This window comes from Nocardioides salsibiostraticola, assembly GCF_054783655.1.
The window spans coordinates 227,256-284,926 of sequence record NZ_BAAGQD010000025.1; the positions used below are offsets into that span (position 1 = coordinate 227,256).

Genomic DNA, 57,671 nt, shown 5'->3' on the forward strand with positions numbered 1-57,671 from the left:
GACGTTGTAGCCGATGGCGTCGACGAGGTACTTGCCGCGCAGCAGCAGCGAAAGCTGGCCGAGGTTCATCTCGGGGCACAGGACCTTGTCGTAGCCCTTGAGGATGTCGCCCAGATCATTGGGGAACGGGTTGAGGTGGCGCAGGTGGACCTGAGCGACGTCGTACCCGGCCTTGCGGACCCGGCGGCAACCGGCGCCGATGGGCCCGTAGGTGGAGCCCCAACCGATGACCAGGACCTTGGCCTTGCCGGACGGGTCGTCGACCTCGAGCGGGGGCAGGGAGTCGGCGATCCGGTCGATCTTGGCCTGGCGGGTGCGGACCATCAGGTCGTGGTTGGCCGGGTCGTAGGAGATGTTGCCGTGCCCGTCGCCCTTCTCCAGGCCGCCGATGCGGTGCTCGAGTCCGGGGGTTCCGGGGATGGCCCAGGGGCGGGCGAGCGTCTCCTCGTCGCGCAGGTAGGGCCAGAAGTCCGGCTCGTCCTCCCCGGTCTTGCCCCGCTTGGTGTGGTTGGGCTCGGTGGTGAAGTTCGGGTCGATGGCCGGGAGGGCGTCCACGTCGGGGATCTTCCACGGTTCGGACCCGTTGGCGAGGTAGCCATCGGAGAGCAGCATCACCGGCGTGCGGTAGGTGATGGCGATCCGGGCGGCCTCCACGGCAGCGTCGAAGCAGTCGCCGGGGGACTGGGGCGCCACGATCGGGACGGGCGCCTCACCGTTGCGGCCGAACATGGCCTGCATGAGGTCGGACTGCTCGGTCTTGGTCGGCAGCCCGGTGGAGGGTCCGCCACGCTGGACGTCGATGACCAGCAGCGGCAGTTCGGTCATCACGGCCAGACCGATGGCCTCGGACTTCAACGCGACCCCGGGACCCGAGGTGGTGGTCACGCCGAGGGAACCGGCGAAGGAGGCGCCGATCGCGGCACCGATCCCGGCGATCTCGTCCTCGGCCTGCAGCGTGGTGACGCCGAACGACTTGTGCTTGGACAACTCGTGGAGGATGTCGGAGGCCGGGGTGATCGGGTAGGACCCCAGGAAGATCTGGAGTCCGGACTGCACACCGGCGGCGACCAGGCCGTAGGAGAGTGCCAGGTTCCCGGTGATGTTGCGGTAGACGCCCGGGGCCATGGCGGCGGGCTTGATCTCGTACTGGATCGCGAAGGCTTCGGTGGTCTCGCCGAAGTACCAGCCGGCCTTGAAGGCGGTGATGTTCGCGTCCCGGATGTCGGGGACCTTCGCGAACCGCTTCTCCAAGAAGGCGGCCGTGGACTCGGTGGGGCGGCCGTACATCCAGGACAACAACCCCAGGGCGAACATGTTCTTCGCCCGGGAGGCGTCCTTGCGGGACAGGCCGAACTCCTTGACCGCCTCGACGGTCATTCCGGTCAGATCCACCGGGAAGACCTGGAAGTCGGCCAACTGGTCGTTGGCGTCGCCGATAGTGGCCAACGGGTCGGCGTCGTACCCGGCCTTGGCGAGGTTGCGCTTGGTGAAGTCGTGGGAGTCCACGATGATCGTGGCGCCCTTGGGCAGGTCGTCGCGGTTGGCCTTCAACGCGGCCGGGTTCATCGCCACCAGTACGTCGGGGGCGTCACCTGCGGTGAGAATGTCGTGGTCGGCGAAGTGGACCTGGAACGACGAGACGCCCGCCATGGTGCCCTGAGGTGCCCGGATCTCGGCGGGGAAGTTCGGCAGCGTCACGAGGTCGTTGCCGAACACGGCCGACTCCTGGGTGAACCGGTCACCGGTGAGCTGCATCCCGTCCCCGGAGTCACCCGCGAAACGGATGATCACCCGGTCGAGCTGCTTGACCTGCTTGGAACCCTGCACCTGCTCGGACACTGGCTACTTCCTCGTCGTCTCTAGACCTACCGCGATCATACTGCGGGTATGCCCGCCACTAGAACACGTTTCAGTTCTCGCGTCATCCCCTTGGCGGCGTGATCCCCACGATAGTCGCGAACCGAGTCACGGGCCGACTCCTGCCGCTCAGTGGGCCGAACCCCGGGGGTAGTGCCGGCGTCGCGCCCGGGGGGCCGGTCGGTCGGTCAGCCCGTCATCGACTCCGCCCGCGCCTTGAGCGCCTCGGCGTGCCGACGGAATCCCTCGCTCACCCGGCCCGGTCCGGCCAACCGGACCAGGGGTCCGGAGAACTCCTCCACGGTGTCGTACGTCGTGGGTCCGCCCGGCTCCTGGCGCAGGCGCTGATGGCGGGTGCCCCGCACCAGACCGAGTCTGGCGGGGATCCCCTCGTAGACGTAGGACAGGCGAGCCGCCGCCATCCCGTCGGTGCTCAGCGGTGGTTCTAGGGCGCTGATCCGCTCGGGAGACCGCGTGGACCGTCCGTTGGTCCATCGCACGTGCAGCACGATCGGGCTGCCGACCCTCGCTGGGGTCACCGTCTCGGCGCGTTCGACGAAGGGGTTCCACTCGGCGTACCGCTCGGTGTCGAGCATGATCGCCCACACGAGTTCGAGGGGCGCGTGGATGGTCGCGTGGGCGGAGGGGTTCATCGGTCCTGTCTGCGTTGCTTGTGGGCCTGGTCGCGAGGGCTCGTTCCCTCCGTTTTGATCGCTCCGAGGCTCTTGGGACGACCAATCGGGAGGGAGCCGGTGGAGGCCTCAGCGACGGTTGGTGAACTGCACCGGGAAGTCGAGGTCCTGGCTCTGGACCAGGGCGATGACCGCCTGGAGGTCGTCGCGCTTCTTGGAGGAGACCCGGAGTTCGTCGCCCTGGATCTGCGCCTTGACGCCCTTGGGGCCCTCGTCGCGGATGAGCTTCGAGATCTTCTTCGCGTCCTCGCTCGAGATCCCTTCCTTCAGGGCGATCGCGATCTTGGACTGCTGACCGGACGGACGCGGTTCGCTGGCGTCGAGCACCTTGAGGCTCACGTCGCGTTTGATGAGCTTGGTCTGGAAGACGTCGAGTACGGCGCTGGCGCGGTCGTCGGCGGAGGCGGTGATCTCGATCGCCTCGTCGCCCTGCCACTCGATGGTGGCGCCGGTGCCCTTGAAGTCGTAGCGGGTCGCGATTTCCCGGGCGGTCTGCCCCAGGGCGTTGTCGACCTCCTGCCGGTCGATCTTGCTGACGATGTCGAACGAGGAATCGGCCATGGTGGTCCCCTTGCTGGTGCGGCTGGTTGGGCGGCGGGTGTGGATCTGCTTTTCGTCTGCGGGTCGTGCTGCGCTATTGTTTCGCCTCGTTGTCCTCCCGCCAAACGCTCAGGCAGATGGTGGGGCGACACGAACCTGGCAGGTTGCCCGAGCGGCCAAAGGGAGCTGACTGTAAATCAGCCGTCATCGACTTCGTTGGTTCAAATCCAACACCTGCCACCGAAGCCCTCAACCGCGATCCGGACGAGGGCTTCGTTCATTTCGGAAGCCCTTTCGTCCGATCCGCTCGTAACTGACCGTTACGCCCTGTGGCATGCGCGTATATCCGCCGCCTAGAGGTCGTAACAGTCAGTTACAGTCCGGGGATCTCCGAGTCGTCGGTCCGGGTGTTGAAGGCCGAGTCCTTCCGGGAGATCTCCTCGCGTCGTTCCTCCGGGCTGAGCGCGAGAATCAGTTCTGCGGCCTCGGCGGGGAAGCCGCTCACCTCCGGTGACTCGGCCAGCGGGACGACCGTGTGAACGATCTGGTCGGCGTACAGGTGCATCATCGTGAACGACTGGCCCCCGTCGACGCCGGAGACGTAGCGGTCCAGCGGCGCCGGGTCGCAGGTGTAGCAGCTGGCCGACGCGACGCTGACCGGGACGCCGGCGAACGTGGAGTAGCTCGAGTAGTGGAAGTGGCCCCCGATCACGACCCGGACATCGCTGCCGCGGACGACCTCGGCGAGGCGGTGCTGGTCGGCCAGCTCGATGATCTCTGCGGCGGGCAGCATCGGCAGAGGGATCGGTGGATGGTGCAGGGCCAGGACCGTGCCGGACGGGGCGGGTACGGCGAGCTGCTCGCGCAGCCAGTCGAGTTGAGCCTCGCTGACCTCGCCGTGGTGGTAGCCGGGCACGGTGGTGTCGAGCGCGATCACGCGCAGCCCGTCGACGTCGTACACCCGATCTTGGGGTTCGTCGGACGCGACCCCGAACAGGCCCAGGGAGTAGTCCGCGCGCTCGTCGTGGTTGCCCATCACCCACACCACCTCGGCTCCCATCGCCGCTGCGGCCGGCTCGACGAGCTCACGCAGGCGGGCGTACGCCGCGGGCTCGGACCGGTCCGCGAGGTCGCCGGTGAACACGAGGACCTGGGGCCGGGGGTCGATGCGGGAGAGCCGGTCGAGCACCTGCTCCAACCCGGCCTCGGGGTTCACGCTGCCGTACTGCAGCTCGCCGTCGGCCAGCAGGTGCACGTCGCTGAGGTGGGCGACGACGTGGGTGGGTGCGGGATGCTGCCCGAAGACCATCGGTCCCTCGTCTCAGGAGGTCGGTTCGAGGTAGAACACCGGGATCCGGCGGTCCGTGCGCTCTTCGTACTTCACGAAGTTCGGCCAGGTCCGGAGCATGACCTGCCACATCCGGGCCCGCTCCTCACCGTCGATCTCGCGGGCGGAGACGGTGGTGGTCAATCCGTTGAACCGGACCTTGGCGGTCGTGGCGGCGCGCAGGTTGTTGACCCACAGGGGCATCGCCTCGCCGCCGAAGTTGGACCCGGCGACCAGCCAGCCGTCCTCGTGCGGCACACACAGCAGGGGAGTCGTCCGGGGGATCCCGCTCTTCCGGCCCGCCACCGTGAGCGCCAGATTCGGTAGTCCGGCGATGTCCAGCACCGTGACCCGACCCTTGGTCGCGCTCTGCAACCGCTTGTCACACCACACGATCTGCGGCAGCAACTTCGGCATCCATCCGATGGCACCGATGCGGATCGCGACTGGAGTGAGGAGGCCCATGGGGGCATGTTACTGACCGTCGTTACTACTACCGGACTGTTACAACGGTCCGGTAGTAGTAACGACGGTCAGTAACAAGGGTTCGGAGCCGGTCAGGGGAGGACGCGGCCCAGGACCTCGCCCAGGGTGATGGGATGACCCGACGGGCCGGGAGCGGAGTAGCGCAGGGTCACCTCGTCGCCGTCCTCGAGGTAGGTCCTGGTCCCGAACGTTCCCTCGATGCGGTCCCGCCCACCCCAGGTCAGTTCGAGCAGCGAACCGCGCTGCTCGGGCTCGGGTCCGCTGATCGTGCCGGAGGCGTAGAGGTCGCCGGTGCGCACCGAGGCCCCGTTGGCGGTCAGGTGGGCCAACATCTGGGCCGGGGACCAATACATCGTGGAGTACGCCGGGCGGCTGATCACCTCGCCGTTCAGCAGCACCTCGACAGAGATGTCCAGCCCACGCGGGGAGCCCGCCCCGGGCAGGAGGTAGGGCAGCGGCTGCGGGTCCTGACCCGGGAGTTCGGTCCAGGCGTGCTCCAGCGCGGCCAGCGGCGTCACCCAGTGGGAGATGGAGGTGGCGAAGGACTTGCCGAGGAAGGGCCCGAGGGGGACGTACTCCCAGGCCTGGATGTCTCGGGCCGACCAGTCGTTGAGCCCCACGACCCCGAAGACGTGCGCGGGGAAGTCGTCGTACGGCACCGGCTCGCCCAACTGCGAGGGAACCCCGACGACGAAGCCGAGCTCCGCCTCGATGTCGAGGCGCTGGCTGGGGCCGTACGTCGGGGCGTCGGCGTCCGGTGGGCGTCGCTGACCGGAGGGCCGACGGATCGGCGTACCGCTCGGCAGGACCGTCCCGGAGCGTCCGTGGTAGCCGACGGGCAGGTGCTTCCAGTTCGGCAGCAGGGGCTCCCCGTCGGGCCGGAAGATCCGCCCGACGTTCGAGGCGTGGTGCTCGGAGGCGTAGAAGTCGACGTAGTCCGCCACCTCGAACGGCAGGTGGAGATCCACCTCCGCCAGCGCGTACGACGGCCCCTCGGCTTCGGCCAGGGCCCGCACCTCGGTCCGCGTCTGGGCCCATGCCGTGGGGCCCAGTGCGAGGAAGGCGTTCAGCGAGTGGCGGGCGAACTCCGGGCGATCGAGCGCGGCGGCGAGGTCGAGGACCCGGTCCTCGACGCGCACCCCGATGCGCGGGGCGTTGCCGTCGACGGAGAAGACGCCGTAGGGAAGGTGGTCGAGCCCGAAGCCGCTCACTGGTCGATCGGTCCCGACTCGATCAACCCAAGTGCGACCAGGTCGGCGTACGGCTCATCGACCGAGCAGGAACCGATCGAGGTGAACCAGCGGCGGGAGCGGGTGAGGTCGTGCTCCTCGGTCAATTCAAGAAGCGCGGCGGCGTCCCGTTCCTCCAGCACGCTCTTGCCTCGGGGGTCGCCGTCGAACAGCAGCAGCGTCGCGAGCAGCACGTTGAGGAAGCCGTGCTCCTCCCATCCCTCCGCGCTGGTGTGGCGCACCGCTCGATGCAATCCGGCGGTGCACTTGAAGGGCGTCTCCCGGTCGAGGGCGGCGTCGATCCAGGAGGCCAGCGCGGCGGACGTCGGGAACGCGTCGGCGTCGGGGCCGCCGGTGCGGAACTTCAGCCGCAACTCGATGGCGGCGATCTCGTCGGCCGCCGCGAGCCAGCCGTGGTCGGTGCGGGTGGCGGGCATCTCGACGTACACCTCGGTGTGGGGCGCCAGGAGTCCTTCGGCCTCGGCGTTCTCGATCGCCGTGGTGACCCGACGCGCGTTGCCGGCCAGGTCGTCCAGGTCGCGCAGCGCCGTCTCGAGCCCGACGACCCTCAGATCCAACTTGGCAGCCTGGCGCAGCGCCCCGTCGACCTGCCCGGCGCCACCGGTCAGGACGATGGTGACCGGGTCGGTGAACCCGGCCAGGGCCGGAAGATCGGTGTCGCGGACGACGAAGCTGCGCACCAGGCGAGCGGGCGCCTCCTCGCGGGTCCCGTGGGCCTCGATGGCGGCGGAGAGTTCGGCGTCGCCCGGGGGAAAGATCGCCGCGTCGTCGATCAGTCCCGTCCATGCGTTCCCAGAAGTCGGCATGCGGGGTACCGTAACAGTCCGTCGAATAGCGGACCAGATGTCCGATAAACGGAATAGTTTCGCTCAGCGTTGGAGGGTCGATGCCGTACTACCGACAGGTGGGGCAGGTGCCGCCGCACCGTCACACCCAACACCGTGACGCCGACGGCCACCTCTACTACGAGGAGTTGATGGGGGAGGAGGGGTTCTCCTCGGACTCCTCCCTGCTCTATCACCGCGGCGTCCCCTCGGCCATCGTCGCCTCGGAGGTCTGGGAGCTGCCCGACCAGACCCGAACGCCCAACCATCCGCTGAAGCCGCGTCACCTGCGCCTGCCGGATCTGACCACCGATGGCGATCCGATCACCGGGCGCCGCCTGATCCTGGCCAACACCGACGTACGGATCTCCTACGTGGTGGCGGACTCAACCGGCGAGGTGGGCGAGTCGGGCGCCTCGCCCCTGTATCGCAACGCGATCGGCGACGAGTGCGTCTTCGTGGAGGACGGGCACGGTGTGGTCGAAACGGTCTTCGGGACGCTGCCCTACCGGGCCGGTGACTACGTCCTGATCCCCCGTGCCACCACCCATCGGTGGGTGACCGCCGAGGAGTCGAGGCTCTACGTCATCGAGGGCAACGGTCACATCGCGCCGCCCAAGCGGTACCTCTCCCGCTACGGACAGCTGCTCGAGCACGCGCCGTACTGCGAACGCGATCTGCACGGGCCCGGCGCGCTGATAGAGCCTGACGAGAGCAGCACATCCGGAGCCGACCCGTCCGGGACCGACGTCCTGGTCAAGCACCGCGCCAACGGCCAACTGCTCGGCACCCGACTGACCTACGCCACCCACCCCTTCGACGTGGTCGGGTGGGACGGCTGCCTCTACCCCTACACGTTCAACATCGAGGACTACATGCCCATCACGGGCAAGGTGCACCAGCCGCCGCCGGTGCATCAGGTCTTCGAGGGGTGGAAATTCGTGATCTGCAACTTCCTGCCCCGCAAGGTCGACTACCACCCGCTGTCGGTGCCGGTGCCCTACTACCACTCCAACGTGGACTCCGATGAGGTCATGTTCTACGTCGGCGGGGACTACGAAGCCCGCAAGGGATCGGGGATCGCGCTCGGGTCGATCTCGCTGCACCCGGGCGGGCTCGCGCACGGGCCTCAGCCCTCGGCCATCGAGGCCTCGCTCGGCGTGGACTTCTTCGCCGAATCGGCGGTCATGGTCGACACCTTCGCGCCCCTGGATCTGGGCGAAGCAGCGTTGGCCTGCGAGGACCCGGCGTACGCGTGGACCTGGGCTGCGGGTGGAGATGCCCCTTCCACGGGTTGAGATGGTTACCGACGGGTCTCTTGTATCGATCCAATCGGCGTGAAAATGTTGCTCTCATGAACGATTCGATCCCTCTGCATCCGGTCCTGCATCCGGTGCTCGCCGACGTCACCGAACGGCTCGTGGCCCGCAGCGCCGCGTCGCGAGCGGCGTACCTCGAGCGGGTCCGTGCCGCCTCGGAGGCCGGTCCGGCCAGGACCCGGCTGGCCTGCGCGAACCTCGCCCACGGGTTCGCCTCCGCCGGGGAGGTCGACAAGGTCGCTCTGCGCGGCACCGTGAAGCCCAACTTGGCCATCGTCACCAGCTACAACGACATGCTCTCGGCCCACCAGCCCTTCGAGACCTACCCGCGGCAGCTGAAGAAGGCCGTGATCCGGGCCGGGGGAATCGCCCAGGTCGCCGGTGGTGTGCCGGCCATGTGCGACGGGGTCACCCAGGGCCGGGCGGGGATGCAGCTCTCGCTCTACAGCCGCGACGTGATCGCCATGTCGACCGCCATCGCTCTCTCGCACGACATGTTCGACGGCGCGATGATGCTGGGGGTCTGCGACAAGATCGTGCCCGGTCTGCTCATCGGGTCGCTCACCTTCGGGCACCTGCCGACCATCTTCGTCCCCGCCGGTCCCATGGAGTCGGGACTGCCCAACAAGGAGAAGGCGCGCGTCCGGCAGGAGTTCGCCGAGGGGAAGGCCACCCGTGATGAGCTCCTCGAGGCCGAGGCGGCGTCGTACCACTCGGTGGGCACGTGCACGTTCTACGGCACCGCGAACTCCAACCAACTGATCATGGAGGTGCTGGGGCTCCACCTGCCCGGATCGTCCTTCGTCAATCCCGGCACCCCGATGCGCGAGGCCCTGACCAACGCCGCCGCGGCTCGCGTCACGGCCATCACCCGTGGCGAGGTCGAGGCCGCTCCCATCGGTGAGGTCGTCGACGAGGCCGCGATCGTCAACGCCTGTGTGGCCCTGCTGGCCAGCGGAGGCTCGACCAACCACACCATGCACCTCGTGGCGATCGCCCGAGCGGCTGGCATCGACCTCACCTGGTCAGATCTGGCCGACCTGTCGGCCGTCGTCCCGTCGCTGTGCCGGATCTACCCCAACGGTTCGGCCGACGTGAACCACTTCCACGCCGCCGGCGGCATCGCGTTCCTGATCCGCACCCTGCTCGACGCCGGCCTGCTGCACGAGGACGTGCTGACGGTGATGGGCCGCGGACTGCGGCAGTACACGCGCGACCCGCGCGTGGGGGACGACGGCACGATCTCCTGGGTCGAGGGGCCCACCGAAACCCTCGACGCCGAGGTCCTCCGACCGGTCGACGACCCCTTCGCACCCGACGGCGGTCTGCGAATCCTCAACGGACCGCTGGGGACCGCGGTGATCAAGACCTCTGCCGTCGCTCCCGAGCACCGAGTGGTCAGCGCCCCGGCCGTCGTCTTCGACGACCAGGCCGACTTCCTGGCTGCCTTCGACGCCCACGACCTCGACGACCGGGACTTCGTTGCCGTCATCCGCTACCAGGGACCCGCGGCCAACGGGATGCCCGAACTGCACAAACTCACCCCGGCCCTGGGCGTCCTGCAGGATCGCGGACGCCACGTCGCGATCGTCACCGACGGCCGGATGTCCGGTGCCTCCGGGAAGGTCCCGGCGGCCATCCACGTCACGCCCGAGGCTTCCCTCGGCGGTGTGCTGGCCAAGGTGATCGAGGGCGACCTCATCACCGTCGATGCCGACCGGGGAGTCCTCGAGATCGCCGAGGTCGACACCGTGCTCGCGCGGCCGAGCACCGGTCGGGCGCCCACCTCGACGGAGTTCGCCGGGACCGGCCGCGAGTTGTTCGCGGCCTTCCGAGCCACTGTCGGCACGGCCGACACCGGAGCCAGCGTATTCCCGGCGTACGACGCCACCGCGGCCCACCTGCGCCCCGACCGACCCGCTCACGACCAGCCCACTCACGACCAAGCCATCTACGACCAGGAGGTCCGCGTTGCCGACCACGTCTGACACCGCATCGCTCGACCGATCGCCCGCCGGATCGCCCGCCGCATCGCTCGGCTCCTTGCTCGACCTGGTCCCGGTCATCCCCGTGGTGGTGGTCGAGGACGTGTCGGTCGCGGTCCCTCTGGCCCGCGCGCTGGTCGCCGGTGGACTCCCGGTGATCGAGTTGACCCTGCGTACCCCGGTCGCGCTCGACGCGATCCGGGCCATCGCGGCCGAGGTCCCCGAGATCACCCTGGGCGTCGGCACCGTCACCACCCCCGACCAGGCGCGCCGCGCCGTCGAGGCGGGGGCGGGCTTCCTGGTCTCGCCCGGCGCCACACCGGCGCTGCTGGACGCGATGCTCGAGACCGGGGTGCCGTTCCTGCCCGGGACGGCCACGGTCTCCGAGGTGTTGGCCGTGCTCGAGGCCGGCGTCACCGAGATGAAGTTCTTCCCGGCCGAGGCGTCGGGTGGGACGGCGTACCTCTCCTCGATCTCCTCGCCCGTCGCCGCCGCACGGTTCTGTCCGACCGGCGGGATCAGCCTCGCGTCCGCTCCCGACTACCTGGCTCTGCCCAACGTCGGCTGTGTCGGCGGGTCGTGGATCACCCCGGCGGACGCCCTGGCCGCCGGCGACTGGGCCCGTGTGGAGCAGTTGGCCGCCGAGGCCGCAGCCCTACGCTGAGCCGATGGACCCCCTCACGTTCACCGCCGAGTTGTGGGTCTGGGAGGCGAAGCAACCCTCGACGGGCTGGATCTTCGTGACCGTCCCGGACGAGTTCACCGAGGAGATCCGGATGCTCGGGGGACCCAGCAAGGGCTTCGGGTCGGTGCGGGTCGAGGTCACCGTCGGGGACCAGACCTGGCGCACCTCGGTCTTCCCGGAGTCCGGTCGGGGGTTCGTGCTGCCGGTCAAGGCGCCGGTACGCCGTCACGCGGGCGTCGAGGCCGGCGACTCGATCGACGTCACCCTGCGTGTGATCGGGGCCTGAGCCCGACCGGAGCAGCGATCGCCCGCAGGGGCGGTTGGCCTGCTTGCGCCGTGGGGTGAAGATGGAGCCATGACATTCCCGGGTGGACACGGTCACGACATCGAAGAGATCGACGAATCGGACCTGAAGGTGGGAGGGGAGTCCCACGCGGCCGCCGGCCTGACCGGGGTTGCGGTGGCCCTCAAGCGCTCGTTCGAGCAGATGGGCCCCCTGCGGACGGCGCGGACGCTGACCAAGCTCAACCAGGCCGACGGCTTCGACTGCCAGGGCTGCGCCTGGCCCGACCCCGAGCCGGGTGACCGCAAGGCGGCGGAGTTCTGTGAGAACGGAGCCAAGGCGGTGGCCGAGGAGGCCACCACCCGCACCATCGGTCGGGACTTCTTCGCCGCGATCCCGGCCGCCCACCTGCGCGAACACACCGACTACTGGCTCGGGCAGCAGGGCCGGATCACCGAACCGATGGTGCTGCGCGCAGGCGCCACGCACTACGCCCCCATCTCCTGGGACGACGCCTTCGCCCTGATGGCCGAGCGCCTCAACGGGCTCGCCTCGCCGGACGAAGCGGTCTTCTACACCTCCGGGAAGACGTCCAACGAGGCCGCGTTCGTCTACCAACTCTTCGTCAGGGCCTTCGGGACCAACAACCTGCCCGACTGCTCGAACATGTGCCACGAATCCACCTCGGTCGCCCTCGCCGAGTCGATCGGCGTCGGCAAGGGGTCGGTCAGCCTGGATGACCTCCACCGCGCCGAACTCATCGTGATCGCCGGCCAGAACCCCGGCACGAACCACCCCCGGATGCTCACCGCGTTGGAGAAGGCGAAGCAGAACGGGGCCAAGATCCTCGCGATCAACCCGTTGAAGGAAGCCGGGCTGGTGCGGTTCAAGAACCCCCAGACCCCCAAGGGGATGCTCGTCGGCACCGGGCTGGCCGACTTGCACCTCCCGGTCCGCGTCAACGGCGACCTGGCGCTGTTCCAGGCCATCGGCGCACTGCTGGTCGAGTGGGACGCCATCGACCACGAGTTCGTGGCCGAGCACGGGGACGGGTACGACGCCTGGGCCGCCTCGACCCGGGAACTCGACTGGGACGTCGTACTCCGCGCGACCGGGCTGGAGCGCGCTCAGATCGAGGAGGCGGCTCGGATGTTCGCCGACTCCGCGGCCACCGTGACGTGCTGGTCGATGGGCATCACCCAACACCGCAACTCGGTGGCCACCATCAAGGAGATCACCAACGTCGCCCTCGCCCAGGGCAACATCGGCAAGCCGGGCGCGGGATTGTGCCCCGTGCGAGGCCACTCCAACGTCCAGGGCGACCGGACCATGGGGATCTGGGAGAAGAGTCCCGACTCGTTCCTCGACGCCCTCGGGGAGGAGTTCGGCTTCGAACCCCCGCGTGAGCACGGGTTCGACACCGTCGCGGCCGTCGAGGCGCTGCGCGACGGCAAGGCGAAGGTGTTCTTCGGGATGGGCGGCAACTTCGTGGCCGCCGTGTCCGACACCGAGGTGACCGAGAAGGCCTTCGGGAACGCCGAGCTCACGGTCCACGTCTCGACCAAGCTCAACCGCTCCCACGTCGTCACCGGCCAGGAGGCGCTGATCCTGCCCGCCCTGGGTCGCAGCGAGAAGGACCTGACCGGAGGCATCGAGCAGCGGGTCACCGTCGAGGACTCCATGTCCGCCGTACACGCCTCGCACGGACCGCTGAAACCGGCCTCGCCGCAGTTGCGCTCCGAGGTCGACATCGTGTGCTCGATGGCGCAGGCGGTCCTCGGCGAGCGGCACGGCATCGACTGGGCGGGCATGCGTGGCGACTACACCCGGATCCGTGATCACATCTCGCGCGTCGTCCCCGGCTGTGAGGGGTACGACGAGCGCGCGCGTCGGCCCGGCGGGTTCGTCCTGCCCCACCCACCGCGTGACTCACGGACCTTCCCCACGACCAGTGGCAAGGCGATGTTCGCGGTCAGCCCGACCACGTTGCTCGAGGTCCCCGAGGGGCGGCTGCTGCTGCAGACGATGCGCTCCCACGACCAGTTCAACACCACCATCTACGGCCTGGACGACCGCTACCGCGGGGTGTCCGGAGGACGAAGGGTGATCTTCTGCCACCCCGACGACATCGAGATGCTGGGCCTGGCCGACGGCGAGATCGTCGACCTGGTCAACGAGTGGAACGGCCGCGAACTGCGCGCCGATGCCTTCCGGATCGTGGCCTACGACCAGCCCCGGGGCTGCGCGGCGGCGTACTACCCGGAGACGAACCCGTTGGTTCCGCTCGATTCGGTCGCCGAGCACAGCAACACCCCCGCCTCGAAGTCGATCATCGTCCGTTTGGACCGTCGCTGAGTCGGCGTGTGTTGACGCTTGAGAACCGCTGAGTCGGCGCCAGTTTTTCAATACCCGCCGACTCACCCCTTTCTGGGCGTCAAGAGGCGCCGACTCGGCGTGGGGAGGTGGGGCAGGATGGTCAGTCCGCGAAAGACAGAGCAGGGGATGACGTGCCCGGTATCGAGATCCTGACCCCACGTGAGGTGCCCCTGGGCGGTCTGCGGGCGATGAACGTACGACGCACCCTCCCGCAGCGACAGCGCTCCCTGATCGGTGCGTGGTGCTTCGTGGACCACTACGGCCCCGACCTCGTCGAGGAGACCGCCGGGATGTCGGTGGCCCCGCACCCCCACACCGGGCTGCAGACCGTGAGTTGGCTCTTCGGTGGGGAGATCGAACACCGCGACAGCGCCGGTCATCACGCCATGGTGCGGCCCGGCGAGGTGAACCTGATGACCGCCGGGCGGGGCATCAGCCACTCCGAGTACTCCACCCCGGCGACCCGCTACCTGCACGGTGCGCAACTGTGGGTGGCCCTGCCCGATGCGGCGCGTCATACCGACCCCGCGTTCACGCACTACGCCCCCGCGCCGGTCACCGGACCGGGCTGGCGGGGCCTGGTGTTCCTCGGTTCCCTGCTGGGATCCACCTCGCCGGTCGAGACCTTCACGCCGTTGCTGGGGGCGGAGATACGGCTGGAGCCGGGGATCTCGTTGACGGTCGAGACCGACCCGACCTTCGAGTACGGCGTCCTGGTCGACGACGGCTCGTTGTCCGTCTCGGGCCAGCCGGTGGAGGCCGATGCCCTCGCCTTCATCGCCCCTGGCACCGATTCGATACACCTGACCGCGGGTGAGGAGCCGGTGCGTCTGCTGCTGCTCGGCGGACCGCCGTTCGGAGAGCCGATCGTGATGTGGTGGAACTTCGTGGGCCGCACCCACGAGGAGATCGCCGGCTACCGCGCGGACTGGCAGGCCCAGATCGAGGCCCAGATCGAGCGGGACGGCGGTGTCGTCGAGGACTCCGGACGGGTCGCTCCGGGCCGTTTCGGCGTGGTCGAGGACGACCCGGCACCCCCGATCCCCGCGCCCGGGCTGCCCAACGCGAGATTGAAGGAACGGCGCTGAGGAGTCCTGCTTCGGCGGCGGGGAAGCGGGACCAGACCACTGCGCCCTCGATCGGAGAAACCTTGCCCGGCTTGGTGGTCGCAGACAAGATGAAGTCATGGCTACTTCCGAAACCGACCACGACTTCTCCGATCTGAAGGCGACCTTTCTCAACTGCACGCTGAAGAAGAGTCCCGCGATGAGTCACACCGAGGGCTTGATCGATGCCAGCGCGGCCCTGATGCGCAAGCAGGGCGTCGACGTCAACGTGATCCGTCCGGTGGATCACGACATCGCCATCGGGGTCTACCCCGACATGCGCGAGCACGGGTGGGAGGCCGACGCCTGGCCCGACATCTACCCCGGCATCCTGGACAGCGACATCCTCGTCATCGGGGGACCGATCTGGCTGGGCGACAACTCCAGCATCACCAAGGTGATCATCGAGCGCCTCTACGCCCTGTCCGGCGAGCTGAACGACGCCGGTCAGTCGATCTTCTACGGCCGTGTCGGTGGGTGTCTGATCACCGGCAACGAGGACGGCATCAAGCACTGTGCGATGAACATCCTCTACAGCCTCGGCCACATCGGCTACACGATCCCGCCCCAGGCCGACGCCGGCTGGATCGGGGAAGCGGGTCCCGGGCCGTCGTACCTCGACGAGGGCAGTGGTGGACCCGAGAACGACTTCACCAACCGCAACACCACCTTCATGACCTGGAACCTGATGCACATGGCGAAGGCGCTGAAGGCCTCCGGCGGGATCCCCGCCCACGGCAACGTGCGCCCGGCCTGGAGCGACGGGGAGCGCTTCGACTGGGAGAACCCCGAATACCGTTCCTGATCCTCCGCGAGTCGGCATCAGTTGACGCCCGAGAACGCTCGAGTCGGCGCCAGTTGAACAACTGGCGCCGACTCGGGGCTCTGGGGGCGTCAAGATGCGCCGACTCACGGGTAGGGCAGGATGCGGTTTCGTGAGCGAAAGTGTCGACGGGACGGTCCTGGGTGAGGACGACGCGGTGCCGCGTTGCCCCTGGGCCGGTACGACGCCCGGCACGATGCGCGCCTACCACGACTCCGAATGGGGCCACCGGGTCTCGGGGGAGTCGGCGTACCTCGAACGGCTGACCCTCGAGGCCTTCCAGTCCGGGCTGTCCTGGTCGACGATCCTCAACAAGCGGGAAGCCTTCCGGGAGGTGTTCGCCGGTTTCGACCCCGAGACCGTGGCGGCCTTCGACGACGCCGACGTCGAGCGGTTGATGGCCGACGCGCGGATCGTGCGCAACCGACGCAAGATCGATGCGGCGATCACCAACGCCGGCGCCACGATCGGACTTCGGGCTCAGGAGGGGTTGGAGCGCCTGATCCTCTCCTTCGCCCCCGCCGAGCCGCCCGCGCCGGCCCACCCGAGCGAGCAGCAGACCACCTCACCGGAGTCGTTGGCCCTGTCCAAGGAACTCAAGCGCCGCGGGTTCGCCTTCGTGGGTCCCACCACGATGTTCGCCCTGATGGAGGCCCTCGGCGTTTTCGACCCCCACCTGGTCGGCTGCCACCGCCGCGGTGCCACCGCGTGAGCGCACGGTGATCCTCGGGCTCCTCGGACTCTTGGTCTGCGAGCTGATCGGCGAGGCGGTCGTGGCCCTGACCGACGCCCCCGTGCCGGCCCCGGTGATCGGGTTGGTCGTCCTGTTCGCCTACCTCCAGGTGCGGCGTACGCCGGACGAGGCTCCGGTGGTGCGCTCCGCCCAGATGTTGCTGACCCACTTCCAACTACTCTTCGTCCCGGCCGGGGTGGGCGTGATGGTCTACGTCGCGGTGGTGCGCGCCGACGCCCTGCCCATCGGGGTCGCGGTGATCGGGTCGTGGTTCCTCGGCCTCGTCGTCGTGGGCTGGGGGACCGTGCTGTTGCGCCGCCTGATGCCGACCCGGGCCGGGGTCGTCGATGAGTGACACCATCCGCACCCTGATCGAGAGCCCGATCTTCCTGCTCACCCTCACGATCGGTGCCTACCTCGTGGGCTGCCTCCTGCGGGACCGGACCAACGGTCACCCGTTGGCCCAACCGGTGCTGGTCGCGGTGGTCGTGGTCATCACCGCCCTCGTCCTGCTCGACATCGACTACTCGGCCTACGCGTCGGGGACCGAACTGATCACCTTCCTGCTCGGGCCCGCGACCGTGGCGCTCGCTGTACCCCTGCACCGACAGGCTCACCGTCTCCGGGGCCTCTGGTTGCCGATGCTGGCCGCGATCACCGCAGGGGCTGTGGTCTCGACCGCCAGCGCGATCCTCCTCGTGCGCGCCTTCGGAGGCGGGGAGTCCCTGGCGCTGACGATGGCGCCAAAGGCCACCACCACCCCGGTGGCGCTGGCCCTGTCGGAGCGGATCGGCGGGCTGCCGCCGCTGACGGTCGCGTTCGCGATCCTGGCGGGCATGCTCGGAGCCGTGGCCGGGCCGTTGGTTCTCAACCTGCTGCGGGTCCGGGATCCGCGGGCGCGGGGCTTGGCGGTCGGTGCGGTGTCCCACGGGATCGGTACGTCGCGACTGCTGCACGAGGACGAGGTCGAGGGCGCGTTCTCGGGGCTTTCCATGGGCCTCACCGCACTGGCCACGAGCCTCGTGCTTCCGCTGGTCATCCTCGTTCTGGGCTGAGGGGCCGAGCGCGACATTCGTCACCTCGGCACCGTTCCGCCGCGACGGATGCGTCACCTCGGTAGCCTCGTCGCCCATGACCCGCGTACACGCTTTCACCGACGATGCCCTGGGCCACCTCGACACGGTCGGACTGGTGCAAGCCATCCAATCGGGGGACGTGACGATCCCCGAGGTCATCGACGCCGCCATCGCCCGGGTACGCCGCGTCGAACCCGATCTGAACGGGGTCGCGTTCGCCGACTACGGCCGGGCCAGGGCCGAGGCTCGTGCCCCGAGAGGTGGGTACTTCGCCGGGGTGCCGACCTTCCTCAAGGACAACGTCGACGTCGCCGGGATGCCGACGGCTCAGGGTGCCGATGCCTGGGTGAGTCGGCCGTGCGCCGCCGACGGTGACTTTGCGCACATGACCCTGGCCACGGGCCTGGTGCCCTTGGGCAAGAGCCAACTCTCGGAGTACGGGTTCAGCGCCTCGGCCGAGCACCCGCGGCTCGGGCCGGTGCGCGGCCCCTGGTCGACCGACCACACGGCCGGTGCGAGCTCGGCCGGTTCGGCCGCGATGGTCGCGGCCGGAGCGGTGCCGATCGCCCACGCCAACGACGGCGGCGGCTCCATCCGGATCCCCGCCTCGGTGAACGGTCTGGTCGGACTCAAGCCGACCCGGGACCGGCTCGCCCAGGACAAAATCATGCGGGAGCAACCGATCCGGATCGTTTCCGACGGGGTCGTGACCCGGTCGGTGCGCGACACAGCGGCGTACTTCCGCGAATGCGAGTCGGTCTACCGCAACCTGAAGCTGCCTCCGATCGGCGACATCACCCGTCCCAGCCGTAAGCGTCTGACCATCGCGATGCAGACCAACGGGATCGGCCAGACCTCGTCACCCGAGGTCACCGAGCTGACTCTGAAGACCGCGGCACTGCTGGAGGAACTCGGTCACACGGTGGTGCAGACCGAGGTCCCGGCTCGTGAGTCGTTCCCAGCGGACTTCCTGCTCTACTGGTCGGTTCTGGCCACCTTCATGGTCGCCACCGGGCGGAAGGACCACGGCCGCAGCTGGGACAAGTCGCAGCTCGACAACCTCACCCTGGGCCTGGCCCGGCACGCCCGCCGGAACGCTCACCGCGTCCCCGGGGCGATCCGTCGACTCAAGGGCGCCGAGCGGGCCTCGGCCACGTTCCACGAGAAGTACGACGTCACCCTCACCCCGACCCTGGCCACCGAGACGCCTCGGATCGGCCACCTCGACCCCACCCAGGACTACGACACGATCGTGGACGCGCTGCTCACCTGGGTGGCGTTCACGCCCTGGCACAACATCACCGGCGACCCCGCGATCTCGCTTCCCCTGGCCACCACCGCCTCCGGTCTGCCGCAGGGAATGATGTTCGGAGCGGGCGCCGGCCACGAGGCGGCCCTGCTCGGTCTGGCCTACGAACTCGAGGAAGCGCGCCCCTTCGCCCGCATCGACGCCTGACCACGCAGTTCGCCGAATGGGGCCACGAGGTACGCCGAATGGGGCCACGAGGTACGCCGAATGGCCCCCGCGAAGGTCGGCGAAGATCTCGCGTCCCCATCTGACGAACTTGGGCGCCCCATGTGACGAACCTCGCGTCCCCATCTGGCGAACTTCGTGGGAAATCAGCGGCGGACGACCAGGAGGGTCTGAGCAGACCGGGCGACCAGTCCCTGCTCGTCGTAGACCGAGGAGGTGCAGATCCCGACCGCACCGGTGCCCAGGGTCGTCTCGGCGTCGACGCAGACCCACTCCCCGACCGGTGGGCGTAGGAGGTGCACGGTGAGCTCGGTGTTGAGGAACGCCCAGTCGGACAGGTCCAGGGCGGCGCTGATGCCGGAGGCGGAGTCCACGCAGGTCAGCACCCGTTGCGCAGGGCTGATCGCCTCACCCTCGACGAGGGCAGGTGATCGCATCCAGGCCACCCCCGTGCCCGGCTCCTCCAGGCCGCCGCGGATCCAGCGCCAGTCGATAGCGTCGAGGTAGCCGCCGTTCCAGTTCGTAGGCCGTGGTCGCAGTACGCCGTCCGCCTGCGTGTGAGACGGGGGCTGGTCCACGCCCGGGCCACCGTTGTGGTCGGGCAGCAGCCACGCGCGGGCTGTCGCCACCACGCGTTCCGCCGAGGCGTCATACAACTCCGATTCGGCCAGAGCGACCGACCGACCCGGCCGAATCACCCGGGCGATCGTGGTCAGCGGCCCCACCGGAACCGGTCCCCACAACTCGACGGTGATCCGTCCGATCACCCGGTCACGAGCCTCCGGAAGCCCTTCGATCGCCCGCGTCAGCAGCGCCGACGGAGGGCCTCCATGCTGGGCCAGACTCGTCCATGGTCCTGCGGTGGTGCTCGCCGAATCGAAGGCTTCGTGGCCCTCGACCGTGCGTCCCGTGGGGCTGTAGAACGCCGTCTTCAGATCCGATTTCTCGTTCACGCATCCTCCTGTGTAGTCTCTTCCGTCGTTGCCCCTTTAGCTCAGTCGGCAGAGCGTCTCCATGGTAAGGAGAAGGTCTACGGTTCGATTCCGTAAAGGGGCTCTGGGTCTGAGTGGCCCTTGGCGGGGTAGCTCAGGTGGTTAGAGCACACGACTCATAATCGTGGTGTCGCGGGTTCGAGTCCCGCCCTCGCTACACAGATCAATCATTCTGCACCGGATTCACCAGACAAAGGACTACCCGTGGCCAGCAAGAGCTCAGACGTTCGCCCCAAGATCACGCTCGCGTGCGTGGAGTGCAAGGACCGCAACTACATCACCAAGAAGAACCGTCGCAACAACCCCGACCGCATGGAGTTGGCGAAGTTCTGCCCGCGCTGCCGCTGCCACCAGGCGCACCGCGAGACGCGCTGACGCCTCACCCACCGCACTTCCCGACCCGTCGAGCCCCGGCTCGACGGGTCGGTGTCATTTCGGACGTCGGTCCGGTGCGTTAGATTCGTTGGTGTGGACGCGACGATCATCGGCCGGACCTATCCGCCTGCACCGCCTTACGACGTCACCGCGGAGGCCGTCAGTGCCTTCGTGGCCGCTACAGGGGGGACGTACACCGGCCCCGACGAGCCGGCTCCACCCACGTTCCCCATCGTGGCCGCGTTCCCGGCGATGATGGCGTTCCTGAACCACGAGGGCCTGGACCTCTCCCGGATCGTGCACGGTGAGCAGCGCTTCAGCTTCACCCGTCCGGTCCGGGTCGGCGATCAGTTGTCGGCCACGGTCAGCGTCGCCACCCTGCGGCAGATCGGTGGCAACGACATCGTCGGTACCTCCAGTGAGATCACCGACGCCGACGGCGCCCTCGTGTGCACCGGCACCGCGACTCTCGTCCACCGAGGTGCCTGATGGAACCCCTGACGAGTCTCGAGATCGCCCCCCGCACGTTCCCGGTCACCCGGGCCGACCTGATCGCCTACGCCGAGGCGAGTGGCGACCACAACCCGATCCACCAGGACGAGGAAGTGGCTCTCAGCGTCGGGCTGCCGGGTGTGATCGCGCACGGCATGTTCACCCTCGCGCTGGTGGCTCGCTACCTACGTGAGCAGGGGGTTCCCGCGGAAGAGGTCCTCGAGATCGGGTCCAAGTTCGTCAAGCCCGTCGTGGTGCCGGCGGACGGAGCCGAGGTCTCGATGAGCGCGGTCACCCAGGCGTCGGACTCCGGAACCGAGATCACCGTGGAGGTTCTCTGCGACGGCGTACGGATCTTCGGGCCCCGCGGGGCCCGGGTGCGACTTCGTGGCTGAACGGCTGGCCGATCACACCACCTTGCGGCTCGGCGGACCGGCCGAGGACTTCGCCGTCGCGACGACCGAAGCGGACCTGATCGCTGCGGTGACCGCCGCCGACGATGCTGCTCAACCGATGCTGCTGCTCGGTGGCGGAAGCAACGTGGTGATCGGCGACGAGGGCTTCGACGGCACCGTCGTCAAGATCGCCAGCAGCGGAGTCACTCCCGACGAAGCGGGTGCCGACGCGACCTGCGGGGGAGTGATGGTGCGCGTGGCGGCCGGCGAGGAGTGGGACGCCCTGGTCGCCAGCGCCGCCGCCCGAGGCTGGGTGGGGATCGAGGCCCTCTCCGGCATCCCCGGGCAGGTGGGGTCGACCCCAATCCAGAATGTCGGCGCCTACGGCCAGGAGGTGTCCCAGACCATCGCGTCGGTGCGCACCTGGGACCGCCGCGAGGGTCGAGTGCGCACCTTCGCGAACGCCGACTGCGACTTCGGCTACCGCACCTCCCGGTTCAAGGCCGAGCCGAACCGGTACGTCGTCCTAGAGGTCGTCTTCCAGTTCCGGCAGGGTGACCTCGGGGCGCCCGTGGCGTACGCCGAACTCGCCCGGTCCCTGGGGATCGAGCAAGGAGAGCGGGCGCCGCTCGCGCAGGTCCGCGACACCGTGCTGGGCCTACGCCGCGGCAAGGGGATGGTCCTCGACGCCGACGACCACGACACCTGGAGCGCCGGGTCGTTCTTCACCAACCCCATCGTCGCGGCCGAGCGGGTGCCCTCCGGCGCGCCGTCGTGGCCGATCACCGGGTCGAGCGAGGTGAAGACCAGCGCCGCCTGGCTGATCGAGCACGCCGGGTTCGCCAAGGGGTACGCCGTCACCCAGGGTTCGCCCGCCAGCCTTTCGACCAAGCACACCCTGGCGCTGACCAACCGGGGAGATGCGCGCACGCAGGACCTGCTCGAGCTGGCCCGGGCCATCCAGGACGGGGTCAGCGAGGCCTACGAGATCAGGTTGGTCAACGAGCCGGTCCTGGTCGGCTGCGCCCTGTAGATCAGGTGCGGGCTGTGGATCACGTGCCCGGTGACGCGGCGCCCGCCAGGCCGATGACCAGCAAGATCACGGCGATGAAGAGGGCGACCAGCACGGTGGCGATGATCCCGAGGATGAACCCGGCCGTAGCCGCGGCGCCCCCGCCCACGGTGCCGCGCGACGCAGCGATTTCCCTGCGCGCCTTGTAGCCCAGGATCAGCGCGACCGGACCCAGGAGCAGGGGCAGGCCGCAGAGCAGTCCGCCGACGAGGCTGACGATGCCCAGCACCATGGCGGTCGTCGCCTGCGGGTGGTCCGGCGGTGGCGGCTGATAGACGCCGTACCCGGGCTGACCACCCGCATAGCCGTAGGACAACGGCTGGGCCGGCTGGGGCGGCTGGGGCGGCTGACTAGGAGGCTCGTAGACCGGCCAGCCTCCACCGCCCGACTCGGGTGTGGGGGTGATGGGGGCGGTGTCGTCCGGATCGGGCCCAGTCATGGCCGTGATCTTGTCAGGTACGCCGCCTGCGGGGTTCGTTCTGGCGGGTGTCGGGCGCGGCCAACCAGTCGTCGATGTCTCGAAGCGCCTCACGAGCCAGCGACTCCGGCGCCCGAGAGGCCCGCCAGGACATCCGGGCCAACTCGGCAAGGTCCTCGTCGGTGAGGTCGTGAGCCGCCCGCATGGAGGCGTACTGCCCTGCCAGCCGGGAGCCGAACAGCAGCGGGTCATCGGCGCCCAACACCACCGTCGCGCCCGCGGCCAACAGAGTCGGAAGCGGCACCGAAGTGGGGTCGGAGTAGACCCCGAGTGCCACGTTGGAGATCGGGCACACCTCGAGGGCCACTCCCGTCCGCACGATCTGCTCCAACACTCGAGGGTCCTCCGCGGCACGGACCCCGTGACCCAGACGGTCGGCGTGCAGGACGTCGAGGCACGTGCGGATGTTGTCGGGGCCGCGCAGCTCCCCACCGTGGGGGACCAGGGCCAGGCCACCGCGTCGGGCGATGGCGAAGGCCGCCTCGAAGTCCGTCGTGACACCCCGGCGCTCGTCGTTCGAGAGCCCGAAGCCGACCACCCCGGAGTCGGCGTACTGCACCGCCAACCGGGCCAGGGTCCGTGCGTCGAGCGGATGGCGGGTGCGGTTGGCCGCGATCACCACCCCGATGCCGACCCCGGTCGAGGCGGTGGCCTGCCGGGCGGCGTCCAACACGAGGTCGGTGAAGGCGCTGATCCCGCCGAACCTTGCGGCGTACCCACTGGGATCGACCTGGATCTCGAGCCACCGACCGCCGTCGTGGGCGTCGTCCTCGGCGGCCTCTCGCACCAGACGGCGGATGTCGTCCTGGGTGCGAAGCACCGTCCGGGCGACGTCGTAGAGACGTTGGAACCGGAACCAGCCCTTCTCGTCGGCCGCGCTGAGCATCGGGGGCCAGTCTGCGACCAACGCATCGGGCAGGTGGAGGCGATCTCGGGCCGCGAGTTCGAGCAGGGTCGAGTGACGCATCGACCCGGTGAAGTGCAGGTGGAGATGCGCCTTTGGCAAGGAGGAGAGGTTGCGTGCGATGGGGGCACGCTACTGCCCCGAGGGGCGGGCGGCGATGCGTTCATGGGGTATCGAATTGTGGAGCGCCACCGGTGACCCGTAGACTCCTGGATTGGAGTTTCTCCCGATCCTTTGGCGTGCCCTCAACTCGTACGCTTGGGATGGGCGGATCACCGAAGGGCACTAGCTCAACTGGTAGAGCGTCGGTCTCCAAAACCGAAGGTTGGGGGTTCAAGTCCCTCGTGCCCTGCAGAACAGTTTTACCCGCACGATCACCAGCAACACAGCAGCACAGACGGCCGGGTTCCCGGCCGGTTCCCGAGGAGAGGTGAGCAGCATGTCGGAGAGCACAGTCCGCGGCCCACGCGGCAACGCCGACAGCAGCGGTGGCAAGCGCACCGGACTGGTCACGTTCTACCGCCAGGTGATCGCCGAACTTCGCAAGGTCGTCTACCCGACGCAGGATCAGCTGGTCACGTACTTCTTCGTCGTGATGGCGTTCGTGCTGATGATGATCGCGATCGTGTCGGTCCTCGACCTGGCCTTCGGCAAGTTGGTGTTCGCCGTGTTCACCGGCGGCAACGACATCTGATCAACCACTGAGCGGAGACTCGCCTGCAGTTCGCGGGGATCCGGTTCACCACCCAGCAATTCCCAGCCAAGCGATGGAGCAACGCGTGTCCCAGTTCGACTCGTCCGACGATGTGCCCGACAACGGGCTCGACGATGCGTTGAGCGACCCCGAGGCGTCTTCGACGCCCGCTGTCGAGGACGACGTGGAGCAGGCCGCCGCCGGCGCCGCCGAGGGCACCGAGCCCGAGGCCGCTGCTGCGGATGACGAAGAGATCGACGACGTCCCGATCGAGGAGGTCCTCGACTCCGTGGAGGCCGACTCTGCCGACCTCGATGCCGACGCTCCCGTGGCCGACCCGACGGACGCTGCAGCCCTCGATGACGTTGCCGCGGACCTCGAGGGCGAGGTCCCCAGCGACGCCGAGGTCGCCGAGGCGCTCGACACCGAAGAGGCCGACGACCCGCTCGAGGCATTCCGCCGCGAACTGTGGGCGAAGGTCGGCGACTGGTACGTCGTGCACACCTACTCCGGCATGGAGAATCGGGTGAAGTCGAACCTCGAGAACCGCATCATCTCCTTGAACATGGAGGAGTACATCCACGAGATCGTCGTCCCGACCGAAGAGGTCGCCGAGATCAAGAACGGCCAGCGCAAGATGGTCAAGCGCACCGTTCTCCCCGGCTACGTCCTGGTGCGGATGGACCTGACCGACGAGTCGTGGTCGACCGTGCGGCACACCCCGTCGGTCACCGGGTTCGTCGGTCACAGCCACCAGCCGGTGCCGCTGAGCATGGCCGAGGTCGAGAACATGCTCGCCCCCGCCGTGGTGGCTCAGGCCGAGGCCGAGGCTGCTGCTGCATCCGGCGGGTCCTCCTCCGGCGCCCAGGCTGGCGCGACCAAGAAGCAGGTCGAGGTCGCCGACTTCGACGTGTCCGACTCGGTCATGGTCGTCGACGGCCCGTTCGCCACGCTGCACGCGACGATCACCGAGATCAACGCCGAATCCCAGCGGGTCAAGGCCCTCGTGGAGATCTTCGGTCGCGAGACCCCCGTCGAACTCAGCTTCAGCCAGATCCAGCGGGTCTGAGACCCCAGGGCCGGCAACGGCTCGGCGTAGGGCCAAGATTTCACAACCCGGCCCGCAACACCCCAGACTGATCCACCGCAACACCCAGCACATGTGGCAGGGGGAACCACCCCCGTCATGACCACAAAGACAGAAAGAGAACTCAGCAATGCCTGCGAAGAAGAAGATCTCCGCTCTGGTCAAGGTGCAGCTCCAGGCTGGCGCCGCGACTCCGGCGCCCCCGGTCGGTACCGCCCTGGGCCCCCACGGTGTCAACATCATGGAATTCTGCAAGGCCTACAACGCCCAGACAGAAGCCATGCGTGGCAACGTGATCCCCGTCGAGATCACCATCTATGAAGACCGCTCCTTCACCTTCATCACCAAGACCCCTCCGGCCGCCGAGCTGATCAAGAAGGCCGCCGGGCTGCAGAAGGGTTCGGGCGTCCCGCACAAGGAGAAGGTCGGCAAGCTGACCAAGGCCCAGATCCGGGAGATCGCCACCACCAAGCTCCCCGACCTGAACGCCAACGACGTCGAAGCCGCCATGAAGATCGTCGAGGGCACCGCCCGCTCGATGGGCGTCACCACCGACTGATGTCTCCGTTGGTCGCGCTCGTCGGGACCATTGACCGTTTATCCCCGTGGCAGGGCCGCGTTGGCCCACTACAGACCACATCTGGAAGAAAGTAGAACCAGCTATGCAGCGCAGCAAGACCTACCGGGCAGCAGCCGAGGCGTTCGACAAGGACGAGCTCTACGCCCCCTTCACCGCCATCAAGTTCGCCAAGAACGGCAGCAAGAAGAAGTTCAACGAGACCGTCGACGTGTGCATGCGTCTCGGCGTCGACCCCCGCAAGGCCGACCAGATGGTCCGCGGCACCGTCAACCTGCCCCACGGCACCGGCAAGACCGCCCGCGTCCTGGTGTTCGCGAACGCCGAGAAGGCGGACGCCGCCCGTGAGGCCGGCGCCGACATCGTCGGTGGCGACGAGCTGATCGAGAAGGTCAACGGCGGATGGCTCGACTTCGACGCCGTCGTCGCGACCCCCGACATGATGGGCAAGGTCGGCCGCCTCGGTCGCGTCCTCGGACCCCGGGGTCTGATGCCCAACCCGAAGACCGGAACCGTCACCCCGGACCCGGCCAAGGCCGTTCTGGACATCAAGGGCGGAAAGATCGAGTTCCGCGTGGACCGTCACGCCAACCTGCACTTCATCATCGGCAAGGCGTCCTTCGATGAGTCCCAGCTGGCCGAGAACTACGCCGCCGCCCTCGAAGAGGTGCTGCGGCTCAAGCCCGCCAGCTCCAAGGGTCGCTACCTGAAGAAGGTCACCGTCTCCACCACGATGGGCCCCGGTGTCCAGGTCGACCCCAACCGCGTGAAGAACGTCGCGGTCGAGGAAGAGGCCTGAGCCTCACCCGAACCTGAGAACGGCCCGACTCCCCCTGGGGAGTCGGGCCGTTCTGCTTTGCGCGCTGGTCAAGGCCAAGTCGGTATCTCGGGCCGGTGGTTTCGAGGCTCAGGCCCTGGCGGCCTTCGCACCTCAACCATCGTCAGTAGGTCTGGGGCGCTGGTTGAGGTGCGAGCGCAGCGAGCCTCGAAACCAAACTCGACCGCCCAACCCGCCTCAACCTGCGGAGGAGAGCTTCTCGGCCGCGGCCAGGGCGACACACGTGCCGACGCCGGCCATCGCGGTCTCGACCTCGCTCAGCACCGGGAAGGTGGGGGCGAGACGGATGTTGCGGTCGCGGGGATCGTGGCCGAGCGGGAACGAGGCCCCAGCCGGAGTGAGCGAGATTCCGGCGGCCTTGGCCAACTCGACCACGCGGGTGGCCGTACCGTCCAGGACATCGAGGTTCACGAAGTAGCCGCCGGTCGGTTCGGTCCACTCGGCGATGCCGCGACCCGCGAGGGCGGCGTACAACGCGGTGTCGACGGCCGCGAACTTCGGCGCGATGATCTCCCGGTGCTTGCGCATGTGATCGCGTACGCCGTCGGCGGAGCCGAAGAACTCGACGTGCCGCAGGTGGTTGATCTTGTCGGGACCGATGGAGGCCATCGCCAGGTGCTTGAGGTACCACGCCTTGTTGCTCACCGAGGCTGCCAGTACGGCGACGCCTGCTCCCGCGAAGGTGATCTTTGAGGTGGAGGCGAACACGATCGGGCGATCCGGGTGTCCGGAAGCGGCAGCCAGGCTGAGCGCGTCTGCCGTCTTCTCCTCCTCATCGGTGAGGTGGTGGAAGGCGTAGGCGTTGTCCCAGAAGATCCGGAAGTCCGGAGCCGCCGCGGACATCGACATCAGCGCCGCCGCCACCTCCTGGGAGACCACGGAGCCGGACGGGTTGGCGTAGGTCGGCACGATCCACATGCCCTTGACGCGGGGGTCGTCCCGCACCAGTTCGGCGACCGCGTCGACGTCGGGGCCGTCGTGGTGCATGGGGACGGTGAGCATCTCGATGCCCAGGTCGGCCAGCATGGAGAAGTGCCGGTCGTAGCCGGGGACGGGGCAGATGAACTTCACCACCGGCTCGTCCTTCCAAGGCCGCGGCGAGCCCGGTCCGCCCTGGAGAATCAGCGTGGTGAGCACCTGGTGCATCAGCGTGAGGCTGGAGTTGCCCCCGCACAGGACCTGATCGAGCTCGACGCCGAGCAGTTCGGCGAAGATCTCGCGCAGTTCCACGAGGCCCTCGAGACCGCCGTAGTTGCGGACGTCGACCCCGGACCGGTCCTTGGTCGTGGTCGGCAGACCGAGGAGGTCGTTGGACAGGTCCAATTGCGCACTGGACGGTTTACCCCGGGTCAGGTCGAGCTTGAGGCCTCGAGCCTGGAGTTCGGCGTACGCCGCCTGCTGATCGGCCAAGAAGGTGTTGAGTTCAGCGGGCGCGAGAGAGTCGAGGCGGGCGGCAGGCTGGCTGTTCACGCTCCGATCGTGCCACCCCCAGACGCGCCCTGACTACTGAGGTCCAGAGGTGGTCCAGTTGGCTGGAGGAGCGAGCCGAATCTGGGAGACTCCGACGGTGGATGCAACGGTGGCCATCGAGGCCCATGAGCGTGCCGGATATCGGATCGATGTCGGCGGAGTCAGCACCTTCGTCCGCGACGAGGGGACGGGTGACCCGGTGCTGTGTCTGCACGGGGTTCCGACGTCCTCCTTCCTCTACCGCAAGGTGCTCGGTGAGCTCGCGGGCCGTGGTCTGCGGGGCATCGCGCTCGACCTTCCGGGCCTGGGGCTCGCCGATCGACCCGTCGACTTCGACTACTCCTGGTCCGGCCTGGGCGAGTTCGTCACTCGCGCCGTGGACGCTGTGGGCCTGGACCGCTTCGACCTCGTCGTGCACGACATCGGGGGACCGGTCGGCTTCGAGGTCGCGCACCGGATCCCCGACCGGATCCGGTCCCTGACCGTGCTCAACGCCCCCACCGCGGTCGCCTCCTTCGACCGGCCCTGGTCGATGGAGCCTTTCGCGCACCGTGGCCTGGGGGAGGCATGGCTGGGCAGCATGCGGGTGCCCCGCCTGGGGGCCGCGTTGTTCCGCACCCTGATGCGACTGCAGGGCGTCGGGGACCTCTCGCAGGTCTCCGCCGGGGAGTTGGACGCCTACGTCGATCTGCTCACGCGCGAGGACGGGGGCCGCGCCTTCCTGAGGATCATGCGCAGCTTCGAGCGCACTCCCGAGGCCGAGCGACGGTACGCCGCGGTGTTGTCCGACGAGCGCTACCCGGTGCAGATCATCTGGGGCGAGGACGACCCGGCGCTGAGCGTGGACCACCACGGTGAACAGGCCCGCATCCTGGCCGGGCTCACCGAGATACACCGGCTGCCGGGCAAGCACTTCTTCCAGGAGGAGCAGGCTCCTGCTATCGCCGCGTTGATCGCAGGCTTCCTCGACCGTTGAGGTGGTGCACTGAGGCAGGGCAGGCCCGTCGGCCGGCCCGATTTGGTGTGGGATGAGGGCTGGGCCTAAAGTTCTGCCAGTAACCAGAGACCGCCGGTAGTCAGCCTGTGCATGCAGACCTGACCGAAGGTTCCGCAGAAGTTGTGGACGGCCCGCGCAGGAGACAGAGCAAGACCCGTCGAGCGCTCACCAGCGCGAAACGCCAGTCCACGCCCTGAGCCTGTGCTCAGGGCGTTCGTGCTTTCTCGGATGTGTTCCCGGAGGCGGTCTCCTCAGTCCGGAAGGAGACCCATGGCGCGGGAAGACCGTCAGGCCGCCGTCGCGGAGATCGTTGAGAACTTCAACGCATCCGCCGGTGCGGTCCTGACCAACTACCGCGGTCTCACCGTCAAGGAGCTGCAGGATCTTCGCCGCTCTCTGGGTGAGAACGCCAGTTACGCCGTGGTCAAGAACACGCTGACCAAGAGGGCCGCCACTGAGGCGGGCATCGAGGGTTTCGACGAGTTCCTCGTCGGCCCCACGGCCATCGCCTTCATCGCGGCCGACGGCGACGTCGTCGAGGCCGCGAAGAGTCTGCGTGACTTCGCCAAGGCAAACCCCGCCCTTGAAATCAAGGGCGGCATCTTGGACGGCAACCCCATCGGTGCGAAGGAGATCGCCAAGCTGGCCGATCTCGAGTCGCGCGAGGTGTTGTTGGGCAAGCTCGCGGGCGGCATGCTCGCGACGTTGAGCCAAGCCGTCTACCTCCTCAACGCTCCGCTCGCCCAGGCTGCCCGGCTCGCCGGCGCCTTGGAAGCAAAAGCGCAGGAGGACCCCTCGATCCTCGCAGGTGGTGCGGGCCAGGCTTCGGCCGAACCCGCCGCCGCAGAGGAGGCCCCGGAGGATTCCCCCGCGGAATCTGCCGAGGCCCCCGAGCAGGAGGCGACCGAGGCACCTGCCGAGGCCGCATCCGCTGAGGGCGACACCACCGAAGCCTGACATCGGGCCTAGGAAAAACCACCTGAAACCCAGCCCACGTCCTACGACGGCGGGGGCACCGAATGGAAGGAAACGCCACCATGGCGAAGCTCAGCACTGACGAGCTGCTCGAATCGTTCAAGGAAATGACCCTCATCGAGCTCTCTGAGTTCGTGAAGCAGTTCGAGGAGACCTTCGGCGTGACCGCCGCTGCTCCCGTCGCCGTTGCCGCTGCCGGTGGCGCCGCTGCCGGTGGCGCCGAGGCCGAGGCCGAGCAGGACGAGTTCGACGTCGTCCTCGAAGGCGCCGGCGAGAAGAAGATCAACGTCATCAAGGAGGTGCGCGCCCTGACCTCCCTCGGACTGAAGGAGGCCAAGGAGCTCGTCGAGGCCGCGCCCAAGGCCGTCCTGGAGAAGGTCGACAAGGCCACCGCCGAGAAGGCCAAGGAGTCCCTCGAGGGCGCCGGAGCCTCCGTCTCGCTCAAGTGATCCGCTGACCCGCATCGTCCTTCCCCGGAGGGACGATCCGGGTCTGCAAACCGCCGAGGCGGCCACCCCTTTCGAGGGGTGGCCGCCTCGTCGCAATTACTGGTAACGCGTGACACACTAAGATCCGAGATGAGAGCGCGATCACATGGTGGTCTCAATGCGGCAACTCCGGGACGAACGAGCAATTAACGCGTAACCTCGCGGCGATGGCGGCGTTGTTACTCGTGAGTGGGGTGCTCGTCACAGTTGCGGTGCACTCGGGTCCAGCGGGCCTGATCCGACGAGGAAGAAGAGAAACCACATGGGCGTAGAAATCAAGGTCGACGACCTCAGCAAGTCGTTCGGCAAGCAACTCATCTGGGGCGACGTCTCGCTGACGATCCCCGCCGGTGAGATCTGCGTGATGCTCGGGCCCTCGGGAACCGGCAAGTCGGTCTTCCTCAAAACCCTCATCGGCCTGCTGAAGCCGGACAAGGGCTCGGTCATCATCGAGGGCACCGACATCGCCTCGTGCTCGGAGAAGGACCTCTACGAGATCCGGAAGCTCTTCGGGGTCCTGTTCCAGGACGGCGCCATGTTCGGGTCGATGAACCTCTACGACAACATCGCCTTCCCCTTGCGTGAGCACACCAAGAAGACCGAGTCCCAGGTGCGCGACGTCGTCATGGAGAAGTTGGACCTCGTCGGACTCATCGGCACCGAGACCAAGCTGCCCGGCGAGATCTCCGGCGGGATGCGCAAGCGCGCCGGTCTGGCCCGCGCGCTCGTGCTCGACCCGGAGATCGTGCTCTTCGACGAGCCGGACTCCGGTCTGGACCCGGTGCGAACCTCGTTCCTGAACCAGTTGATCGTCGACCTCAACGCCCAGATCGACGCGACCTTCCTGATCGTGACTCACGACATCAACACCGCCCGCACCGTGCCGGACAACATCGGTCTGCTCTACCACCGCCACCTGGCGATGTTCGGGCCCCGCGAGATGCTGCTGTCCTCGGACCAGCCGGTGGTGCGCCAGTTCCTCAACGCTCAGAAGATCGGCCCGATCGGCATGTCCGAGGAGAAGGACGCCGACGAGTTGGCCGCCGAATCCGACCAGGAACTGCCCCCGATCCCGCCGATCCCGATGCAGCTCGAGCCCTCCAACGGCATCCCGCGCCGCAGCCAGCGCGAGCCCGGTGCCTGGTGCCGCGACAACAACGTGAAGCCTCCTCCGGGATCGTTCGAGCAGAACATGGCGATGACCGTCGGCAGTTAGTCGCAGCACCACGCTCGACGCAGCACCCGGTGCCCGACATCGCGGCGCGGATCACGCGCGAACGGCACCATCGATCATCCAGACCACATTGAGACAACAGCGAGAGAGGCGGGGTAGTGGCTTCTTCCACAGCTACCCGGGTGCTGGCTCCCCTCGGGACCGCAGGCAAGTTGTTCGCCTTCGGCCTCGACGTGGGGCGGAACCTGTTCAAGCGGCCTTTCCAGCTGCGTGAGTTCCTGCAACAGGCCTGGTTCATCGCCTCGGTCACCATCATCCCGACCGCCTTGGTCGCCATCCCCTTCGGTGCGGTCATCGCCCTGCAGGTCGGTGGACTCATCAAGCAGTTCGGCGCCCAGTCGTTCACCGGGTCGGCCTCGGTGTTGGCAGTGGTCCAGCAGGCCGGGCCCATCGCCACAGCCCTGCTGATCGCCGGCGCCGGTGGTTCGGCCATCGCCGCCGACCTCGGAGCCCGCAAGATCCGCGAGGAACTCGACGCGATGATGGTGCTGGGTATCGACCCGATCCAGCGTCTGGTCGTGCCCCGGGTCCTGGCCACCATGCTGGTCGCGTTCTTCCTCAACGGCCTGGTCACGGTGGTCGGTGTTGCCGGCGGTTACGTCTTCAACGTGGTCCTTCAGGGCGGCACGCCGGGTGCCTACCTGGCCAGCTTCACCGCCCTGGCCCAGTTGCCGGACCTCTACATCGGCCTGATCAAGGCCCTCGTCTTCGGATTCATCGCCGCCATCGTGGCCTGCTACAAGGGCATGAGCGCCGGTGGTGGGCCCAAGGGCGTGGGTGACGCGGTGAACGAATCGGTGGTCATCACCTTCCTGCTGCTCTTCGTCGTCAACTTCATCCTCAGCACGGTCTATCTCCAAGTCATTCCACCGAAGGGGGGTTAGCGCCATGTCACAACTCAAGGCTGTCTACCAGCGGCCCGCCAAGTCGCTCGACGAGCTCGGTGGTCAACTCGACTTCTACATCGGCGTCGTGCGCGCGATCCCCCGCGCCGTGGTCCGCTACCCACGCGAGATCATGCGTCTGCTCGCCGAGGTCACCCTCGGCTCCGGGTCCTTGGCCGTGATCGGCGGCACGGTCGGCGTCATCGTCGGTCTGACCTTCTTCACCGGTGCCCAGGTGGGTCTGTCCGGGTACGCCGCGCTGGACCAACTCGGCACCGCAGCCTTCGCCGGCTTCGTGTCCGCCTACTTCAACACCCGCGAGATCGCCCCGCTGGTGGCCGGTATCGCCCTGGCCGCCACGGTCGGCTGCGGATTCACCGCCCAACTGGGCGCGATGCGCATCTCTGAGGAGATCGACGCCCTCGAGGTCATGGCCATCCCGTCGATGCCGTTCCTCGTCGCCACCCGCGTGGTGGGCGGACTGATCGCCATCATCCCGCTGTACGTCGTGGGCCTGCTGTCGTCCTACTTCGCCAGTCGGTTGGTGGTCACCCAGTTCTACGGTCAGAGTGCCGGCACCTACGACTACTACTTCAACAGATTCCTACCTCCAGGCGATGTGCTCTGGTCCTTCGGCAAGGTGCTCGTCTTCGCCGTCGTGGTCATCCTGATCCACTGCTACCAGGGTTACAACGCCTCCGGCGGTCCCGCTGGCGTGGGTGTCGCGGTGGGGCGCGCGGTGCGGACGAGCATCGTGGCCATCAACGTGATCGACCTGCTGCTGTCCATGGCCATCTGGGGCACCACCACGACAGTCAGATTGGCGGGTTAGCGACGCAATGAATCCGCTACGCAGCAAGAAGTTCCTCGGCATCGCCTTCCTGGCGTTGGTGATGTTGGGCGTTTACTCCACCTACGCGGTGTTCACCAAGAAGTTTGTCGACTACGACGAGGTGACCCTGCAGACGTCCAGCATCGGTCTCCAACTGCCCGAGCGCGCCGATGTCAAGATCCGCGGGGTCATCGTCGGGGAGGTCCTCGACTTCGACACCGATGCCGAGGGTGCCAGCGTCACGCTCGGCATCTTCCCCGAGGACCGCGACCTCATCCCCGAGGACGTCACCGGGTCGATCCTGCCCAAGACCCTCTTCGGTGAGAAGTTCGTGTCGCTGCTCATCCCCAAACGACCAGAGGCCACCCAGGTCGCGGCCATCGAACCCGGCGCGGTCATCAGCAAGACCCGCGTCTCCACCGAGGTCGAGCAGGTCCTCTCCGATCTGCTCCCGTTCCTCGAGGCCGTGCAGCCCGCTGAACTCAACAAGACCCTGAACGCCATCGCGACCGCCCTTGACGGCCGCGGCGACCAGCTCGGCAACAACATCGAGACGATCGACGCCTACCTGAAGAAGTTGAACCCGGAGATCCCCGCCCTCGTGGAGGACCTCCGACTGACCTCGCAGACCGCCGACATCTACGTCGATATCCTTCCCGACCTCGCCCAGATCCTCGACGACACAGTCGTGACGACCGGGACCCTGCAGGGCCGTGAGGCCAAGCTGAACGCCTTGTTCAACGACGTCGCCTCGTTCTCCGACACCGCGCGGGTCTTCCTGACCCAGAACGGCGACAACATCACGCGGCTGGGCGAGCTCAGCCAGGCTCAGTTGCGGGTCCTGTCGCGCTACTCCACCGAGTTCCCGTGCCTGCTGAAGGGGATCGTGAAGGCCGGCGCGCTGCAGGCCGAGGCCTTCCGCAACTTCACCCTGCACATCGTGCTCGAGACGCTGCCCCGTCAGCCCCGCGCCTACGGTCCACAGGACCAGCCGCGGATCGCTGAGAACCGGGGCCCGAACTGCATCAACCTGCCGAGCCCTCCAGGAAGCCAGGAAAACCCGGTCAAGATCCAACCCGACTTCAACGACGGGGTGGACGAGCCGACCGGCAAGGGCACCTCGCGTCCAGCCCCCGGTTACTTCTTCCGGGACGGCACCGGGTACGCCGGTAGCCCCGAGGAGACCGAAGTGATCAAGAACCTGTTGGCACCGAGCATGGGCGTGACCCCGGCCGAGGTGTCCGACCTCGCCGCGCTGCTGTTGGCGCCGATGACCCGTGGAGCGGAGGTGGAGTACCGCTAATGGCACTCCTCGACAAGAAGACCGCCGGTGATGCGACCCGGCTGTTGATCTTCATCATCGTCACCACGATGGCCACCGGCCTGCTGGTGATCCTGATCGGCAACATCTCCTTCCAGAGCACCAACGACTACGAAGCCGAATTCGTCGACGTCGCTGGCGTGGTCCAGGGCGACGATGTGCGGATCGCCGGGGTCAAGGTCGGATCGGTCAAGGAGATCGAAGCGGTCAACCCCGAGGGGGGCGACACCAACGACACTCGCGCGATCGTCACGTTCAGCGTGTTCGAGTCCTCCACCCTGACCAAGGCGACCTCCGCCGAGATCCGGTTCCGCAACCTGGTGGGGCAGCGCTACATCTCCCTGTCCGAGGGCGTCGGTGACTCCTCGACGCTGGAGCCCGGCGAGACGATCCCGATCTCCCAGACGTCACCCGCGCTCGACCTGACCGTCCTGTTCAACGGATTCAAGCCCCTGTTCGAGGCGCTGTCGCCCGACGACCTGAACAAGCTGTCCTTCGAGGTCATCCAGGTCTTCCAGGGGGAGGGCGGCACGTTGAAGAGCCTGCTGCAGAGCACCGCGTCGGTGACCTCCACGTTGGCCAACCGTGACGCCTTGATCAGCGACCTGCTGGACAACCTGGACTTCGTGCTCGACCGCATAGCCGACCGGGAAACCCAACTCAGCGCCCTGATCAAGAACTTCCGGACCCTGGTCAGCGGACTCAACGAGGACCGCGACGTCATCTTGGGCTCGCTCGACGAGATCTCCCGACTCTCGGTGGAGACCGCGGATCTCGTCGGCGGCATCCGGCCGCCGTTCGTGGAGGACATCAAGCAACTGCGTCGCCTGACCGCGAACATCAACCGCAACAAGGCTGAACTCGACCGGGCACTCCAGGTGCTGCCGATCAAGCTCAACAAGGTCGGCCGCACCGCGATCTACGGATCCTTCTTCAACTTCTTCCTCTGTGACTTCAAGGGCGAGGTGAAGTTGCCTGGGAACCTCAACGTGCCCGTGAACTTCAGCACCAACTCCGACAGGTGTGATCTGGGATGAAGCCGTTCAGAGAGCGCAACCCCGTCCCCATCGGGGCGGTGGGCATGGTGATCATCGCCGCCCTCCTCGTCGGTGCTTTCAGGGCCGGAGACCTCCCCCTGATCGGCGGTGGTGACACCTACTACGCCGAGTTCGCCGAGTCCGCCGGCCTTGCGGCCGAGGACGAGGTCCGGCTCGCCGGTGTCCGCATCGGGAAGGTCGACGACGTCGAACTCGATGACGGTCGCGTGAAGGTGACGATCAAGGTCAAGACCGACTCCAACTTCGGTGAGACCACCGGAGCGTCGATCCGGATCAAGACGCTTCTGGGGTCGAAGTTCCTGGCTCTGGAGCCCGCCGGCACCGGTCAGCTGGCCGAGGGCGCGACGATCCCGGTGGAGCGCACCGTGTCCCCGTTCGACGTGACCCAGGCCTTCGAGGGCTTGGCGGAGACCGCCTCGGAGGTCGACACCGACCAACTGGCCAAGTCCCTGACCACCCTCTCGGATCTGACCCGGAACACCTCGACGGAGTTCCGCGCGGCCCTGTCGGGTGTCTCGGCGCTGTCGCAGAACATCGCGGCCAAGGACGAGCAGATCAACAGCCTCCTGACGAACCTCGAGCGCTTCTCCACCGTGCTCGACGATCGCGACGACGACATCATTGCGTTGATGCAGGACTCCGATGTCCTGTTCCGCGCCCTCGTGGCCCGGCGTGACGAGGTGCACCGGATCCTGCTGGCCACCTCCAAGCTGTCCCGCGAACTGACCACCCTGGTGCGCAGCACCCGCCAGGACCTGGCTCCCGCTCTGCAGCAGCTGGAGACCACGGTGGGCATCCTCAACAAGAACGAGAACAACATCGACAACAGCCTGCGGTTGATGGCGCCGTTCTACCGCGTCTTCGCCAGCACCCTGGGTAACGGGCCCTGGTTCGACACCTTCATCTTCAACCTGCCGCCCGTGCCGGACCTCTCGAACGGAGTACCCCTCGGATGAGCGCCGTCCAGAGATTCATCGGGCCGCTGATCGTGCTGGCTCTCGTGGTTGCGGGTGTGTTCGCCTTCACCGGCGGCGACGACAAGAAGACCGTCACCGCTTTCTTCCCGCGGACCATCTCGCTGTACGAAGGCTCCGATGTCCGTGTTCTCGGTGTGGCGGTCGGCAAGATCGAGACCGTCAAGCCCGAGGGCACCACGGTCAAGGTCGTCATCGAGTACGACCAGACGGTCGACATCCCTGCCGATGCTCAGGCCGTCATCATCTCCCCGGCCATCGTGGGAGACCGCTTCGTTCAGTTGATTCCGGCCTACACCGGCGGTGAGGTGATCGAGGACGGCGCCGTCATCGAAAATGCCGACACCCAGGTGCCGCTGGAACTCGACGAGATCTACAGCAGCCTGAACCGGCTCAACCTCGCGCTGGGTCCCAACGGAGCCAACAGTGAAGGCGCGCTGAACGACCTCCTGAAGACCACGGCGCAGAGTTTCCGTGGGCAGGGCGCGAAGTTCAACCAGACCATCAAGGACTTCAGCCGCTTTTCCGAGACCCTGGACAACAACAAGGACGAGCTCTTCGACTCCACCCGCGAGTTGGGGAACTTCATCGAGACCCTCGCCAACAACGACGAAACCGTGCGTCAGTTCAACGACTCGCTCGGGCAGGTGTCCACCCTGCTGGCCGGTGAGCGAGAGGAACTGTCCTCGGCCCTGGCTAACCTTTCGGTGGCCCTCGGTGAGGTCAACAACTTCGTGAAGACCAACCGCGACAGCCTCGGACGGAACATCAAGAACATCAACCGGGTCGCCAAGGTCCTGGTCAAGCAGCGCAAGAACCTCAACGAGGTGCTGGAGACGGCACCCCTGGCGCTGAACAACCTGGCCCTGACCTACAACCCCGACGCGGGAACCCTGGACACCAACGCCAACATCGGTGAGTTGGTCGGGGACATCGAGAGCGACCCCGGCGCTGTGCTCTGCGCCTTGGTCCAGCCCAACGACCCGACCGGTGCGGCCTGCGACCTGATCGACACCCTGCCGTTGCCTCGACCCGGCACCTTCGGCGCCGCTCAAGGCTCCTCGAGCGGAGCCGTCTTCGACAACTCGCTCGGCGGACTGGTGGAGGCGACCCCATGAGGAATCCTGTGACTACACGACTACGAGCGCGGGCCCGGGCCATGCGCCTGGTTCTTCTGGTGATCGTGGGGACGATGATCCTGAGCGCCTGCGAGTTCAGCGTTTACAAACTGCCCCTCCCCGGTGGCACCGACGTGGGCGACAACGCCATCGAGATCACGGTCATGTTCACCGACGTGCTCGACCTCGTGCCGCAATCCACCGTCAAGGTCAACGACGTCAACGTCGGTCGCGTGACCGACGTGTCCCTGAACGGCGAGGTCGCCGAGGTCACCGTGCTGTTGCGCAACGATGTCGAACTTCCCGCCAACGCCAAGGCCCTGATCCGTCAGACCAGCCTGCTCGGCGAGAAGTTCGTATCCCTCGAGCCCCCGGCCGACAACCCGAGCCCCAACGAGCTGGCCGACGGGGACGTCATCCCGCTGGACCGTAGCGGGGCCAACCCCGACGTCGAAGAGGTCTTCGCTGCGCTGAGCCTGCTGCTCAACGGTGGTGGAGTCGCCCAGTTGCGCACCATCGCCAAGGAGCTGAACAAGGCGCTGGAGGGCCGTGAGGACGAAACGAAGTCCGCGCTCAACCAGATCGACGCCTTCGTCAGCCAACTCGACGCCAACAAGGGCACCATCGTGGCGGCCCTCGAAGACATCAACCGGCTTTCGGTGGCCGTACGCAACCAGCAGCCCTCGATCGACAACGCGCTCGACGAACTGCCCAGCGCCTTGTTGTCCCTCGACCGGCAGACCGATGACCTGACCAAGATGCTGACCGCTTTGAACAACCTCAGCGACGTCGGCGTCCGGGTGATCCGTGATTCCAAGGAATCCACCATCGAGGCTCTCCGCCAACTCCAGCCGACGCTGACCCAACTGGCGGACTCCGGTGATGCGTTCGTCGACGCGTTCAACGTGTTCCTGACCTACCCGTTCGTGGACGAGGTCGTCGGCCGTGATCCCCAGGTGGCCCGCAGCCTCCGGATGGGTGACTTCACCAACCTGTCGGTGGAACTCGAGATCGACCTGACCGATCTGCCGACCGTCGGAATCCCGTGCACCGCGCTCGAGGACATCGCCAGCAACATCCCGCTGGAAGACATCCTGGACATCGGCAACCTGTGCACCGGGGCCAACGCGGCCATCCAGACCTGTGTGGACAACCCCAGCCCGGCCAACTGCCAGGGTCTTCCCACCGGGGTCCTCACCGCAGTCTGCGAGAGTCTGCCGGCCCCGCTGCCCGCCGGTTGCGGCGTGATCCCACGCAACAACGGCAACAAGTCCACCGGTCCCAAGGTGCCGAACCTGCCCAATCTGCCCAACCTTCCGGGGTTGCCCAACCTGGCCGGCAACCTGGGTCTGAACCGCGTGGCCTTCGACGGATCGGCGACCAAACCGTCGCTGAGCGTGGGTAGCAATCGCACGACCATGACCATCGGAGAACTCATGGACATCTACGACCCGGCCCTGACCTCGCTGCTCGTCTCGCCGTTGGTGACCCAGTGATCACCCGGCGGACACGGATCCAACTCCTGGTCTTCGTGATCATCACTCTGGTCGGGGTGACCTACACCGGCGCGCGCTACGCGCAACTGGACCGTGCGTTCGTGGATCGCACCTACACCGTGGTGGCGCACTTGCCCGAGTCCGGCGGCATCTTCGCCGGCGGGGAGGTGACCTACCGCGGCGTCGGTATCGGTCAGGTCAGCAAGATGGAGCTCACCGATCGCGGGGTCGACGTCTACCTGGAGATCGAGAAGGACACCGAGAAGGTGCCTGCGGACACCCTCGCGGTGGTCGGTAACCGCTCCGCGGTGGGGGAGCAGTACGTCGAACTGCAGCCTCGCACCGACGACGGCCCGTTCTTGGAGAACAACTCCGAGATCCAGGTCGCCAACACGCGGACCCCGATCCAGACCGACGAGTTGCTGACCAACCTCTCCGACACCATCTCCTCGGTGGATATCGAGGCCCTACGGACCACCGTCCTCGAGCTCGGTACGGCCTTCGACGGCACTGGACGCGACCTTCAGCGCATCATCGACACCGGGAACTCCTTCCTCGCCGAGGCCGACGCCAACTTCGAGACCCAGAGCCGCCTGATTCGGAACACGAACGTGGTTCTGAACGGTCAGATCGCCTCCGAGAGTGGACTACGGACCTTCGCCAGCCAACTCTCATTATTCAGCGGGTCGCTCGTCGACTCCGACGGTGACCTGCGAGGGGTCATCGACTCGGGCTCGGGTGCCGCCAACCAACTGCGGACCTTCATCCAGCAGAACGAGGTCGAACTCGGCTCGCTCATCAACAACCTGATCACGACCGGCGAGATCATCGTCGAGAACCTGCCGGGCATCCAGCAGACCCTCGTGATCTACCCCTACGTGGTCGAGGGCGGCTTCACCGTGGTCGCGAAATCCGAGGATACCGGCCTGTTCGACGCCCACTTCGGCGCCATCATCACCGAGGAACCGATCTGCTCGCAGGGCTACATCTCTCGCGATGAGCGCCGCGACCCGGAGAGTGACCGCGGGAACGCACCCATGGACGAAGAGGCTGGTTGTACCGAGCCCGCCGCGATGAGCAACGCCCGCGGCCCGCAGAACCTGCCCCGCACCGCCCCCGTCGTGGCCTCCTTCGACCCCGAGGTGGGCAAGTTGACCTGGGGTGACACGATCAAGGCCTCACAGCGACAGATCGATCAGGTCGCTCCGCAAACTCTCGGAGAGGAGTCGTGGAAGTGGCTGTTCCTCCAGCCCCTGACCAGCGGTCAGGAGTAGTCAACAGCCCCGACACCACGCACCCCTCCCAGCCCTCACCGGCGCGGCGCGGAGCCGCGCTCGGGCTGATGGCGGTAGCGGTTCTGTGCGCCCTGACGATCGCTTTCGTGTTCGTGACCCGAACCGACGCGCCCGGTCGGTCGGCCGGCGGCCGCGTTCAGGCGCTGGTCCAGGGCGACGGCGATGCCGAGGCCGCACGTAAAGAGGTCTTGGGGCTGGCCCAACAGTTCATGTTGCGGGTCAACACCTACGGACCGGCGGATCTCGACGAATCCGACCAGATGGCCGCCTACCGCGATCGGGTGAGTTCGATCATCACCCCGAAGTTCAAGGCCTCCTTCGAGCAAGGGGTCGAGGCCGCCGAACAAAGCGTCGCCCAGGCCGGTGTCGGTCGTACCTCCCAGGTCTTCGGCGCGGGGGTCTCCTCCATCGACGTCGACTCGGCACGTGTCCTGGTGGGCGGCTCCTTCACCGTCTCCTACCCCAACTCCGACGCCGCGGGCGCCGAGCGGGTCGAGGTCGAACCCTCTCCGTTCCGGGTCGAAGTCACCCTGGTCAAGGTGGACGGCGAATGGTTGGTGGACGACTTCACCCCCATCACCGGACTGCCCGCCAACGAGTCCCCGCTCGTCCCGCAGGACGGTGCCACTGATCCGGCGGCGCCCGCTCCCAGTGACCCCGCTCCCAGTGACCCCGCTCCCAGTGACCCCGCCCCTAGTGACCCCGCACCCAGCGACCCCGCACCCAGCGACGCAGTCCCGACCGACCCCGCCCCGAGTAACCAGGGAGACGGCCAGTGACCCCGAGTTGGTACGACGTCCTGGACCTGGACCCCAGCGCCGACGCCGAAGAGATCCGTGAGGCGTGGCGCGCCTCGATCGCGGATCTGAGCCCCGGTGACCGCGGCTTCCGGCTGCGCAACGAGGCCGCCGAGGTGCTGCTCGACCCGGAGCGGCGTCGGGAGTACGACGCCGAGCTCCAGGCTGAAGCCGAAGCAGAGGCCGAAGCCGAAGCCGAAGCGGAGACGGCTGAGACCGATCGCGAACTCGCGGAGGTTCCGGCCACGGTTGCTGTGCCCGTGAATCTGGACAAGGAGCCGCCGGAACCGGAAGCGGAAGCGGACGTAACCGGGGAACCGCTCGCCGAAACGGCCGAACCAGCCGAGACGACGAAACAGACCTCACGATCGGGTGGCCCCAGCACTCTGGTCCTGGCTCTGTTGTCGGTGCTGGCGCTCGCGATGGTCGCGATGACCGTGGTGGTCCTGATCGTGCAGTCCCGGGCTTCGAGCGTCGAGAACGCTGCCGACCAGGGCCTGGCCGCAGCCGAACAGGCCATCGTCCCGGTCCTCTCCTATGACTACCGCCAGATGGAGCAGTCCAAGGCCGCGGCGGAGAACTTCCTGACCCCGTCGTTCTCCAAGGAGTACGACAAGCTCTTCGCGCAACTGACCATCAACGCTCCCGAGACCGAGACGGTCGTCACCACCGAGGTGGTCGCGTCGGGGATCGTCAGTGCCGAGGCCGACGAGGTGCTGGCTTTCGTGTTCATCAACCGGCCGACTCTGAAGCAGGACACCGAGCCGCGGGTCTACCGCGACCAGGTGACGGTGCGGATGCAGAAGGTGGACGACGAGTGGTTGGTCGCCGAACTGATCACCGCCACCCCACCCGCCTGACCCACCCGACCCGCCCGACCCGCCCGACCCGTCCGCCTGACCCGTCCCGATGTGCGGCTCTCTGGTCCGTTTCGCTTGACCCGATCGCGATGCAGGAGCAAGATCAGGGCACGAGTTGGCCGACCCCGAGGCACGCCCGCAACAACGGGTAGGGGGTTGACGTCAGCGCACCTTGCCGCGCCGTGTAATCAGGTGTACTCTAGCGCATTGCGCCTGCCCTCAAATGCTCTCAGCCTGCCCGGTGGCTGATGATGTGGTCGGTGGGTCGCCCCGAAGAGCTCATCGTCAGAGCTCATCGTCGAAGGACAACTCTTGGCCGCGCGCAGCACCCCACTTTCCAAGGCGAATCGCCGTTCGTTCGCAAAGATCAAGGAGCCCCTCGAGGTTCCGCAACTTCTCTCCCTCCAGACCGACAGCTTCGATTGGCTTGTCGGGAACGAGGAATGGCAGGCCGTCGTCAAGCGGCGCCAGGACAACGGCGAGGACGTCTCGACCAAGTCTGGCCTGACCGAGATCTTCGAGGAGATCTCGCCGATCGAGGACTTCTCCGAGACGATGTCGCTCTCGTTCGAGAACCCGGTCTTCTACGACCCCAAGTACACCGTGGACGAGTGCAAGGAGAAGGACTTCACCTACTCCGCTCCGCTCTATGTCTCCGCGGAGTTCACCAACAACGACACCGGTGAGATCAAGGGTCAGACCGTCTTCATGGGCGACTTCCCCCTGATGACCCCCAAGGGCACCTTCGTCATCAACGGCACCGAGCGTGTCGTGGTCTCCCAGCTGGTCCGGTCGCCGGGCGTCTACTTCGAGCGCGCCGCCGACAAGACCAGCGACAAGGACATCTACACCTCCAAGCTGATCCCGTCCCGCGGTGCCTGGCTGGAGTTCGAGGTCGACAAGCGCGACCTCGTGGGCGTCCGTCTGGACCGCAAGCGCAAGCAGAACGTCACGGTCCTGCTGAAGGCCCTGGCCGCGGTCGCCGAGGACATCGGCGAGGAGTACGACTACGAAGCCGTTATCGCGGACCTGCGTCAGTTCGAGTCGATCCAGCTGACCGAGGAGAAGGACAACACCCAGGGCCCCGACGACGCCCTGCTGGACATCTACCGCAAGCTGCGTCCGGGCGAACCCCCCACGCGCGAAGCTGCGTTGACTCTGTTGCGCAACTACTACTTCAACCCGAAGCGGTATGACCTGGCCAAGGTCGGGCGCTACAAGATCAACAAGAAACTCGGTCTCCTCGAGGCCTTCGACCACCAGACCCTCACGGTCGCCGACGTGGTCGCCACCATCCGATACATCGTGGCCCTGCACGACGGCCAGGAGCAGGTCGAGGCCCCCCAGGGTTCGCTCGACATCTCCTCCGACGACATCGACCACTTCGGCAACCGTCGGATGCGTACCGTCGGCGAGCTCATCCAGAACCAGCTCCGCACCGGGCTGGCTCGGATGGAGCGCGTGGTCCGTGAGCGGATGACCACCCAGGACGTCGAGGCCATCACGCCTCAGTCGCTGATCAACATCCGTCCCGTGGTGGCCGCGCTGAAGGAGTTCTTCGGAACCTCCCAGCTCAGCCAGTTCATGGACCAGACCAACCCCATCGCGGGTCTGACGCACAAGCGTCGCCTCTCCGCACTGGGACCGGGCGGTCTGTCCCGTGACCGCGCCGGCATGGAGGTCCGTGACGTCCACCCCTCGCACTACGGCCGCATGTGCCCGATCGAGACCCCCGAAGGCCCGAACATCGGCCTGATCGGGTCGCTGGCCTCCTACGGTCGGATCAACCCGTTCGGGTTCGTCGAGACGCCGTACCGCAAGGTCGAAAACGGCTCGGTCACCGACAAGATCGACTACCTCACCGCTGACGACGAGGACCGTTACGTCATCGCGCAGGCCAACGCCGCGCTCGACGACAACCTCAAGTTCGTCGAGGAGCGCGTGCTGGTCCGCCAGCGCGACGGTGAGGTCTCCGAGATCCTGGCCGGCGAGGTCGACTACATGGACGTTTCGCCGCGTCAGATGGTGTCGGTCGCCACCGCGCTGATCCCGTTCCTCGAGCACGACGACGCGAACCGCGCCCTGATGGGCGCCAACATGCAGCGTCAGGCCGTCCCGTTGATCGTCAGCGACTCCCCGCTGGTCGGCACCGGCATGGAGTACCGCGCCGCAGTCGACGCCGGCGACGTGGTCGTTGCGGAGAAGGCCGGTGTGGTCAAGGAGGTTTCGGCCGACCTGGTCGAGACCATGAACGACGACGGCACCTACTCCTCCTACCGACTGGCGAAGTTCCGCCGGTCCAACCAGGGCACCTGCATCAACCAGCGCCCCCTGGTTGCCGAGGGAGAGCGCCTCGAGGTCGGCAGCCCCATCGCCGACGGCCCCTGCACCGACAAGGCCGAGATGGCGCTGGGCACCAACCTGCTCGTCGCCTTCATGCCCTGGCAGGGTCACAACTACGAGGACGCGATCATCCTCTCCCAGCGCCTGGTGCAGGAGGACGTCCTCACCTCGATCCACATCGAGGAGCACGAGGTCGACGCCCGCGACACCAAGCTCGGACCCGAGGAGATCACCCGGGACATCCCCAACGTCTCCGAGGAGATGTTGGGAGACCTCGACGAGCGCGGAATCATCCGCATCGGCGCCGAGGTGACCACCGGTGACATCCTGGTCGGCAAGGTGACGCCGAAGGGCGAGACCGAGCTGACCCCCGAGGAGCGACTGCTCCGCGCGATCTTCGGTGAGAAGGCGCGCGAGGTGCGCGACACCTCGATGAAGGTTCCGCACGGTGAGTCCGGGACGGTCATCGGCGTGCGCGTCTTCGACCGCGAGGACGGCGACGAACTGCCGCCGGGCGTCAACGAGCTCGTGCGCGTGTACGTCGCTCAGAAGCGCAAGATCTCGGTGGGCGACAAGCTTGCCGGTCGTCACGGCAACAAGGGCGTCATCGCCAAGATCCTGCCCGTGGAGGACATGCCCTTCATGGAGGACGGCACCCCCGTCGACGTGGTCCTCAACCCGCTCGGTGTTCCGCGCCGGATGAACGTCGGACAGATCCTCGAACTCCACCTCGGCTGGCTCGCCAAGCAGGGTTGGGACCTGGACCTGCACGAGGACAAGGACAGCGCTGACTGGAAGCAGCGCCTGATGAAGATCCACATGGAGAAGGCCGACCCGAACACCAAGGTCGCGACTCCGGTCTTCGACGGCGCCCGCGAGGACGAGATCACCGGGCTACTCGGCTCCACGATCAAGACCCGCGACGGCGACCGGTTGATCAACGAGACCGGTAAGGCCAACCTGTTCGACGGTCGCTCCGGTGAGCCGTTCATGGACCCCGTCTCGGTGGGCTACATGTACATCCTCAAGCTCCACCACCTCGTCGACGACAAGATCCACGCGCGCAGCACGGGTCCCTACTCGATGATCACCCAGCAGCCGCTCGGCGGTAAGGCCCAGTTCGGTGGCCAGCGCTTCGGTGAGATGGAGGTCTGGGCGATGGAGGCCTACGGCGCGGCGTACGCGCTGCAGGAGTTGTTGACGATCAAGTCCGACGACGTGCCCGGTCGGGTGAAGGTCTACGAGGCCATCGTCAAGGGCGAGAACATCCCCGACTCCGGGATCCCCGAGTCCTTCAAGGTGCTCGTCAAGGAGATGCAGTCGCTCTGCCTCAACGTGGAGGTGCTGTCCCAGGACGGCTCGGCCATCGAGATGCGGGACGCGGAAGAGGACGTCTTCCGTGCCGCCGAGGAACTCGGCATCGACCTGTCTCGCCGCGAGCCCAGCTCGGTCGAAGAAGTCTAAGAGGTCGTTCCGGGGGTTGGCGCCGGTCGCTCAGCGACCGCCCCAGCCCCCGGGTTCGGCCCCCATTCCAATCACTGCTTTTCACAGATCAACTGAAGGGTTGCAGCCATCGTGCTCGACGTGAACTTCTTCGACCAGCTTCAGATCGGCCTGGCCACCGCGGACGACATCCGTACGTGGAGCCACGGCGAGGTCAAGAAGCCCGAAACCATCAACTACCGCACGCTCAAGCCGGAGCGTGACGGCCTCTTCTGCGAGAAGATCTTCGGCCCCACCCGGGACTGGGAGTGCTACTGCGGCAAGTACAAGCGCGTGCGCTTCAAGGGCATCATCTGTGAGCGTTGCGGCGTCGAGGTGACCCGCTCCAAGGTCCGCCGTGAGCGGATGGGCCACATCGAGCTCGCCGCGCCGGTCACGCACATCTGGTACTTCAAGGGTGTCCCCAGCCGGTTGGGCTACCTGCTCGACCTCGCGCCGAAGGACCTCGAGAAGGTCATCTACTTCGCTGCCTACATGATCACCGCCGTCGACCAGGACGCTCGCCACCGCGACCTGACCGCCCTCGAGGGCAAGATCGGCCTGGAGCGCGAGCGCCTCGAGCGTCGTCGCGACACCTCCCTGGAGGACCGCACCAAGAAGCTGGAAGAGGACCTCGCCACCCTCGAGGCCGAGGGTGCCAAGGCCGACCAGCGCCGCAAGGTGCGCGACGGTGCCGAGCGGGAGATGAAGCAGCTGCGCGACCGTGCCCAGCGCGAGATCGACCGCCTCGACGAGGTCTGGAACACGTTCAAGACCCTCAAGATCCAGGACCTCACCGGCGACGAGATGCTCTACCGGGAGATGAAGACCTGGTTCGGCAAGTACTTCGAGGGCCACATGGGCGCCATGGCGATCCAGAAGCGCCTCGAGGGCTTCGACATCGAGGCAGAGATCGAGTCCCTGCGCGAGACCATCGCCACGGGTAAGGGCCAGAAGAAGGTCCGCGCGCTGAAGCGACTCAAGGTCGTCGACGCCTTCCGCAAGACCGGCAACCAGCCCACCGGCATGGTCCTCGACGCCGTTCCGGTCATCCCGCCGGACCTGCGTCCCATGGTCCAGCTCGACGGTGGCCGGTTCGCCACCTCGGACCTCAACGACCTCTACCGCCGCGTGATCAACCGGAACAACCGGCTCAAGCGTCTGCTTGACCTCGGTGCCCCCGAGATCATCGTCAACAACGAGAAGCGGATGCTCCAGGAGGCCGTGGACTCGCTGTTCGACAACGGCCGTCGTGGTCGTCCGGTCACCGGGCCGGGCAACCGTCCGTTGAAGTCGCTCTCCGACATGCTCAAGGGCAAGCAGGGGCGTTTCCGTCAGAACCTGCTCGGTAAGCGCGTCGACTACTCCGGTCGTTCGGTGATCGTTTCCGGTCCCCAGTTGAAGCTGCACCAGTGTGGTCTGCCCAAGCAGATGGCGCTCGAGCTCTTCAAGCCCTTCGTGATGAAGCGTCTGGTGGACCTCTCCCACGCCCAGAACATCAAGTCCGCCAAGCGGATGGTCGAGCGCGCTCGCCCCGTGGTCTGGGACGTCCTCGAAGAGGTCATCACCGAGCACCCGGTGCTGCTCAACCGGGCACCTACGCTGCACCGTCTCGGCATCCAGGCCTTCGAGCCCCAGCTGATCGAGGGCAAGGCCATCCAGATCCACCCGTTGGTCTGCACGGCGTTCAACGCCGACTTCGACGGTGACCAGATGGCGGTGCACCTGCCGCTGTCCGCCGAGGCCCAGGCCGAGGCCCGGATCCTGATGCTGTCGACGAACAACATCCTCAAGCCCTCCGACGGGCGTCCGGTCACCATGCCTACCCAGGACATGATCATCGGTCTGTTCTTCCTGACCACCGATCGTCCCGACCAGGTCGGCGACGGCCGGGCGTTCTCCTCGGTGGCCGAGGCGATCATGGCCTTCGACAAGCACGAGATCACCATCCAGAGCCAGGTCAAGATCCGCTTCACCGACATCACGGCGCCCATCGGCGCCCTGGTGGACACCGAAGGCGGACCGGTCACCCTGGACACCACCCTGGGTCGGGCCCTGTTCAACGAGACCCTGCCCTCGGACTACCCCTTCGTGAACTACGAGGTGGGCAAGAAGCAGCTCGGTGCGATCGTCAACGACCTCGCCGAGCGGTACACCAAGGTCGAGGTCGCTGCCTCGCTCGACGCTCTGAAGGACGCGGGTTTCCTCTGGGCCACCCAGTCCGGTGTCACGGTTTCCATCGACGACGTCACGACCCCGAAGGACAAGATCGGGATTCTCGCGGCGTACGAAGAGCGTGCGGCCAAGATCCAGAAGCAGTTCGAGCGGGGTCTGGTCACCGACGAGGAGCGTCGCCAGGAACTCATCGAGATCTGGACCGACGCGGCCGCCAAGGTCGGAGAGGCCATGGAGGCCAACTTCGACCGGTCGAACCCCATCTACATGATGGTCGACTCCGGTGCCTCTGGAAACATGAACCAGATCCGCCAGGTGGCAGCCATGCGTGGACTGGTGGCGAACCCCAAGGGTGAGATCATCCCGCGGCCGATCAAGTCCAACTTCCGTGAGGGCCTCACGGTCCTGGAGTACTTCATCGCCACCCACGGTGCCCGCAAGGGCCTGGCCGACACCGCACTGCGGACCGCCGACTCGGGGTACCTCACCCGTCGTCTGGTGGACGTCTCGCAGGACGTCATCATCCGTGAGGACGACTGTGGCACCGAGCGCGGTCTGCCCAAGGTGATCGGGATCGTCGTCGAGGACGGGAACGGCACGTCGGTCCGCAAGGACGACAACGCGGAGACCGCGGCGTACGCCCGTTCGGCGGCCACCGAGGTCACCCACCCCGAGACCGGCGACGTGCTGGTCGAGGCCGGCGGCGACCTGGGCGACGTCAAGATCGCCGAGCTCATCGCGGCCGGGATCCCGACGGTCAAGGTGCGCTCCGTGCTCACCTGTGATGCCCGCACCGGAACCTGCGCCAAGTGCTACGGCCGCTCGCTGGCCACCGGCAAGCTGGTCGACATCGGTGAGGCGGTCGGCATCATCGCCGCCCAGTCCATCGGCGAGCCCGGCACGCAGTTGACGATGCGTACCTTCCACACCGGTGGTTCCGCCTCGGCGGACGACATCACCCAGGGTCTGCCCCGAGTGGTCGAGCTCTTCGAGGCTCGTTCACCCAAGGGTCGTACCCCGATCTCCGAGACCGCTGGTCGGGTCGAGATCGAGGACACCGACAAGTCGCGCAAGGTGCTGGTCACCCCAGACGACGGTTCGGAGATCCAGGAGTACGTCGTGTCCAAGCGCTCGCGACTGAGCGTCGAGGACGGCCAGCACATCGAGGTCGGCGAGCACCTGACCGCTGGTACCCCCGACCCGCAGGACGTCCTGCGGATCCTGGGTGTGCGCAAGGCTCAGGAGCACCTCGTCGACGAGGTGCAGGCGGTGTACCGCAGCCAAGGCGTGTCGATTCACGACAAGCACATCGAGATCATCGTGCGGCAGATGCTGCGGCGCGTGACGGTCATCGAGTCCGGTGAGACGAGCCTGCTGCCCTCCGACCTGGTGGACCGGGTGAAGTTCGAGGAGGAGAACCGTCGCGTGGTCTCCGAGGGCGGCACCCCCGCCTCCGGTCGTCCGGTGCTGATGGGGATCACCAAGGCCTCACTGGCCACCGACTCGTGGCTCTCGGCCGCCTCCTTCCAGGAGACGACCCGAGTCCTCACCGACGCCGCCATCAACGGGCGCTCGGACTCGCTGCGCGGTCTGAAGGAGAACGTGATCATCGGGAAGCTCATCCCGGCCGGAACCGGCCTGGAGCGCTACCGCAACATCCGCGTGGAGCCCACCGAGGAGGCCCGCGCTGCGGCGTACTCCGTCACTGGTTACGACTCCTACGACTACGAGTTCGGCAACGGCTCCGGTCAGGCGGTCGCTCTGGACGACTTCGACTTCGGGTCGTACCAGAACTAGCAACAGGCCAGCACCCCACGACCCCCGACACCGCACGGTGTCGGGGGTCGTGTGCGTTGTGGGGCGCGATGGCCGATGCGGGTCACCTTGGCCCGGGCTGAGACAATGGGGGAGTGAACGAACTTCCGGCATCGACCGACGTATTGGTCGTGGGTGCGGGCCCGGCCGGGTCGGCAGCTGCGGCGTGGGCCGCCCGACACGGGCTCGACGTCCTCCTCGTCGATGCAGCCGTCTTCCCCCGCGACAAGACCTGTGGTGACGGGCTGACCCCCCGGGCCATCGGCGAGCTCCAACGGCTCGGTCTGGGCGATTGGTTGCGGGGCCGAACGGTGAACCAGGGACTGCGGGCCCACGGCTTCGGCCAGACGCTGCTGTTGCCGTGGCCGGGCGGAGAGCTCCCGGAGTGGGGCAGCGCGGTGGCGCGAACCGACCTGGACGACCGGCTGCGCACGGTCGCCATCGAGGACGGCGCGACCGCCGTGGACGGTATGCGAGCGGTCGACGTCCGACTCGAGGGTGGGCGCGTGGCTGGTGTCTCGTTCCGCGATGCCTCTGGAACCGTGAGCGAGGTGACCTGTCGTCGCCTCGTGGTGGCCGATGGGGTGCGGTCCCCGTTGGGCAAGCTGCTGGGCCGCGAATGGCACCGGGACACCGTGTACGGCGTCGCCGGGCGTGCCTACATCGACTCCGCGATGGCCGACGACCCGTGGATCAGCTCGCACCTCGAGCTGCGCGACGAACAGGGCGAGATCCTCTCGGGCTACGGGTGGATCTTCCCGCTCGGGCTCGGGACGGCGCCCGGTGGCGGGAGCGAGGTCAACATCGGGGTCGGCACCCTGGCCACCGCCAAGCGACCGGCCAGCATCGCCATCAAGCCGCTGATGTCGTTCTACACCGACGAGCGCCGCGAGGAGTTCAAGCTCTCCGGAGAACTGCGAGCCCCCACGTCGGCCCTCCTGCCCATGGGCGGGGCCGTCTCCACGGTTGCCGGGCCCAACTGGGCCCTGATCGGTGACGCGGCCGGCTGCGTCAACCCGTTGAACGGGGAAGGCATCGACTACGGCCTCGAGACCGGCCGTCTCCTGATCGAGATGCTGGTCGAGCAGGGCCCGACCGTCGACCTGAGCGTGACCTGGCCAGCCCTGCTGACCGAGCACTACGGGGAGGCGTTCTCCATCGCTCGGCGGCTTGCGGGTCTGGTGACCGTGCCGAAACTGCTCCCCGCGTTGGGACCGGCCGGGATGCGCTCGGACTGGTTGATGACCCTGGCGCTGCGGTGGATGGGCAACCTGGTCACCGATGAGGACCGCGACCGGGCCGCCCGGGTCTGGCGCTGGGCGGGACGACGGTCGATCGCCCGCGATGCCCGACCGCCGTTCTCCTGACCCGAGGATGAGGACCACCCGGGAGCCGACCTATCGGACCACCATCGCCTTGGGGAAGGCTCTGTTCCGCGGTCTCGATCTCTCGGTGATGGCTGACGGCGTGGGGCATCTGCCTGGTCGAGGGCCGGTCATCCTGGCGGCCAACCACGTTTCCTTTCCCGATTTCCTGTTCATCGGCGACGCCTTGCTGGAGACGGGTCGTCTGGTGCGATTCATGTCGCGCCACGACGTCTGGAACAACGCCCTGGCCGGTCGGGCGATGGACGCGATGCAGCACATCGCCGTGAACCGGCAGGCCCCGGCTGCGGCGTACCTGCAGGCTCGCTCCTTGCTCGAACAGGACGAGGTCGTCTGCGTGTTCCCCGAGGGAGGGATCTCTGCGGCGTACGTCGTGCGCTCCTTGATGCCTGGTGCCGTTGCTTTGGCCCGTGAGACCGGAGCACCGCTGGTGCCGGTGAGTATCTGGGGCGGGCAGCGGCTGTGGCCGCAGAAACGAACGATCGAAGCCCCCTTCCCGCGGCCGACCCTTGCTCGTCACCGCCGCATCGATGTGCGGTTCGGTGCGCCGATGGTGGTGGGCCCCGATGAGGATCTGGTGGCGATGACGCGGCAGCTGGGACAGCGACTTCACCACGGGGTCGAGGAGCTCCAGCGGCTGGAGGTGCACCGACCGCGTCCGGGGGAGTGGGCGCCGTGGTACCCCGCCCACCTGGGAGGCAGCGCGGTCGACCGGGTCGAGTCGTTCACGTTGGATGCCATGCCGCGCAGTGCGGTGACCCCCACGTGGGGTCCCGGAGTCGCCATCGAGGAACCGCGTCCCTTCAGAGGCTGATCGTCTGCTCCCATGTCTGGGACAAAGCGCCGGGGTGACCGAGTTGTGGCCACACCTGAACATCGTGACCGGATCCCGGCCTAGCCGGGTGCCTGAGAAGAGAATGACCGGACCTGTCTGGGCTTCGCTCTCGAACCGGCGCGACGACCGGTTCGTCTACCGTCATCAGCACCAGGTCATCCGACCTCGTCGATCAGTGAGAGACAGAACGGATGCCCTGCAGGATCGCTGAAAACCAGACAATGAGCTGCGTTCGGCTGATGATCGAAACGCGTAGCCCCGGCACGTTCGACGCGAGTCGCGGCCGCATCCAAGTCATCGACTAAGAAGTCGATGTGGAGCAACGCGGAATCGTCGGGCCACCGAGGTCTCGCGTAGTCAGCGACCCCCATGAACTCCAAACGCGCTCCTTCACAGCGCATGGACGCCCACTCCATGTTGTGCACGAAGGTGACCTCGCCCCCGGTGACATCGGCGTAGAAGGACGCCAAACTCGCCGGATCTGGGCACGCCAACGTGACTGAACTGAAGCGGATTGCGCTGGGCATGCGGTCACGTTATCTGGCCCGCACTCGCCGCCGTCCGCTCATCGGCATTGTGCACAGGACCGCGCACTGACAGCGGCAGAAGCGTGCGCACGTCGTTTGGCTATTCCACGCCTCGCTGCCTGGATTCGGCGGCGCCCTTCAGTGCAACAACGACCGCGCATGCTGCGGAGAATGCCGCTGTGATGACGCACACCGCTAGCCACACGAAGTGCTCGCCCGTTACGCCGCCGGCATCTGCGGCGAGGATGACCAGGCGAATGCAGCACGCGATAGCCACGGCACCCAATAGGTAGGCGCCCCCCTGTGGGCCGATTGGCAGTTCCGACTCTTCGTTGGCATCGGGCATGGGCGGACCATATCTCCCGCAACGACTACGCGCGCGCTAATCGCAATGAACGACAACTACGCGGCCTGAGCGGATTATCCGTGACGCACCCACTCGCGCGAGAAGGCCTGAAACCCATCGGGCTCCGTAGGGTCGTGTGCCTCAGGACCGTCCATAGATGGCGTCGAGGCACACGACTGGGCCGGGCCAAGGGCATCGCTCAGTCGTGGGCCTGCCACCGGTCTCTCAGCCGTTCTCAGGCACACGACCCATCAGTCCCATCGCGGACCAAGCACGTGCACAAGGACGGGACCCGCGACATGCACGGATCTCGGCAGAGTCGCGCACTACTCGCGGTCAGATGCGGATTCTTCCTCGGTGATGCTCGCGGCATGGGCGGGCGGTCGGAGTCGACAGATGCACCCCGCCGGATCAAGCGCACCTCTACGCCGCTTTGGGCGACGGTCGGAACACTGCGTGGACCCGTCTGTAGGAGATCGGCCTTCCCGAAGACTCGTCGTCATTGGTCATAGATGTCCCGTCGGTGGCCGAGTGACACCACGACCACCAGCAGCACGTCATCCTCGACTGTGTAGATGATGCGGTAATCGCCGACCCGGACGCGGAGGCCTGCCCTGCCTTGAAGAGCTCGAGCACCGGGCGGTCGTGGATCTTGGGCAAGCAGGGCGATTGCGCCTTGAACACGACGCCGGACCTGTGGATCGAGCTTTCGCAGCGACCGGACCGCCGCCGGCCGCAACTCGATGCGATACGGACTCACTCCCACCCGAGGTCGGCCTTGACCTGCTGCCACGGAATGTTGGGCCCCTCCTCGGCCATCGCGGTGTCGAAGGCCGTGACATCCTCAGCATCTTCCAGCGCAGCCATCAACTGCTCGTAGCGCTCGGGGCTTACCAGCACCCCTGCGAGTCGACCACGTCGCTGAACAAAAACAGCTTCAGTGCGTGCGGTCTCCATCGCGTCGGGAAGGTGGTTTCTCGCATCGCTGATGTTGATCGTGGCCATGCTTGAAGCGTACAACTCGACGCACAGACCGTACAAGTAATAGTGCAAGAGGTCTGAGTAGGGCGACCGCCGACCGCGCGCAGCCCGGATGTCCGCGACCACGAGGCAACTCAAGAATCCAGCGCGGCTGACTCACACCCACTGATTGACACCTCGGACAGGCCGCTTCCGCACCCGCGAAACCAACGCATGCTGCCCTCAGCGGGCGGGTGTGTCCTCGGGGATCGGTGGCGGAGGGGCCACGGTGTCGCCCTCATCCTGTCCGTCGGGGTCGTCCAGGGTGGGCGGGTCGTCCGCGCTGATCCACGACCGTTGGAGTCTGATGCTGCCCGCGGACAGGGCCACCAGCCCGACCTCACGGGCCAGATCGTTGGACTCGTCGAGGAAGAAGTCCATGAAGCCCTTGACCTCGACACGGTCGAGGGACCGGACCGTGGTCGTCAGCAGCATCTGCCGGGACAAGGGGTAGGTGCCGTCGAGGATGGTGCGGCGGCTGGGCAAGACGCAGTTCAGCCTCCCGTCGGGAAGCGTGATCTCGAACGGTCGGAGCCGGTCCTCGTGGGCTTCGTAGTACGGGAACCGGAAGAAGGCGACGTTGCCGGTGGCGGCGTCGAAGCGATTCTTGGCTCGCAGCGCCTCCAGGTAGGTGGCGCGCGCCTGCTTGAACCTGACGAAGATGGCGTTGCGTTCAGCCGTGCGCTGGGCGACCTCAGCGTTCGCGTCCACCACCTGCTGGCGGGACCGTGCGGACCTCTGGGCGGCCACGGCGTCGGCGAGGTTGACCTCGGCCCGGGCGAGCAGCGTGCGTCGGTTGTTCCGCTCGCGCTCGAGGCTCGCCACCTCGACCTCGGGACGTGCGTCATCGGAGTTGCCGGCGACGAACACCCTGGCTGCTTCATCGATGTCGAAGGGCCGGTAGTCGGAGCGGAAGTCCGACAACCCTGCTTGCGTCGACTCCAGGACGGTGCGGCCCAGGAAGCGGAAGGCGTTGCTGGCGGGGTCTGGCCCGCCGGCCTTCAGGGGTACGTCGGACAGGCCCAGGGGAGATTGGGCCCAGTTGGTCACCGGTGAGCCGGCCCGGAAGGTGTCGCGTACCTGGTGGGTGGACAGACAGTCTCCCCCCACGTCGGTCGCGGACTTGATCGCGAGCACCACGGCGTCGGAGGCGACCTGGAACTGGACCACGTCCAGGCCGACCTCTCGGCAGGCCGCGAACTCTTCTGCGTTGATCGAGCGTGAGGAGTCGACGAGGTCGATCTCGCCGGAGCACAGTCGATCGAAGGCTCGGCTGTCGCCGTTGGTGTTCTGATCGACGATGCTTCCGCTGCGCAGACGGTATCTCGTGCGAGCCGCGGAGGTCAGCGAACCGTCGACCCCGTCGATGGTCACGACCCCCTTCGGGCGCGAGGGCAGGGAGTTGTACGCCGCTCGCTTGGCCCCCAACAGATCGGTCTGCTCCCGGAACTGCATAGTGGTCTGTTGGGAGATCGAGGCACCCGCACGGTTGCGATGGGGGGTGCTGGTGGCGGAGCAGGCGGTCAGCATCAGGCCAGCCGCCAGTGCGGCGGTCGCCCAGGCCCGTCCGGCGACGCGAGAGCTTCTCATCGAGCGTCCTGACCGTCGGTCGGGACGCCGGTCTCTTCGGGCCGGTCGGGGTAGCGGGTCCCGAGGGCGATGACCTCGAAGTCCTCCATGCGTAGGCCCCTGAGCTCCCGACCGTCGATGGTGCCGGCCAACACATCGCGTTGGGCGTAGAGAGTGGGCGCGGGGGCCCGACCCACCACGATGGCGCCGTAGGTCCGTAGCGCGGCATGGATGGCGTCGGCCTGGCGGACCTGGGCCCGGGTGAGGGGGATCGGTTTCCCGGTGGTCGGGTCGATCGGAGCCGGCAACCTGACGTCCTTCAGGCGAATTCGGGCTCCTTCTGGAAGGGATTCGGCGGAGCCGTTGCCGTCCGTGGACGACGCCGGGGCCACGAAATAGTTCCGAGCGGGAGCCGGGACGCTGATCGCGAGAGCGTGATCGATGTCGCCGCGCTCCAGTTCGCCGGGCTGGATCAGACCCGCGAACAGGGGCAGGCCGGATCCGCGGGCGCTGGCTCGCGTCGGTGGGGTGGTGGCGTCGTAGCCCGGTCCGTCGAGGTCCCAGATGCGCATGAAGTGATAGGTGAGGGAGCCGTCGTTCTCCCGTCGAGCCCGCCACAGGTCGTAGGCGACGCCGGCGGACTGATCGACGATGGTGTACCAGCCGTCGTAGCGCGGATCGGGGTCGACGTCGTCGGGCACCGGGATCAGCAGAGTGCCTTCACCCTCCCCGCACTGAAGCTGCCGACAGATGACCTTGGTGGGTTCGCCGCCCATCACCACAGGGGTGGTCCAGGAGGTGGTGTTGATGTGGAGACCTGTGTCGGGAGTGGCCAGGCCCAAGCCCGGGAGACGCGCGGACTGGGCGATCATCCGGTCCGAGTTGCGGTCGACGCTGGTGTCCTCCACCGAGGTGTTCCAGGGAGAGGTGGGGTCGAAGAAGTCCTCCATGGTGACGCCGGTGGTGTTGTCCGCGGCGCCGCCACGCGATGTGTCCTGAGGAACCTCCACCTGGGCGCCGTCTGCATCCGTCACGGTGGTGCCGGTGGGCAGGCTGGTGTTGCTGAGCGGTGGTTCGACGATGGCGCCGGGGGATTCACGTTGAGCGATCGCGGCCGCTCGTTCCTCGGTGCTGGTATCGCTACCGCACGCGGTCAGAACCAGGGCCGAAGCGGCGAACAGAGCGGCGGTCCGGCGACCGGTCGAACCTGCGAGGAATCCTCCGTTCGGTCGGGGACCGGAGGACATCGCATGGTGGTGAGGGGCGGGAAGAGGTCCGTGCCTCATGGCCGGAGAGGGTGATCGGGTGCCTGGGGTGACTCGGCGACCGCGGTCTCGATGGACTCGGCGAAGCGGGAGAACGACTCGCCGATCTGGTTCAGCCGTTCGCTGTCCGACGTCGGGCCCGTTTCCGATCCCGCTCGCATCCGAGCCGCAGTGATGATGGCGTGCGCCTCGCGGCGGGCGTGCAGGCGGATCAACTCGGCGTCGAGTTCGGCCTGGGCGGTCAGGAGCTCGCAACGACGCGCGGCCTCGGCCTCGATGGACTCCAGGTGCCGACGACTGGCCTCTCCGGCCTCGCGCATCCGAGCGATCACCGACGCGGCAACGTCATCGACCGACTGGCCGACGTTGT

At 67.2% G+C, this 57,671-nt stretch carries 55 protein-coding genes and 4 tRNA genes (2 of these 59 cut by a window edge); 41 read left to right on the forward strand and 18 right to left on the reverse strand.

Translation table 11 applies throughout. The features are described 5' to 3' along the window. From ACYVLV_RS13360 to ACYVLV_RS13370, 3 genes are all read right to left on the reverse strand, one after another. On the reverse strand, positions 1-1,839 hold the 5' portion of the coding sequence (locus ACYVLV_RS13360) for a 2-oxoacid:acceptor oxidoreductase subunit alpha (RefSeq protein WP_460810630.1). 123 nt of this gene lie to the left of the window's left edge; the window shows 1,839 of its 1,962 coding nt (coding positions 1-1,839); its start codon is at positions 1,837-1,839; the stop codon falls past the left edge of the window. A 206-nt stretch (positions 1,840-2,045) separates the two neighbouring features. Next, positions 2,046-2,510, reverse strand: coding sequence for an SRPBCC domain-containing protein (locus tag ACYVLV_RS13365; RefSeq protein ID WP_460810633.1), 465 nt, complete (start codon positions 2,508-2,510; stop codon positions 2,046-2,048). A gap of 108 nt (positions 2,511-2,618) precedes the next feature. Then, positions 2,619-3,110, reverse strand: coding sequence for a YajQ family cyclic di-GMP-binding protein (locus tag ACYVLV_RS13370; protein WP_460810635.1), 492 nt, complete (start codon positions 3,108-3,110; stop codon positions 2,619-2,621). Positions 3,111-3,247: 137 nt separating this feature from the next. Between ACYVLV_RS13370 and ACYVLV_RS13375 the strand changes: the two genes are divergently transcribed. Next, a tRNA-Tyr gene (locus ACYVLV_RS13375) sits at positions 3,248-3,329 on the forward strand. Positions 3,330-3,462: 133 nt separating this feature from the next. Here the strand turns inward: ACYVLV_RS13375 and ACYVLV_RS13380 are convergent. From ACYVLV_RS13380 to ACYVLV_RS13395, 4 genes are all read right to left on the reverse strand, one after another. Then, positions 3,463-4,398, reverse strand: a complete 936-nt coding sequence (locus tag ACYVLV_RS13380) for a phosphodiesterase (RefSeq protein ID WP_460810637.1) — start codon at positions 4,396-4,398, stop codon at positions 3,463-3,465. 12 nt (positions 4,399-4,410) lie between these two features. After that, positions 4,411-4,881 carry a nitroreductase family deazaflavin-dependent oxidoreductase gene (locus ACYVLV_RS13385; RefSeq protein ID WP_460810639.1) on the reverse strand — a complete coding sequence of 157 codons (471 nt, stop codon included), beginning with the start codon at positions 4,879-4,881 and terminating at the stop codon, positions 4,411-4,413. Between the two features lie 92 nt (positions 4,882-4,973). Further along, the gene (fahA, locus tag ACYVLV_RS13390; protein ID WP_460810641.1) at positions 4,974-6,113 is read right to left on the reverse strand and encodes a fumarylacetoacetase; all 1,140 of its coding nucleotides are present in this window, start codon (positions 6,111-6,113) and stop codon (positions 4,974-4,976) included. Further along, positions 6,110-6,958 carry a hypothetical protein gene (locus ACYVLV_RS13395; protein ID WP_460810642.1) on the reverse strand — a complete coding sequence of 283 codons (849 nt, stop codon included), beginning with the start codon at positions 6,956-6,958 and terminating at the stop codon, positions 6,110-6,112. Before ACYVLV_RS13395 ends, fahA begins: the two co-directional genes overlap by 4 nt. Before the next feature lie 80 nt (positions 6,959-7,038). Between ACYVLV_RS13395 and ACYVLV_RS13400 the strand changes: the two genes are divergently transcribed. The 11 genes from ACYVLV_RS13400 (at position 7,039) to ACYVLV_RS13450 (ending at position 18,818) form a co-directional block, all read left to right on the forward strand. Next, complete coding sequence (locus tag ACYVLV_RS13400) at positions 7,039-8,274, forward strand: homogentisate 1,2-dioxygenase (RefSeq protein ID WP_460810643.1); 1,236 nt, start codon at positions 7,039-7,041, stop codon at positions 8,272-8,274. Between the two features lie 56 nt (positions 8,275-8,330). Then, positions 8,331-10,283, forward strand: a complete 1,953-nt coding sequence (gene edd, locus ACYVLV_RS13405) for a phosphogluconate dehydratase (RefSeq protein WP_460810645.1) — start codon at positions 8,331-8,333, stop codon at positions 10,281-10,283. Next, positions 10,267-10,944: a bifunctional 4-hydroxy-2-oxoglutarate aldolase/2-dehydro-3-deoxy-phosphogluconate aldolase gene (gene eda / locus ACYVLV_RS13410; protein ID WP_460810647.1), complete on the forward strand. Its 678-nt coding sequence runs from the start codon at positions 10,267-10,269 to the stop codon at positions 10,942-10,944. Before edd ends, eda begins: the two co-directional genes overlap by 17 nt. A 4-nt stretch (positions 10,945-10,948) precedes the next feature. Next, a complete protein-coding gene (locus ACYVLV_RS13415; RefSeq protein ID WP_460810649.1) occupies positions 10,949-11,251 on the forward strand; it encodes a DUF1905 domain-containing protein in 303 nt (100 codons plus the stop codon). Positions 11,252-11,320: 69 nt separating this feature from the next. Next, on the forward strand, positions 11,321-13,603 hold the full coding sequence (locus ACYVLV_RS13420; protein ID WP_460810650.1) for an FdhF/YdeP family oxidoreductase: 2,283 nt from the start codon (positions 11,321-11,323) through the stop codon (positions 13,601-13,603). Positions 13,604-13,755: 152 nt separating this feature from the next. After that, positions 13,756-14,712, forward strand: a complete 957-nt coding sequence (locus ACYVLV_RS13425; RefSeq protein ID WP_460810651.1) for a pirin family protein — start codon at positions 13,756-13,758, stop codon at positions 14,710-14,712. Between the two features lie 97 nt (positions 14,713-14,809). Then, entirely contained in the window at positions 14,810-15,535 is a 726-nt protein-coding gene (locus ACYVLV_RS13430; protein ID WP_460810652.1) for a flavodoxin family protein, read from the forward strand. A 130-nt stretch (positions 15,536-15,665) separates the two neighbouring features. Beyond that, positions 15,666-16,265 carry a DNA-3-methyladenine glycosylase I gene (locus ACYVLV_RS13435; RefSeq protein ID WP_460810656.1) on the forward strand — a complete coding sequence of 200 codons (600 nt, stop codon included), beginning with the start codon at positions 15,666-15,668 and terminating at the stop codon, positions 16,263-16,265. A gap of 7 nt (positions 16,266-16,272) precedes the next feature. Further along, complete coding sequence (locus ACYVLV_RS13440) at positions 16,273-16,641, forward strand: CidA/LrgA family protein (RefSeq protein WP_460810658.1); 369 nt, start codon at positions 16,273-16,275, stop codon at positions 16,639-16,641. After that, complete coding sequence (locus tag ACYVLV_RS13445) at positions 16,634-17,341, forward strand: LrgB family protein (protein ID WP_460810659.1); 708 nt, start codon at positions 16,634-16,636, stop codon at positions 17,339-17,341. The genes ACYVLV_RS13440 and ACYVLV_RS13445 overlap by 8 nt, the downstream gene beginning before the upstream one ends. A 76-nt stretch (positions 17,342-17,417) precedes the next feature. Continuing rightward, a complete protein-coding gene (locus ACYVLV_RS13450) occupies positions 17,418-18,818 on the forward strand; it encodes an amidase (RefSeq protein ID WP_460810660.1) in 1,401 nt (466 codons plus the stop codon). 164 nt (positions 18,819-18,982) lie between these two features. Here the strand turns inward: ACYVLV_RS13450 and ACYVLV_RS13455 are convergent, their stop codons facing one another. Beyond that, a complete protein-coding gene (locus ACYVLV_RS13455; RefSeq protein ID WP_460810661.1) occupies positions 18,983-19,789 on the reverse strand; it encodes a thioesterase family protein in 807 nt (268 codons plus the stop codon). 30 nt (positions 19,790-19,819) lie between these two features. Here ACYVLV_RS13455 and ACYVLV_RS13460 point away from each other — a divergent pair. From ACYVLV_RS13460 to ACYVLV_RS13485, 6 genes are all read left to right on the forward strand, one after another. After that, a tRNA-Thr gene (locus tag ACYVLV_RS13460) sits at positions 19,820-19,892 on the forward strand. A 19-nt stretch (positions 19,893-19,911) separates the two neighbouring features. Next, positions 19,912-19,985: transfer RNA gene (locus ACYVLV_RS13465), tRNA-Met, on the forward strand. A gap of 47 nt (positions 19,986-20,032) precedes the next feature. After that, positions 20,033-20,203 carry a 50S ribosomal protein L33 gene (rpmG, locus tag ACYVLV_RS13470; protein WP_460810663.1) on the forward strand — a complete coding sequence of 57 codons (171 nt, stop codon included), beginning with the start codon at positions 20,033-20,035 and terminating at the stop codon, positions 20,201-20,203. Between the two features lie 93 nt (positions 20,204-20,296). Then, a complete protein-coding gene (locus tag ACYVLV_RS13475) occupies positions 20,297-20,692 on the forward strand; it encodes an FAS1-like dehydratase domain-containing protein (protein WP_460810665.1) in 396 nt (131 codons plus the stop codon). Beyond that, on the forward strand, positions 20,692-21,090 hold the full coding sequence (locus ACYVLV_RS13480) for a MaoC/PaaZ C-terminal domain-containing protein (protein ID WP_460810667.1): 399 nt from the start codon (positions 20,692-20,694) through the stop codon (positions 21,088-21,090). The genes ACYVLV_RS13475 and ACYVLV_RS13480 overlap by 1 nt, the downstream gene beginning before the upstream one ends. Beyond that, on the forward strand, positions 21,083-22,123 hold the full coding sequence (locus ACYVLV_RS13485) for a UDP-N-acetylmuramate dehydrogenase (protein WP_460810669.1): 1,041 nt from the start codon (positions 21,083-21,085) through the stop codon (positions 22,121-22,123). The genes ACYVLV_RS13480 and ACYVLV_RS13485 overlap by 8 nt, the downstream gene beginning before the upstream one ends. 19 nt (positions 22,124-22,142) lie before the next feature. Here the strand turns inward: ACYVLV_RS13485 and ACYVLV_RS13490 are convergent, their stop codons facing one another. Together ACYVLV_RS13490 and ACYVLV_RS13495 are read right to left on the reverse strand one after the other, a co-directional pair. Next, complete coding sequence (locus tag ACYVLV_RS13490) at positions 22,143-22,601, reverse strand: DUF4190 domain-containing protein (RefSeq protein WP_460810672.1); 459 nt, start codon at positions 22,599-22,601, stop codon at positions 22,143-22,145. 13 nt (positions 22,602-22,614) lie between these two features. Next, positions 22,615-23,667: an adenosine deaminase gene (locus ACYVLV_RS13495; RefSeq protein ID WP_460811009.1), complete on the reverse strand. Its 1,053-nt coding sequence runs from the start codon at positions 23,665-23,667 to the stop codon at positions 22,615-22,617. A 156-nt stretch (positions 23,668-23,823) separates the two neighbouring features. Between ACYVLV_RS13495 and ACYVLV_RS13500 the strand changes: the two genes are divergently transcribed. The 5 genes from ACYVLV_RS13500 (at position 23,824) to rplA (ending at position 26,701) form a co-directional block, all read left to right on the forward strand. Next, positions 23,824-23,896 (forward strand) — tRNA-Trp (locus ACYVLV_RS13500). 87 nt (positions 23,897-23,983) lie between these two features. Beyond that, entirely contained in the window at positions 23,984-24,238 is a 255-nt protein-coding gene (secE, locus tag ACYVLV_RS13505; protein ID WP_460810673.1) for a preprotein translocase subunit SecE, read from the forward strand. Positions 24,239-24,422: 184 nt separating this feature from the next. Further along, the gene (gene nusG, locus ACYVLV_RS13510) at positions 24,423-25,307 is read left to right on the forward strand and encodes a transcription termination/antitermination protein NusG (protein WP_460811012.1); all 885 of its coding nucleotides are present in this window, start codon (positions 24,423-24,425) and stop codon (positions 25,305-25,307) included. Positions 25,308-25,455: 148 nt separating this feature from the next. Then, positions 25,456-25,884, forward strand: a complete 429-nt coding sequence (rplK, locus tag ACYVLV_RS13515) for a 50S ribosomal protein L11 (RefSeq protein WP_460810674.1) — start codon at positions 25,456-25,458, stop codon at positions 25,882-25,884. Positions 25,885-25,987: 103 nt separating this feature from the next. Continuing rightward, a complete protein-coding gene (rplA, locus tag ACYVLV_RS13520) occupies positions 25,988-26,701 on the forward strand; it encodes a 50S ribosomal protein L1 (protein ID WP_460810675.1) in 714 nt (237 codons plus the stop codon). A gap of 216 nt (positions 26,702-26,917) precedes the next feature. Here rplA and ACYVLV_RS13525 read toward each other — a convergent pair whose 3' ends face one another. Then, on the reverse strand, positions 26,918-28,210 hold the full coding sequence (locus ACYVLV_RS13525; RefSeq protein WP_460810676.1) for an aminotransferase class I/II-fold pyridoxal phosphate-dependent enzyme: 1,293 nt from the start codon (positions 28,208-28,210) through the stop codon (positions 26,918-26,920). 97 nt (positions 28,211-28,307) lie between these two features. Here ACYVLV_RS13525 and ACYVLV_RS13530 point away from each other — a divergent pair, with 97 nt between their 5' ends. The 18 genes from ACYVLV_RS13530 to ACYVLV_RS13615 all read left to right on the forward strand — a co-directional run bounded on the left by ACYVLV_RS13530 (position 28,308) and on the right by ACYVLV_RS13615 (position 52,553). Further along, a complete protein-coding gene (locus tag ACYVLV_RS13530; RefSeq protein ID WP_460810677.1) occupies positions 28,308-29,186 on the forward strand; it encodes an alpha/beta fold hydrolase in 879 nt (292 codons plus the stop codon). Positions 29,187-29,477: 291 nt separating this feature from the next. After that, positions 29,478-30,164 (forward strand): 50S ribosomal protein L10, encoded by a 687-nt coding sequence (gene rplJ / locus ACYVLV_RS13535; protein ID WP_460810679.1) that lies wholly within the window; start codon positions 29,478-29,480, stop codon positions 30,162-30,164. Between the two features lie 80 nt (positions 30,165-30,244). Beyond that, entirely contained in the window at positions 30,245-30,631 is a 387-nt protein-coding gene (gene rplL / locus ACYVLV_RS13540) for a 50S ribosomal protein L7/L12 (protein WP_460810681.1), read from the forward strand. Between the two features lie 301 nt (positions 30,632-30,932). After that, positions 30,933-31,886 (forward strand): ABC transporter ATP-binding protein, encoded by a 954-nt coding sequence (locus ACYVLV_RS13545; RefSeq protein ID WP_460810683.1) that lies wholly within the window; start codon positions 30,933-30,935, stop codon positions 31,884-31,886. 116 nt (positions 31,887-32,002) lie between these two features. Then, on the forward strand, positions 32,003-32,788 hold the full coding sequence (locus tag ACYVLV_RS13550) for an MlaE family ABC transporter permease (RefSeq protein WP_460810685.1): 786 nt from the start codon (positions 32,003-32,005) through the stop codon (positions 32,786-32,788). Between the two features lie 4 nt (positions 32,789-32,792). Continuing rightward, positions 32,793-33,620 (forward strand): MlaE family ABC transporter permease, encoded by an 828-nt coding sequence (locus ACYVLV_RS13555; protein WP_460810686.1) that lies wholly within the window; start codon positions 32,793-32,795, stop codon positions 33,618-33,620. 7 nt (positions 33,621-33,627) lie between these two features. Then, positions 33,628-34,923, forward strand: a complete 1,296-nt coding sequence (locus ACYVLV_RS13560; RefSeq protein ID WP_460810688.1) for an MCE family protein — start codon at positions 33,628-33,630, stop codon at positions 34,921-34,923. Beyond that, on the forward strand, positions 34,923-35,978 hold the full coding sequence (locus ACYVLV_RS13565) for an MCE family protein (RefSeq protein ID WP_460810690.1): 1,056 nt from the start codon (positions 34,923-34,925) through the stop codon (positions 35,976-35,978). The genes ACYVLV_RS13560 and ACYVLV_RS13565 overlap by 1 nt, the downstream gene beginning before the upstream one ends. Then, complete coding sequence (locus tag ACYVLV_RS13570) at positions 35,975-36,955, forward strand: MCE family protein (protein WP_460810691.1); 981 nt, start codon at positions 35,975-35,977, stop codon at positions 36,953-36,955. The genes ACYVLV_RS13565 and ACYVLV_RS13570 overlap by 4 nt, the downstream gene beginning before the upstream one ends. Beyond that, positions 36,952-38,091, forward strand: coding sequence for an MCE family protein (locus ACYVLV_RS13575; RefSeq protein ID WP_460810694.1), 1,140 nt, complete (start codon positions 36,952-36,954; stop codon positions 38,089-38,091). The genes ACYVLV_RS13570 and ACYVLV_RS13575 overlap by 4 nt, the downstream gene beginning before the upstream one ends. Next, positions 38,088-39,587, forward strand: coding sequence for an MCE family protein (locus ACYVLV_RS13580; protein WP_460810696.1), 1,500 nt, complete (start codon positions 38,088-38,090; stop codon positions 39,585-39,587). The genes ACYVLV_RS13575 and ACYVLV_RS13580 overlap by 4 nt, the downstream gene beginning before the upstream one ends. After that, complete coding sequence (locus ACYVLV_RS13585) at positions 39,584-40,861, forward strand: MCE family protein (protein WP_460810697.1); 1,278 nt, start codon at positions 39,584-39,586, stop codon at positions 40,859-40,861. The genes ACYVLV_RS13580 and ACYVLV_RS13585 overlap by 4 nt, the downstream gene beginning before the upstream one ends. After that, on the forward strand, positions 40,822-41,661 hold the full coding sequence (locus tag ACYVLV_RS13590) for a hypothetical protein (protein ID WP_460810698.1): 840 nt from the start codon (positions 40,822-40,824) through the stop codon (positions 41,659-41,661). The genes ACYVLV_RS13585 and ACYVLV_RS13590 overlap by 40 nt, the downstream gene beginning before the upstream one ends. Beyond that, positions 41,658-42,539, forward strand: coding sequence for a J domain-containing protein (locus ACYVLV_RS13595; RefSeq protein ID WP_460810699.1), 882 nt, complete (start codon positions 41,658-41,660; stop codon positions 42,537-42,539). Before ACYVLV_RS13590 ends, ACYVLV_RS13595 begins: the two co-directional genes overlap by 4 nt. A 312-nt stretch (positions 42,540-42,851) precedes the next feature. Next, positions 42,852-46,346, forward strand: a complete 3,495-nt coding sequence (rpoB, locus tag ACYVLV_RS13600) for a DNA-directed RNA polymerase subunit beta (protein ID WP_460810701.1) — start codon at positions 42,852-42,854, stop codon at positions 46,344-46,346. 111 nt (positions 46,347-46,457) lie between these two features. After that, on the forward strand, positions 46,458-50,336 hold the full coding sequence (locus ACYVLV_RS13605; RefSeq protein ID WP_460810703.1) for a DNA-directed RNA polymerase subunit beta': 3,879 nt from the start codon (positions 46,458-46,460) through the stop codon (positions 50,334-50,336). A 113-nt stretch (positions 50,337-50,449) separates the two neighbouring features. Then, a complete protein-coding gene (locus ACYVLV_RS13610) occupies positions 50,450-51,721 on the forward strand; it encodes a geranylgeranyl reductase family protein (RefSeq protein ID WP_460810704.1) in 1,272 nt (423 codons plus the stop codon). Between the two features lie 7 nt (positions 51,722-51,728). Continuing rightward, positions 51,729-52,553 carry a lysophospholipid acyltransferase family protein gene (locus ACYVLV_RS13615; protein WP_460810705.1) on the forward strand — a complete coding sequence of 275 codons (825 nt, stop codon included), beginning with the start codon at positions 51,729-51,731 and terminating at the stop codon, positions 52,551-52,553. Positions 52,554-52,729: 176 nt separating this feature from the next. Here ACYVLV_RS13615 and ACYVLV_RS13620 read toward each other — a convergent pair whose 3' ends face one another. The 7 genes from ACYVLV_RS13620 to ACYVLV_RS13650 form a co-directional block, all read right to left on the reverse strand. Continuing rightward, on the reverse strand, positions 52,730-53,101 hold the full coding sequence (locus ACYVLV_RS13620) for a VOC family protein (protein ID WP_460810707.1): 372 nt from the start codon (positions 53,099-53,101) through the stop codon (positions 52,730-52,732). 100 nt (positions 53,102-53,201) lie between these two features. Beyond that, positions 53,202-53,447: a hypothetical protein gene (locus ACYVLV_RS13625; protein WP_460810709.1), complete on the reverse strand. Its 246-nt coding sequence runs from the start codon at positions 53,445-53,447 to the stop codon at positions 53,202-53,204. A 499-nt stretch (positions 53,448-53,946) separates the two neighbouring features. Further along, positions 53,947-54,240, reverse strand: a complete 294-nt coding sequence (locus ACYVLV_RS13630) for a type II toxin-antitoxin system RelE family toxin (RefSeq protein WP_460810711.1) — start codon at positions 54,238-54,240, stop codon at positions 53,947-53,949. Further along, on the reverse strand, positions 54,204-54,452 hold the full coding sequence (locus tag ACYVLV_RS13635; RefSeq protein WP_460810712.1) for a type II toxin-antitoxin system Phd/YefM family antitoxin: 249 nt from the start codon (positions 54,450-54,452) through the stop codon (positions 54,204-54,206). The genes ACYVLV_RS13630 and ACYVLV_RS13635 overlap by 37 nt, the downstream gene beginning before the upstream one ends. Before the next feature lie 198 nt (positions 54,453-54,650). Next, on the reverse strand, positions 54,651-56,057 hold the full coding sequence (locus ACYVLV_RS13640) for a substrate-binding domain-containing protein (RefSeq protein ID WP_460810713.1): 1,407 nt from the start codon (positions 56,055-56,057) through the stop codon (positions 54,651-54,653). Next, positions 56,054-57,283, reverse strand: coding sequence for a hypothetical protein (locus ACYVLV_RS13645; protein WP_460810714.1), 1,230 nt, complete (start codon positions 57,281-57,283; stop codon positions 56,054-56,056). The genes ACYVLV_RS13640 and ACYVLV_RS13645 overlap by 4 nt, the downstream gene beginning before the upstream one ends. Positions 57,284-57,318: 35 nt before the next feature. Next, positions 57,319-57,671, reverse strand: the final stretch of a protein-coding gene (locus ACYVLV_RS13650; protein ID WP_460810715.1) for a hypothetical protein. It continues 388 nt past the right edge of the window; 353 of the gene's 741 nt are visible here — the last part of the coding sequence; its start codon lies beyond the right edge, outside the window — the gene reads right to left on this strand; its stop codon occupies positions 57,319-57,321.

Coding starts and splice junctions, on each gene's coding strand:
- ACYVLV_RS13365 (WP_460810633.1), bottom strand. CDS start 2,510: ATGAACCCCTCCGCCCACGCGACCATCCACGCGCCCCTCGAACTCGTG.
- ACYVLV_RS13370 (WP_460810635.1), bottom strand. CDS start 3,110: ATGGCCGATTCCTCGTTCGACATCGTCAGCAAGATCGACCGGCAGGAG.
- ACYVLV_RS13380 (WP_460810637.1), bottom strand. CDS start 4,398: ATGGTCTTCGGGCAGCATCCCGCACCCACCCACGTCGTCGCCCACCTC.
- ACYVLV_RS13385 (WP_460810639.1), bottom strand. CDS start 4,881: ATGGGCCTCCTCACTCCAGTCGCGATCCGCATCGGTGCCATCGGATGG.
- ACYVLV_RS13395 (WP_460810642.1), bottom strand. CDS start 6,958: ATGCCGACTTCTGGGAACGCATGGACGGGACTGATCGACGACGCGGCG.
- ACYVLV_RS13400 (WP_460810643.1), top strand. CDS start 7,039: ATGCCGTACTACCGACAGGTGGGGCAGGTGCCGCCGCACCGTCACACC.
- edd (WP_460810645.1), top strand. CDS start 8,331: ATGAACGATTCGATCCCTCTGCATCCGGTCCTGCATCCGGTGCTCGCC.
- ACYVLV_RS13415 (WP_460810649.1), top strand. CDS start 10,949: ATGGACCCCCTCACGTTCACCGCCGAGTTGTGGGTCTGGGAGGCGAAG.
- ACYVLV_RS13420 (WP_460810650.1), top strand. CDS start 11,321: ATGACATTCCCGGGTGGACACGGTCACGACATCGAAGAGATCGACGAA.
- ACYVLV_RS13430 (WP_460810652.1), top strand. CDS start 14,810: ATGGCTACTTCCGAAACCGACCACGACTTCTCCGATCTGAAGGCGACC.
- ACYVLV_RS13445 (WP_460810659.1), top strand. CDS start 16,634: ATGAGTGACACCATCCGCACCCTGATCGAGAGCCCGATCTTCCTGCTC.
- ACYVLV_RS13450 (WP_460810660.1), top strand. CDS start 17,418: ATGACCCGCGTACACGCTTTCACCGACGATGCCCTGGGCCACCTCGAC.
- ACYVLV_RS13480 (WP_460810667.1), top strand. CDS start 20,692: ATGGAACCCCTGACGAGTCTCGAGATCGCCCCCCGCACGTTCCCGGTC.
- ACYVLV_RS13490 (WP_460810672.1), bottom strand. CDS start 22,601: ATGACTGGGCCCGATCCGGACGACACCGCCCCCATCACCCCCACACCC.
- secE (WP_460810673.1), top strand. CDS start 23,984: ATGTCGGAGAGCACAGTCCGCGGCCCACGCGGCAACGCCGACAGCAGC.
- rplK (WP_460810674.1), top strand. CDS start 25,456: ATGCCTGCGAAGAAGAAGATCTCCGCTCTGGTCAAGGTGCAGCTCCAG.
- rplA (WP_460810675.1), top strand. CDS start 25,988: ATGCAGCGCAGCAAGACCTACCGGGCAGCAGCCGAGGCGTTCGACAAG.
- rplJ (WP_460810679.1), top strand. CDS start 29,478: ATGGCGCGGGAAGACCGTCAGGCCGCCGTCGCGGAGATCGTTGAGAAC.
- rplL (WP_460810681.1), top strand. CDS start 30,245: ATGGCGAAGCTCAGCACTGACGAGCTGCTCGAATCGTTCAAGGAAATG.
- ACYVLV_RS13545 (WP_460810683.1), top strand. CDS start 30,933: ATGGGCGTAGAAATCAAGGTCGACGACCTCAGCAAGTCGTTCGGCAAG.
- ACYVLV_RS13555 (WP_460810686.1), top strand. CDS start 32,793: ATGTCACAACTCAAGGCTGTCTACCAGCGGCCCGCCAAGTCGCTCGAC.
- ACYVLV_RS13560 (WP_460810688.1), top strand. CDS start 33,628: ATGAATCCGCTACGCAGCAAGAAGTTCCTCGGCATCGCCTTCCTGGCG.
- ACYVLV_RS13565 (WP_460810690.1), top strand. CDS start 34,923: ATGGCACTCCTCGACAAGAAGACCGCCGGTGATGCGACCCGGCTGTTG.
- ACYVLV_RS13570 (WP_460810691.1), top strand. CDS start 35,975: ATGAAGCCGTTCAGAGAGCGCAACCCCGTCCCCATCGGGGCGGTGGGC.
- ACYVLV_RS13575 (WP_460810694.1), top strand. CDS start 36,952: ATGAGCGCCGTCCAGAGATTCATCGGGCCGCTGATCGTGCTGGCTCTC.
- ACYVLV_RS13580 (WP_460810696.1), top strand. CDS start 38,088: ATGAGGAATCCTGTGACTACACGACTACGAGCGCGGGCCCGGGCCATG.
- ACYVLV_RS13615 (WP_460810705.1), top strand. CDS start 51,729: ATGAGGACCACCCGGGAGCCGACCTATCGGACCACCATCGCCTTGGGG.
- ACYVLV_RS13620 (WP_460810707.1), bottom strand. CDS start 53,101: ATGCCCAGCGCAATCCGCTTCAGTTCAGTCACGTTGGCGTGCCCAGAT.
- ACYVLV_RS13625 (WP_460810709.1), bottom strand. CDS start 53,447: ATGCCCGATGCCAACGAAGAGTCGGAACTGCCAATCGGCCCACAGGGG.
- ACYVLV_RS13635 (WP_460810712.1), bottom strand. CDS start 54,452: ATGGCCACGATCAACATCAGCGATGCGAGAAACCACCTTCCCGACGCG.
- ACYVLV_RS13640 (WP_460810713.1), bottom strand. CDS start 56,057: ATGAGAAGCTCTCGCGTCGCCGGACGGGCCTGGGCGACCGCCGCACTG.
- ACYVLV_RS13645 (WP_460810714.1), bottom strand. CDS start 57,283: ATGTCCTCCGGTCCCCGACCGAACGGAGGATTCCTCGCAGGTTCGACC.